Source organism: Ruminococcus sp. 1001713B170207_170306_F1, from assembly GCF_015668065.1.
GTDB classification, from domain to species: domain Bacteria; phylum Bacillota; class Clostridia; order Lachnospirales; family Lachnospiraceae; genus Blautia_A; species Blautia_A faecis.
On record NZ_JADPEX010000035.1, the window covers coordinates 1 to 43,633 of the forward strand.

Genomic DNA, 43,633 nt, shown 5'->3' on the forward strand with positions numbered 1-43,633 from the left:
CTCAAGATGAGATGTCCCATTCGAAAGAAGTAAACCCCCTTGAAGACGACGAGGTAGATAGGGCAGGGGTGGAAGTGCAGTAATGCACGGAGCTGACTGTTACTAATAGGGTGAGGGCTTGACCAACAATCGCAAGGTTAAAAAGTGATTCCATTAGGATGTAACATGTATGTAGTTTTGAAGGTACAGAACGGAAACGGTAGCCGGTTGGTTATCGTTTTTTTTGTTGCCTTTTCTTTACTTTTACCCTATTTTTTTTCTTTATATTCTGCTAAAATATTTTTTAAATCAATTCATAAAATGATATGAGTGTCAAAAGTTCTTTTGCCACTCATTTGATACCCCGGATTGCGACCCAGCTCCGCTGCTCCCGCAATCCTCCAAATATTCGAAATCCGCTGATTTACTGCGTAAATCGCTACTTTCTCATATTTGGCATGTCCCAAGTTCAAACGCCTTATCGTGCAAGCACGAACGGCTTTTTGACCTTTTGACACTGGTATCACAAAATAACAGGTAACAGAACAGGAAGAAATAAGATGAAATCAACTAGAAACAGATCCAGACTGGCAGATCAGGGAACAAAAGAAATGCTGCCAGTTATTTTTTCTCTTGCGTGGCCAACTATGCTGGAACAGCTGATGCAGACTGCAGTACAATATATGGACACTGGTATGGTAGGCGTCCTGGGAACAAGTGCAACAGCCGCTGTTGGAGCTACCAGTACAGTAAACTGGCTGATTGGAAGTACGGTTTCTGCGATCAGCATAGGATTTCTGGCATACATATCCCAGTCAATCGGAGCAGGAAAAAAAGAACAGGCAAAAAAAGCTTCAGGACAGGCTGTGCTGACAGTTGTGATCGTAGGAATATTTTTTACAATTCTGACAATGGGACTGAGCCGTAAAGTCCCTGTTTGGATGCAGGTAGATTCTTCTATTCAGAAACTGGCATCCAGCTATTTCCTGATCCTCTATGCACCGATGCTTTTTCGAACTGCGAACATTATTTTTGGAACTGTCCTGAGGGCAGTGGGCGATACCAAAACCCCTATGCAGGTAGGAGTTGCCTTTAATGTTATTAACATTGTACTGAACTTTTTTCTTATATATTCCACCAGAACAGTGCTGATTGGTGGAAAAGAACTGGTGATCCCAGGCGCTGGATGGGGCGTTCAAGGTGCAGCAGCTGCGAGTGCTATAGCTTATACCATTGGAGGTATTGCAATTACGGTTAAATTATGGAAGCATACTGATATATCTCCAAAGGGTCAGAGCTTCCTGCCGGATTCTGCAGTTCTGCGCCCTTGTCTGAAGGTGGCTGTTCCAAATATGTTTCAGCGATTTGCCACGTCCCTTGGATATGTGGCATTTGCATCCATGATCAATTCTTTGGGCGAGACTGCAACGGCAGCCCATACTATTGCCAATACAGTAGAATCTGCTTTTTATATTCCAGGATATGGAATGCAGACAGCAGCGGCTACTCTTGCAGGAAATGCTCTTGGGGCCAATGACAATAAAAAACTCAACAGCCTTGCCAAGGCAATTGTGCCGTTGGAAGTGGGACTGATGGTTATTTCCGGAAGTCTGCTGTTTATTTTTGCGCCGATATTGATTAGGCTGTTTTCATCAGATGCGCAGGTTATCCGTCTGGGAAGTACGGTACTTCGTATGGTTGCTGTTTCCGAACCGTTTTATGGTGTACCTATTGTGATCGAGGGCATGATGCAAGGTGTGGGGAAAACAGTAACTCCCTTTATTTTCAATGTAGCGGGAATGTGGGGTGTAAGAATTCTGGGGACTTTTATCTGCATCCATCTTCTTGGACTGGGACTTGTGTCTGCCTGGGGATGCATGATAGGTCACAATATGCTTCTTTTTGTTTTATTCACTTTACATTATTTCAGCGGCAGATGGAACCCTATGAATAAAACAAAAGTATCCTTCCAATACAAGACTTGTAAAAAGTGACCAAAAATCACAAGCTTGACAGCAGAATATATAGGATTTATACTGAAAAATAACGAATAAAAGCCGTCACGGCTTGGAATGGATGACGTTAATATGGAAAAAAGCGTGAAAGACAATCCTGAATACAAAATGAAACGGCAGGGAATGATCATCGGACTGGTCTGTCTTGCTGTGATGGTGTTTCTGACGATTTTTCTTATGAGCAGATATCGTCAAAGAACAGAGAAGATTTTTACAGAGCTTATGGAGGAATCACTTTTATCCACCCATTCGGAAGCACTGACAGAAATGGAGAATTTCCTGGCTGGTTCAACTGGAGCAGATAAGGTGGAGGAAGCCTGGGAGGCTCTGAACGAGGACGAGGGGAATGTGCTTCACTATGTGTGCAATTCAGATGGGAAAATCCTGGCAGGAGATATGCGGATTTTTGACATTGAATATACGGTGGCGACAGTGCTTCATTCGCAGCATGTGAAGGATAAGAGCATTTCCCAGGTGGAAAAGTCCCTTAAAAAGCTGACCTATGGAGCACCCCATATTTTCACGGAGCTTGAGAAAACGGATATCTATCTGGTGGCATCCAAGTTGGAAGGCAGAGACTGTATTCTGTTTTCAGAATATCGTTCCGCCAAAATGAAGAATTATAAAGCAATACTCATCAATGGAAACCGCATGATTATTTTTACGCTTCTTGGATGCGCGTTGATCATGCTGCTTTTTACAGTACGATTCTATATGAAACAGCAGAAGAAAGTGATGAAAGGTCAGGCAAGGTACGACATTTTGTCGGAGTTTTCGGACACGGTTCTTTTTGAATATGACTGCCTGGAAAAAACATTGGTATTTACGCCAAATATAACGACTTTATTTGGACTGAAGGAAATCGGTCCGATCAGGCCTTTTGACAGTGACACAGATTTCACAATGGTTCATCCAGATGATGTGGCGAAGGTAAAGGCACTTCTTTCCACAATTGGTGATAATTCTGATGAGATTGATGATTTTGTAATTCGTTTTAAGGATAAGAACGATAATTATCGTTGGGTGCGATGGATGGGCCGTCTGATACGAGGCCGTCTTGGTACACCACAGGCATTTCTGGGCAAGATTTCTGACGTTCAGAATGAGATGACCAGAGAACAGGATCTTCGTGAAAAAGCCTCTGTTGATGGTCTTACAGGCGCTCTGAACCGCAAGGCTGCAGAGCAGAAAATCAATACGCTTATGCAGGATAAAGAGTGTAAAGGTTACCTGCTTATGCTCGATATTGATGATTTTAAAACGGTAAATGATACAATGGGGCATGCAATAGGTGACCTTGCATTGATTACTTTGGTAAAACTTTTGAAGGAACATTTCCGTAGGGAGGATATTATCGGTCGTCTTGGCGGTGATGAATTTATTGTGTTTATGACAAATACAGAGCTTGCTTCGGCTGTTGAAGCAAAAGGTGCGGAAATTCTTGATATTCTGGCAAAGTCAGAGACTACACCACATTTTACCGTGAGTATAGGAGCGGCGGCTTATCCTGCAGCTGGAAACGACTATGAAAGCCTGTATCTGGCGGCGGATAACGCAATGTATGCTTCAAAGAAATCCGGTAAGAACAGAATTTATGTAGATAATGGTCAGCAGAAAAAAGAATGATCATAAAAGTATCGCTTTGAGACTAAAGGAAGGTGACAAAAATGCGGTTACAGATTGTACAGGATGCATTAAAAAAGAAGAATATCAAATACGAATATACAGAGATTGATGGCTGCGGAAGTCTTGATTTTCTGTTTCGAGGATTGAAATTCCATGTGTGGGAGTATGAGGACCGTGTCTGGGGGGCAGAGACAAATATTTATGAAGCAGGACGCAGTCAGGATATTGAGGGCAACTATGAAGAGGTCATTGCCAGAGAGATTTTATCATGGCCCGATATGATGCCAGGAAGTTGAGGAATGGAATGAAATACGAGATCAGCAATGAATTTCTTAAAGTGAAGGCCGACACAGAAGGTGCTATTTTGTGGTCCGTGACAGATAAGGACGGATTTGAGTATATCTGGCAGGGAGATGACAGATACTGGAATGAGCATGGTGCCAATCTTTTTCCCTATATTGCCAGATTATGGGAGAAATCCTACATATTTCAGGGGAAGACTTATCATATGGACATTCACGGTTTTGCCAAGGATTCTGTTTTCTCCTGTGAGAAAGCAGGGGAGAATGAACTGGTGTTTGCAATGGAAGATACCAGGGAAACTTTGGAACAGTATCCATTTCATTTTCGTTTTGAGATCCGATATCTGCTTGAGAAAAATACTTTAAAAGTTTTCTATTCGGTAAAAAATAAGGATGAGAAAACGATGTATTTTGGAATCGGCGGTCACCCGGGATTTAATATTCCGATGGAAGAGGGACTTTCCTTTGAGGATTATGAATTGGAATTTTCCAGGGCATGTGAGCCGCAGCGCATTCTTTTTTCACAGGAGTGTTTTGTGGAGGGGAAGGAGTCCTATGAACTTTTGGAGGGCAGACGGATTCCTCTTCGTCATAATCTTTTTGATGAAGATGCTATTGTGCTGGAGAAAACCTCTGGAGAGGTTCTGCTTCACAGTACGAAGGGCAAAAAGGCAGTGAAGGTATCTTATGTGGATATGCCTTATGTCGGTTTCTGGCATATGCCCTGCATGGATGCTCCTTATGTTTGCATTGAGCCGTGGTGTTCCCTTCCATCCAGACAGGGAATTACAGAAAATCTGGAGGAACAGAAGAATCTTATTTCACTGGAAGCTGGCAGGGAGTGCCAGATTTCCTGGACCATGGAAATTCTCTAGAGCGTGTCTGAAAAAGGCTTTCTGCAAGATGTGCGTCACAATTTGTGGGAGATTTTGACTGGATGAGGGCGCCGTAGCGGGCTACGGTAACCGAATTCAGGCAAAATCTCCCGCAAAGTGGGGCGTGCAGATTGTGGGAATGATTTTTCAAACACGTTCTAAAACGTGCAGATTGTGGGAATGTTTTTAAATACTCGCAAGGAAGGCAGGGTATGTAATATGAAAAAGAAGCAGGGGGCGAACTGCGAATATTGTGTAAACTATTCTTACGACGATGATTACGAGTGCTATACTTGTGATATGAACCTTGACGAAGATGAGATGTATCGTTTTATTACAGGAACCTATCACGATTGCCCTTATTTCCGCATGGGGGACGAGTACAGAGTAGTAAGAAAACAGATGTAAAAAAATTAAAATTACTATTGACAAATAAAATCGAACGTGGTATTTTATTACGGAACGCTGCCGAAGACAGTAGGTGCCGTAAGGCATAAGGATTAAAACGCCTACCGAGGACTAAGTATTCTTTCGTAAGAATTACGTTAAGCCTTGCTGTCTTACAGTAAGGCTTTTTTTGGCGGTATATCAAATTCTATAAGGAGGTGTACCATTTCATGGCAAAAGTAGAACTGAAACAACCAATCGTAGAAGAAATCGCTAACAATATTAAAGACGCACAGGCTGTTGTTCTTGTTGACTACAGTGGTCTTACAGTTGAGCAGGATACTATTTTACGTAAAGAGTTAAGAGAGTCCGGCGTACAGTACAAGGTTTACAAAAACACTTTAATGCGTCGTGCATTTGAAGGTACTCCATGTGCAGATCTTGACAAGCACTTACATGGAACAAACGCTATTGCAATTTCTGCAACAGACGCTACTGCTCCTGCAAGAATCCTTGCTAAATTTGCAAAACAGTATCCGGCACTTGAGTTAGTAGCTGGTATTGTTGAGGGTAACTACAACGATCAGGCAGGAATCCAGGCACTGTCCCAGATCCCGTCCAGAGAAGAACTTCTTGGCAAACTGCTTGGAAGTATCCAGTCTCCTATTACCAACTTTGCTCGTGTGCTTAATCAGATCGCAGAGCAGAAGGGTGGAGAGGCTGAGGCACCAGCAGCAGAATAATTTAAGTTTCTGTCGCTGAATCGAATCATTGATTCCACAAAAAATTTAAAAATGGAGGAAAATTATAATGGCAAAGTTAACAACAGCTGAGTTTATCGAAGCAATCAAAGAGTTATCTGTATTAGAGTTAAATGATTTAGTAAAAGCTTGCGAGGAAGAGTTCGGTGTATCCGCAGCAGCAGGCGTTGTTGTAGCAGCAGCAGGTGCTGGTGAAGCAGCTGAGGAGAAAGATGAGTTTGACGTAGAGCTTACAGAAGTAGGTCCTAACAAAGTTAAAGTTATCAAAGTTGTTCGTGAGATCACAGGCTTAGGTCTTAAAGAAGCTAAAGAAGTTGTTGATGGTGCTCCGAAAATGGTTAAAGAGGGCGCTTCCAAAGCAGAGGCTGAGGATATCAAAACTAAACTTGAGGCTGAAGGCGCTAAAGTTACTCTTAAATAATTTAGGTGTATTTAAGCGAACCATGCTCCCCGCAGAAGTCTGTCGTGCAGGCCACTGCGGGGATTTTTTTGTGTAACAGGAAATTCTGTTGGAGTTTCCTGCAATCAGGATTCTTTTTGTGCAAGGAGATTCTGAATGAATATAAAAATGTTTTTGACTGTAACATTACTGGGAGTATCTTTATATCTGGGAGGCAGTTCTGTTATATATGCTGAATCAGCAGAAAATGTGACGGAGAATTTTGAAGACAGCTTTTCAGATTGCGATATTGAGCCGGAAATGGAAGAGGATGAGACTGGCTTCTATGGCGGAACAGCTGAGGTGGGATTTTTTTCAGCAGATGAGTCTGATAATGATTTTGAAGAGGAGCCAGAAGAAGCTCTGCTTACACCTGTACCTTCTGATAATGAACAGCAGATTCTGGCGACTATTCCAGAAGGCGCTGCAGTGGTGACTTTAGATGTGGCTGATGGAAGTGATATTACCGAAACTTTGAATACAGTGCTTCACTTTATGGGGCAGAGAGCTACAGATGAAACTCCTTGTACGGTAATCATTCCTCAGGGAAGCTATCTGATTTCCGGAACTATCCATATGTACAGCAATCTTACTCTTTATGCAGAAGGGGCTGTGCTGACGAAAACTTGTACAGATAAGCATGTGGTCCTCAGACTGGGAGATGACATACTTTCTGCCGGAGGTTATGATGGATATCACAATATCACCATTGAAGGCGGAACCTGGGATCTGAATTACCCGGTTGTCGAAGATAAGGAAGGCACAGGCGGTTTTGTAGGCTTCAGGATTGGACATGCCAGACACGTAACTGTGAAGAACGTAACATTTCTAAACAATTTGAAATCTCATTTTCTTGAGCTGGCAGGTACGGAAGATGTAACTGTGACTGGCTGTACATTCCGGGGATATTGGCAGGAATATGAAGGCGGCGGACAGGAATGCATTCAGCTGGATGCATGTTTGGATTATATTTTTCCAGGATATCAGCCCTTTGACGGAGCTGTCTGTGAGAATATCAGGATTACGGATAACGTTTTTGAGGATGTGTTTGCAGGAGTGGGCAGTCACAGCATGATCTACGACAGACCATACCGGAACATCGTGATTCAGGGGAATACCTTTCGAAATGTGAAAAAGAGAGCTGTCTGGTGCCTGAATTACGTGGATTCTGCTGTGGAGGACAATATAATAGAGAATGCAGGCGGCGGAGTGCTTGTGAGCTGCATGTATTTCCCGAATACCCATCTTATACCGGGAACTGTTGCAGGAATGGAAGGAAACCACCAGAATGCGGGTATTTCCGTGAAAAACAATCAGATTTCTATTTCTTCAGTGAGTCAGATCAATGGAAACACATGGAGAGGATATGGAATTGAAGTCCAGGGAGCCTGGGTAAGTGACAGCTCAAAGGCACAGGCTAAGGGAATTCCGACAGGTATTTATAAGGAAACCGGTGTTACGGTAAAGGAAAATATGATCACAGGGACTGGAAATGGAATTCGCCTTTATCTTGCTGATGGCTGTACAGTGGAAGATAATCAGTTGAAGCTGCAAAAAACTGCATCCTTTTCCAATATGGGAATTTATCTGTCTGCTTCTTCTAAAAATGTGATAAAAGATAATCAGGTATCAGGTTGTAAAAATGTAGGAATCTACGCTTATGACGGAGGAAAGCTGGGGACTCCATCCACAGAGAATCAAGTCCTGGATAATGTGATTTCAGGTATCGGCGGCGATGGAATTCTTATGGAAAATGGCTCTGACGGGTGTGAAGTAAGCCGGAACCGTATATCCTCCGGAAAAAAGAACGGAATTGTTCTCTGGGGCAGCGAGGGCTGTCAGATCACAGCAAATCAGGTGAAAGGCTGTATGCTGGACGGAATATATGTGGAAAATATTGGAAATGCTGTTATAAAATCTAACAGGATTACAAATGTGAACGGCAGAGGAATCCAAGTGATCGCAAGTCAGACCGGAAAACTTTATGGAAATGCGGTTACTGGCAGCAGAAAATGCGGTTTATATGTAAGCAGGTCAAAGATTTCCGGAAACAAAAAGAACCGTCTGGAGAATAATGGCAGTACTTATGCAATTTATGCGGAAAACAGCACTGGAATCATTTCCGTGAAAATGCCCACTGCGTCTAAGATCACCAGAAAGTCAGTGAAGATCACAGGCAAAGCGGCGGGTGGAAAGAAACTTACAATTTATGCAGTGAGCAGAAACAAGAATAAAAAAATCGGCAGAGGAAGCATCAATTCCCGAAAGAAATATAATATTTCTATCAAAAAACAGAAAAAAGGAACGAAGCTTCTCTTTGTATTATCGGATAAATATGGAAACCTTTCTTATAGTAAGAGAAAAGTAAAATAAATTATAACTATTCAGCAATTACAAATAAAAAAACAAATGAAAAAACAACAGAAAAGTGCTTGACAGGCTTTTTTTGTTGTGCTATAGTGAAGAATGCTATATTATGGCAAGATATGCCTACTATGCTTATGCAGCAGAGCGGGCTGATGTTGTAATAAATAAAATAAAACAGGGGTGAAACGTCAATGGAAAAAAACAGAATTCGTTCTGTAAAAACTGGAAAAAGCATGCGAATGAGCTACCAGAGACAAAAAGAAGTCCTGGAAATGCCGAACTTGATCGAGGTCCAGAAGGATTCTTACCAGTGGTTTCTCGACGAAGGATTGAATGAAGTATTCGACGATATTTCTCCAATCGCAGACTACGGCGGAAAGCTCAGTCTTGAATTCATCGGCTTCACATTTGATGAAAAAGAGGCTAAATACACCATCGAGCAGTGTAAAGAACGTGACGTAACTTATGCCGCACCTTTGAAGGTTCGAGTGAGACTGATTAACAAGGAAACAGATGAGATCAACGAACACGAGATTTTCATGGGAGACCTGCCGATTATGACCGCGACAGGAACTTTCGTCATTAACGGTGCTGAGCGTGTTATTGTCAGCCAGTTAGTACGTTCCCCTGGAATCTATTATGCCATTGCACACGATAAAATCGGTAAGAGACTGTTTTCCTGTACAGTAATTCCTAACAGAGGAGCATGGCTGGAATATGAGACTGACTCCAACGATGTATTCTATGTGCGTGTGGACAGAACCCGTAAGGTTCCGATCACTGTACTGATCCGTGCACTTGGTGTTGGTTCCAATGCAGAGATCATTGATCTGTTTGGCGAAGAGCCGAAGATCCTTGCAAGTTTCACAAAGGATACTTCTACGAATTATGAAGAAGGTCTTCTTGAACTGTATAAGAAAATCCGTCCAGGCGAGCCGCTTGCAGTTGAGAGCGCAGAGAGCCTGATCAATGCGATGTTCTTTGATCCGAGAAGATATGATCTTGCCAAGGTCGGACGTTATAAATTTAATAAGAAACTTCATTTCAATAAACGAATTGTTGGTCATAAGCTGGCTGACGATGTGGTTGAGGGCTCTACAGGAGAAATTCTTGCAGAGGCTGGTACTATCGTAACCAGAGAACTGGCTGATGCCATTCAGAACGCTGCAGTTCCATTTGTATGGATCCAGGGTGAAGAAGACCGCAGAATTAAAGTTCTTTCTAACTTAATGGTAGACATGCATCACTATCTGCCAGAAATTGAGAACCTGGAAGAGCTTGGGGTTACAGAGTTAGTATATTACCCTGTACTCGAAAAAATTCTGGAAGAAAATGACACACTTGAGGACAGAATTGCCGCTATCCGCAGAGATATCCATGACCTGATCCCGAAGCATATTACAAGAGAAGATATTTTTGCTTCTATTAATTACAATATGCATCTGGAATATGGCATTGGAAATGACGACGACATCGACCACTTAGGAAACCGTCGTATCCGTGCGGTTGGTGAACTGCTTCAGAATCAGTACCGTATCGGTCTTTCCAGACTTGAGCGTGTGGTTCGTGAGAGAATGACAACACAGGATGTGGAGAGCATTTCCCCGCAGTCCCTGATCAATATCAAACCTGTAACAGCTGCTGTAAAAGAGTTCTTTGGATCTTCCCAGCTGTCACAGTTCATGGATCAGAACAACCCTCTTGGTGAGCTGACCCATAAGAGACGTCTTTCCGCACTTGGACCTGGCGGTTTGTCACGAGACAGAGCCGGATTCGAGGTTCGAGACGTTCACTATTCCCATTACGGAAGAATGTGCCCGATCGAGACTCCTGAGGGTCCAAACATCGGTCTGATCAACTCCCTTGCATCTTATGCAAAGCTGAATCAGTACGGATTTGTTGAGGCACCTTACCGTAAGATTGATAAAACTGATCCTATGAATCCGCGTGTAACTGACGAAGTTGTTTACATGACCGCAGATGAAGAGGATAACTACCATGTAGCACAGGCGAATGAGGCACTTGACGCAGAAGGACATTTCGTTCGTAAGAACGTTTCCGGTCGTTATCGTGAAGAGACTCAGGAGTATGAGCGTCAGATGTTTGATTACATGGACGTATCTCCTAAGATGGTATTCTCTGTAGCTACAGCCCTGATTCCATTCCTTCAGAACGACGATGCGAACCGTGCGCTGATGGGATCAAACATGCAGCGTCAGGCTGTTCCGCTTCTTACCACAGAAGCACCAGTTGTTGGTACAGGAATGGAAGCAAAGACAGCTGTTGACTCCGGTGTTTGTGTGGTTGCAAGAAAGTCTGGTACTGTACTTCGCTCCACATCTACCGATATCAGCATCAAGAATGATGATGGAACAAAAGATGATTATCATCTTACCAAATTCATGCGCAGTAACCAGAGCAACTGCTACAACCAGCGTCCGATCGTTAATCAGGGCGAGCACGTTGAAGCAGGTGATGTTATTGCCGATGGTCCGTCTACTTCTCAGGGAGAGCTTGCTCTTGGCAAGAACCCTCTGATCGGATTTATGACCTGGGAAGGTTATAACTACGAGGATGCCGTACTGTTAAGTGAGAAACTTGTACAGAACGATGTTTATACATCTGTTCACATTGAAGAATATGAAGCAGAATCCCGTGATACAAAGCTTGGACCGGAAGAGATCACCCGTGATGTTCCAGGCGTAGGTGATGATGCACTCAAGGATCTTGATGAGCGCGGAATCATTCGTATCGGTGCAGAGGTTCGTGCTGGTGATATCCTTGTTGGTAAGGTTACTCCTAAGGGAGAGACTGAGCTTACAGCAGAGGAGAGACTTCTTCGTGCAATCTTTGGTGAGAAAGCACGCGAGGTTCGTGATACTTCCCTTAAGGTACCACACGGTGAGTATGGTATCGTTGTAGACGCCAAGGTATTCACAAGAGAAAATGGTGATGAGCTGTCTCCAGGAGTTAATCAGTCTGTACGTATCTATATCGCACAGAAGAGAAAAATCTCCGTTGGTGATAAGATGGCTGGTCGTCATGGTAACAAGGGTGTCGTTTCCCGTGTACTTCCGGTTGAGGATATGCCATTCCTTCCGAACGGACGTCCACTGGATATCGTGCTGAACCCGCTGGGTGTACCTTCCCGTATGAACATTGGACAGGTCCTGGAAATTCATTTAAGTCTTGCTGCCAAAGCACTTGGCTTTAATATTTCCACACCGGTATTCGATGGTGCAAACGAGAATGATATCCAGGATACACTGGAACTTGCAAATGACTATGTAAATACAGAAGATTTTGAAGAGTTCCGTGAGAAATACAAAGACATTCTGGCACCTGATGTAATGCAGTATCTGGATGAGAACAAAGCCCACAGAGCATTGTGGAAAGGTGTTCCGATTTCCAGAGATGGTAAAGTACAGCTTCGTGACGGACGTACCGGAGAGTTCTTCGACGGTCCGACCACAATCGGACACATGCATTACCTGAAACTGCATCATCTGGTTGATGATAAGATCCATGCCCGTTCCACAGGTCCTTACTCTCTGGTTACACAGCAGCCACTGGGTGGTAAAGCTCAGTTCGGTGGACAGCGTTTCGGAGAGATGGAGGTTTGGGCTCTGGAGGCATACGGTGCATCTTATACACTCCAGGAAATCCTGACAGTTAAATCCGATGATGTAGTCGGTCGTGTGAAGACTTATGAAGCAATCATCAAGGGTGATAACATCCCTGAGCCTGGTATTCCGGAATCCTTTAAGGTTCTTCTTAAAGAGCTCCAGTCCCTGGCATTGGATGTACGTGTGCTCAAAGATGATCAGACAGAAGTTCAGATCATGGAGAATGTAGATTACGGCGAAACCGATCTTCGTGCAGTTATCGAGGGAGATTCCCGCGGCCACAGAGGAGAGGAATCCTTCAGCAAACATGGCTATACCAAGCAGGAGTTTGACGGAGAGGAACTTGTTGATGTGGACGAGGACGAAGAAGAGGATTATGAATCCGAAATCGACGATTCCTACGATGATATCGAAGAGTAGAAAGGGGAAAAGAATACATGGCAGAATCAACCAATACCAATGAAACATATCAGCCAATGACTTTTGATGCCATTAAAATTGGACTGGCGTCCCCGGAAAAGATCAGAGAGTGGTCAAGAGGTGAGGTTACAAAACCGGAAACCATCAACTACCGTACCTTGAAACCGGAGAAAGACGGACTTTTCTGTGAAAGAATTTTCGGACCAAGCAAGGACTGGGAGTGCCACTGCGGTAAATATAAGAAAATCCGTTATAAAGGTGTTGTCTGCGACCGATGCGGCGTTGAGGTTACCAAGGCTTCCGTCCGTAGAGAGCGTATGGGTCACATTGAGCTTGCTGCTCCTGTTTCCCATATCTGGTATTTCAAGGGTATTCCGTCCCGTATGGGACTTATCCTGGATCTGACTCCAAGAACACTGGAGAAAGTTCTTTACTTTGCAAATTATATTGTACTGGATCCGGCAGATTCCGGACTCCAGTACAAGCAGATCCTTACTGAGAGAGAATATCAGGATGCCCGTGAGTCTTACGGAAATAACTTCCGCGTAGGCATGGGTGCTGAGGCTATCAAAGAGCTCCTTATGGCTATCGACCTTGAGAAGGATTCCGCTGAATTAAAGGCAGAGCTGGTTAAGGCAACAGGCCAGAAGCGTGCAAGGATCATCAAACGTCTTGAGGTTGTTGAATCTTTCCGTGAGTCAGGAAACCGTCCTGAGTGGATGATTCTTGATGTTGTTCCTGTAATCCCGCCAGATCTTCGTCCTATGGTACAGCTGGATGGTGGACGTTTTGCGACATCTGACCTGAATGATCTGTACAGAAGAATCATTAATCGTAATAATCGTCTGAAAAGACTGCTGGAGCTTGGTGCTCCGGATATCATTGTCCGCAATGAGAAACGTATGCTTCAGGAAGCTGTTGATGCTTTGATCGACAATGGTCGTCGTGGCCGTCCGGTTACAGGTCCTGGAAACAGAGCCCTGAAATCCCTTTCTGACATGCTGAAAGGTAAATCCGGACGTTTCCGTCAGAACCTTCTTGGTAAGCGTGTTGACTACTCCGGACGTTCCGTTATCGTTGTTGGACCAGAGCTGAAGATTTATCAGTGCGGTCTGCCAAAAGAGATGGCAATCGAGCTGTTTAAGCCTTTCGTTATGAAAGAACTGGTAGCAAACGGTACCTCTCACAATATTAAGAATGCCAAGAAGATGGTAGAGAAGCTTGAGCCAGCTGTATGGGATGTTCTGGAAGATGTTATCAAAGAACATCCGGTTATGCTGAACCGTGCACCTACACTGCATCGTCTGGGTATCCAGGCGTTTGAGCCGATCCTTGTAGAAGGTAAGGCTATTAAGCTTCATCCGCTTGTTTGTACCGCTTTCAACGCTGACTTCGATGGTGACCAGATGGCTGTCCATCTTCCACTGTCCCAGGAAGCACAGGCAGAGTGCCGTTTCCTGCTTCTGTCTCCGAACAACCTTCTGAAACCTTCTGATGGTGGACCGGTAGCCGTTCCTTCACAGGATATGGTCCTTGGTATTTACTATCTGACACAGGAAAGACCTGGAAACAAGGGAGAAGGAAAGTTCTTTAAGAGCGTAAATGAGGCAATTCTGGCATATGAGAACCAGGTAATTACTCTGCAGTCCAAGATTCTTGTCCGCTGTAGCAAAGTAATGCCGGATGGAAGCACTTTCACAGGCAACGTGCAGTCTACACTGGGACGTTTCCTGTTCAATGAGATCCTGCCACAGGATCTTGGATTTGTTGACAGAAGCATTCCGGGAAATGAGCTTCTTCTTGAGGTTGACTTCCTGGTTGGTAAGAAACAGCTGAAACAGATCCTTGAAAAAGTTATTAATACTCACGGAGCAACCAAGACTGCTGAGGTTCTGGACTCTATCAAAGCTATGGGTTACAAGTATTCTACAAGAGCTGCCATGACTGTATCTATTTCTGATATGACCGTGCCGCCGCAGAAGCCTGAGATGATCAAGGCTGCACAGGATACTGTAGATAAGATCACAAAGAACTATAAACGAGGTCTTATTACTGAGGAAGAGCGTTATAAAGAGGTTGTTGATACCTGGAAGAAGACTGACGATGAGCTTACTCATGCACTTCTTTCCGGACTTGATAAGTACAACAACATCTTCATGATGGCTGACTCTGGTGCTCGTGGATCTGATAAACAGATCAAACAGCTTGCAGGTATGCGTGGATTGATGGCCGATACAACCGGACATACAATCGAGCTTCCTATCAAGTCAAACTTCCGTGAAGGTCTGGACGTACTGGAATACTTCATGTCCGCTCACGGAGCGCGTAAAGGACTTTCCGATACCGCTCTTCGTACAGCCGATTCCGGTTACCTGACAAGACGTCTTGTTGACGTATCTCAGGATCTGATCGTACGTGAGATGGACTGCTGTGAGAACAGAGCAGAGATTTCCGGTATGTATGTAAAAGGTTTCATGGATGGTAAGGAGGAGATCGAGAGCCTTCAAGATCGTATTACAGGTCGTTTCTCCTGCGAGACCATTAAGAATAAAGAGGGCGAAGTCCTTGTAAAAGCAAACCACATGATCACTCCGAAGCGTGCTGCACGTATCATGAAAGAGGGTGTAGATAACATTACCGGAGGTGCTGTTGAGCAGGTTAAGATCCGTACCATCCTGAGCTGTAAGTGTAAGGTTGGTGTGTGTGCGAAGTGCTATGGCGCAAACATGGCTACCGGTGAGCCGGTACAGGTTGGTGAGTCCATCGGTATCATCGCTGCACAGTCTATCGGTGAGCCAGGTACACAGCTGACTATGCGTACTTTCCATACAGGTGGTGTTGCCGGTGGAGATATCACACAGGGTCTTCCTCGTGTCGAGGAGCTTTTTGAGGCAAGAAAGCCGAAAGGACTTGCTGTCATCACTGAAATCAAGGGTGTTGCTACAATCAATGACACCAAGAAGAAGAGAGAGATCATCGTAACAGATCCGGAGACTGGTGATTCCAAGACTTACCTGATCCCATACGGTTCCCGTATCAAGGTCATGGACGGACAGGTTATGGAGGCTGGTGATGAGCTTACAGAAGGTAGTGTAAACCCGCATGATATTCTTCGAATCAAGGGTGTTCGTGCAGTTCAGGATTACATGATCCGTGAGGTTCAGCGTGTATACCGTCTTCAGGGTGTTGAGATTAACGATAAACATATCGAGGTTATCGTTCATCAGATGCTGAAGAAAATCCGTATCGAGGATAACGGAGATTCTGAGTTCCTGCCAGGTACACTTGTTGACTTCCTTGAGTATGAGGAAGTAAATGAGAAACTGGAAGCTGAGGGATTACGTCCTGCAATTGGAAAACAGGGAATGCTTGGTATTACCAAGGCATCTCTGGCAACTGATTCCTTCTTGTCAGCTGCTTCTTTCCAGGAGACTACCAAGGTTCTGACCGAAGCTGCTATCAAGGGTAAGGTTGACCATCTGATCGGTCTGAAAGAGAATGTAATCATCGGTAAACTGATTCCAGCTGGTACAGGTATGAAGTGCTACAGCGATGTAGAGCTTGATACAGGAATGCCGGAAGAGCCAGAAGAAATCGAATTCGATGAAATGGACGACGAGGATCAGGATGTGCTGGATGTAGCGGAAGACTCAGAAGAGCTGGAGACTGCTGATGAGGCAGATCTTGCAGTGGATGAGGATACATTTGAGGATGAGGATTCTTCTGAAGACAGTGAAGAATAAACGATAAAATATGAAATCCCCCAGGGTGACAGAAATGTTGCTTTGGGGGATTTTTGTGTAACAGAGAATTCTATGGAACTTACTGTTACACAAAAAAGTGCAGCCCGGCAGGAACACACTGCAGCAGCAAGGGAAATGCTGCTCGAGACAATCCGCCGTAGGCGAGGGTAAGGAAAAATATGGATAGAGGAAAATACAACCTGGTCTATCATTTGTGGTAAGATTCCTGTATAATGTTTTATGTAACTATTCAGAAGGCAGTATTCCGCGAGGTGTTCTGGGGGAAAAGTAGTTCACAGAAAACCCGAGAATAGCGGTGCGAAATCACGTAAACCATGATTTCTGTGCATCGTTACGGGGAAGACTTGCCAGTCCATTTAAAAAGTCATTACCCGTTCGAGGAGGGAGAACATACATGGATAAAGATGTTCCGGTTTCCGTCTGGCCAGAATGGGAACTTATAGAGAAAATAGGCGAAGGATCCTTTGGGAAAGTGTATAAAGCGAAGCGGACAGAACGAGGCCGTTCTTTTTACTCCGCAATCAAGATCATATCCATACCGGCAAGTAAGGGAGAACTTGACAGCGTACGCTCAGAGATGAATAATGAGCAGTCTACCAGGGAATATTTTCGAAATCTGGTAGAAGACTGCATTCAGGAAATATATACTATGGAGCATTTTTGCGGAAATTCCCATGTGGTTTCATTTGAAGATTTCAAAGTGGTGGAATATTTGGATGAGATCGGCTGGGACATTTCCATAAGAATGGAATATCTTACCAGTTTTATGGATTACTGCACAGGCAAGGAGCTTACTGAGAAGGAAGTGATCAAGCTTGGCTGTGACCTGGCTATGGCATTGATTTATTGCAGAAAATTGAATATTATTCACCGTGATGTGAAACCGGAGAATATTTTTGTGTCCAGATTCGGTGATTTTAAGCTGGGTGACTTTGGAATTGCCAGGGAACAGGCACATACTATGAGCAATATGTCCAAGAAAGGTACCTATTCCTACATGGCACCGGAGATTTACAAGGGTGAGAAGTACGACAGCAGTATTGATATCTATTCCCTTGGAATTGTATTATATAAATTGATGAATCAGAACAGGCTGCCTTTTCTTTCACTGGATAAGCAGTTGATTACATACAGAGATAAAGAGACTGCCCTTGCACGGAGAATGGCAGGGGAGAAAATGCCGGTACCAGTTAATGCCAGTGCTGCTTTTTCCCACATTATACTAAAAGCATGTGCATATGAGCCGGGGAAACGTTACAGGAAACCAGAAGATATGCTGCGGGATTTGGAGAAGCTTCGTCTGGCACCGGTGAATGCAGAGAAAGAGTGGGAGAAGTCCCAGTGGGAGCTGACAAATTCAGTAGAACTTGAGCGGGACCAGAGAAGATATGCCCCTCAGGAGCCGGAAGACCGTATGGAGCGGACCCATGTGGCAGAAGACCCTCAGATTGAGAAAGCTGTCCGGGAAGAAGAGGCACAGCTCAGAAAGCCTGCGAAAAATGCAGTGAAAAATTATGAGAAACAGTCAGTAAATGCCTCTTCCACTAAGCGAAAGAAGCAGCAGAGAAGCGGGTGGGACCAGGAAAGACAGATTTCACCATGGACAGTTTCCCTTATTGTAGTGGCGCTTGCGGCATGCATTATTATTGGTGTTTATATGAAATTAATCCATGATGAGAATCGCAAGGCTCAAAATACGGAGAACGTTATGGAAGTTCTGGAAGCTAATGATAACAGTACTGCTCAAATTGATGAATTTTCTACTTCGATTCAGACAATTAAGGAGCAGGCGGATACAATTGTAAGCGAACTTCCGGACTGCGAGGAAGTTGGCAAGGAAGGCGATCGGCTTCGCTACTATGACAGCAATGGGAAACTGGTAAAAGCGCTGATTTATCCGGAGACATCCGAAGATGGAGTTTATGAGGAGTATTATTACTGGGATGAACGTCTGTTTTTTGCATATGTATGGACTGGTAATAAGAAGGAATTATATTATTATGACAAGCGTGGCAAACTGATCCGCTGGATCGATACAGACGGAACTGTCCACGATAAGGAGAATGACAGTACTGAGTACACCAAGCGTGGCGAGAAATACTGGAAAAATGCGCTGGAGCAGTTAGATGAATGATGATACCGGTCATATAAGAAGTGGCTGTGATTCTTTGGAATATCGACAGACAGACGAAGAGGAATAGAATGACATATCATATTGATTATGCATATACCTGCCATGCAGGGAAAGTGCGACCAAATAACGAGGACAATTTCTGGTGCTGCGGAGAGCACCTTCCAGTGAGTAATCATGGAACAGAAGAAATCCGTACAGGTATCAGGCTTCGGGAGAGCCTTCCGGTAATGGCTGTTTTTGACGGCATGGGAGGGGAGAGCCAGGGGGAAATGGCTGCCTGGCTTGCTTCTGACAGCCTGGAACATTTTTATAGGGAAAATAAGGGGATGCTTCGTAAAGCACCAGAACTTTTTCTTACGGAAGCCTGTAAGAATATGAATCAGGCTGTATGTGATTATGGTCGGGAACAACGGATCAGTGCCATGGGAACTACTATGGCGATGATTGCTTTTGGAAAAAAAGAAGCGTATATCTGTAATCTGGGAGACAGCAGGATTTATCGGTTTTCCAAGGGGAATTTTTCACAGATTTCCAGAGATCATGTGTTGAAAAGCTGCAGATTTGGGAAAGCACCACTGACTCAGTTTCTGGGAGTGGAGGAGACCGAGATGAAGCTGGAACCTGCCATTGCGGCAGTTCCTTATCAGGATAGGGACCGTTATCTGCTTTGCTCAGACGGGGTAACAGATATGTTATCTGATCGCGAGATTGAAGAAATTATGAAGCTGGAGGACTCAATTCGTGATATTGCCCATGCTCTTTTAACAAGGGTACTGGATAAAGGGGCCAGAGATAATACTACGATCATTCTCTGCGAGGTAAGAGCAGATAATCGGCCGTTCAAAACCTGGCTTTTGCAGAAGAAGGGATAAATCAGAGGGCAAAATTTTTCACAATTTAAGTAGTTGATTATAGGAAAATGAAGGTGATTTATGATGAAAAATCGTATGCAGGATCTTGATTTTGAACAGACAGTGGCATTTGATTCCGTAAAGGATTTTGAATTTACCAGAAGGGCCGCCCAGAGATTTCGGCAGGTAGTCAGTCTGGATGGATTTGAGGATGAAGATGCGGACGTTATTTTTCATTATTTATATAAAGAGTTGGAGTTGGTTTCGTTCGGAGATCATTTGAAGAGATATATCTATGAAAGAGCTGGGATTGAGGAACCGTTTGGGGAAGTGCCCCAGGAGATATACCGAGATATTGCAGTTGATTCTTTCCGGGAAACCTATACACCCAAGTCTATGAATCCTACTTCAACTAAGCTTCCTGCGTTGGTGAACAACTGGCTTACACAGGCCTCAGTAAAGCGCGAGACTATATTTCTGCTGGGCTTCGGGCTTCGCATGAGCGCGGAGGATGTTTCAGACTTTCTGACAAGGGTGCTGAAGGAGCAGGATTTTGATTTCCATAATCCAGAGGAAGTGATCTACTGGTATTGTTATAGTAAGCAGCTTCCTTACAGCAAGGCAGAGGAATATAAAGAGAATTACAAATCCATGGAACTTGCAGCAGATAAGGGAAAAGTGGCGGAAGTAATCAGCGGCGATTTTACTATAGATACAGAGGAAAAATTGCTGAAATATCTGGCATGCCTGAAAGCTGGCTGGGATGATCCAATGAATGAGAAGAGTCAGGCATTTCAGGAGTTCCTGCGCCTTCTGGAACATGCGAAGCAGATCATTGCGGCCATGTATCAGAAGGATGAGGAGGAGAAAGGCCGGGCTAAGGTCTGGAAACCGGAGAATATTACTCCGTCTGATCTGGAGAAGGTAATCTGCAATGGTATTCCTATCAATAAAATGGGAAATCTGAAAAAAATGTCAGCCTCTATCCTGGCGAAACATTTCAGCCAGAAGAGGTTCAGCAGACAGAGAATTACCAATATTCTGAATCACAAGTTTCCGGTAGAGCGGTTTGATCTTCTTACGCTGGAGTTCTTTATTGTGTCTCAGGAGATGGAGGATGATGATCCCTATGACAGATACCATCATTTCATAGAGGAAGCGCAGAGAATTCTGAAGAAGTGTGGAATGAGCGAGATTTATATTGTGAACCCATACGAATGTTTCCTGCTGATGTGTCTTTTGACGGATTGTCCGCTGGCTGTTTTTTCGGAGATATGGGAAATGTCATATGAAGAGAATGGGGACGAGGAGTAGGTAATTTCTTAATATAGAAATGCGCAGTGTTGTTTGGAGGCACTGCGCATTTTTAATAGCAATTAAGGTTAATCATTATAGTAGAGATAAATACTGCGGCTAAGCTGTGCAATTGTATTCTGGGCTTCTCCCGGGCTGGAGAGGTTCTGGGAAAGGCAGACGATGACCAGATCGTTTCCACCCTGTGCGTTGTACAGAATTCCGGCATCATTTTCTACATCGGAAAGCTCACCGGTTTTGTTGGCAACGCTGACGCCCTCTGGCAGGGCTGCTGGAATCTTGTTGGTACGTTGCTGTTGTTTCAGAAGGGAATACATTTCTTCTGCATGTAAAAGGCTTGGCGTCTGAGTAGTACCAGAGCAGATCTGGTATATTTCTTTCAGAAATTTTCCACAGTCATAGGCAGAAGTGTAATTATCTCCGAATTCGTTGCTGGCAAGAAGCAGTCGTCCCATGGAAGTATTTGTGTAGCCGTGAGACTGACAGAAACTGTTTACTTTCTGCATACCTGCAGTGCTGTCGCCACTTCCCAGGCAGGAAACCAGACTGTTTGCCGCGTCATTATCACTGACGGTGATCATTGGTGTCAGATAGGAATCCAGGGTGGCAGAACCATACTGCTGGGACAAAGAATCATAATTCTCATATACTGCACCCATAATGAAAAGCTTGATCAGGCTGGCTGCCTGCATTGTGGAATCATTGATCGTAGCCTCTGAGCCGCCTGAAAGGTCACAGATATAAACGCTCCAGGAACCGTTTGAACCAGGAAGCTGGGATTGGACCTGAGTGACCAGAGCATCCATCTTTTCATCGGATTTGTTGTCAAAAGCAGAACTTCCGTGGGAGGGAGAGATGGTGCCATCATCATCAGAAAGTTCGGGGGTAATAGCAGCCATGGTAGAATCTTTTTTTCCCTGGGAAGTGCCATCTGTTGTCTGAGCGGAGTCGGAACCGGATGACTGGGAAGAACCTATTGGTTCTGCATTGGCAGCAGGAGTCTGATAAGGAACCGTTACTTCCTCCGGAGTTGGAGAAGACTGTACAGGACCTGCACTTTCTCTCTGGGAAGGTCCCTGGACAGAAGAATCATCTGTAGAAGATTCGCTGTCGGAACTTCCATCATCAGAAACAAAGCCGCTCTGGTCGGCGTTATCAGAAGTCTCGTCACCAGAGGTAAATCCGAAAGTTTCACCGTCAGTGAGATTTTCAGTCTGGTCTGTTGCTGAATCATTTTTTGCCAGATTAATACTGCTCTGGCTGTCCTTTCTGAAGAAAGTAAGGTAAAGAATGATAAGAATCAGTAAAGCAGCGACAATGCCAAGAAAAATCAGCAGATAAGAAGAGGTTTGTTTCTTTCTATTATTTTTCATAAGTTCTCCTTTCGAATCGATGAAATATCTGGAAGAGACATTATTTTATGGCAGTAAATCCAGATTTATTTTTCCTCAAAATATGCATCAATCCCATCAGCGATTCCGGATGCCATTGTGTCCTGAAAATCCGGATCGCTCATTTTCAGATCGTCAGATTCATTGGTCATAAATCCCATTTCCACAATAGTTACTGGAATGGTGCTCCAGTTGATTCCAGTCATATTGTCGGCATATGTTACGCCGCGGTTTTCAAATCCGGTTGCGTCACAATAGGCATCCAGAATGCACTGGGAAAGGCTGCTGGAATCATCATAGAGCTGGGATACATAAGGATTGGAAGAGGAGGGGGAAATGGTAAGTGCACCGGCAGCAGAGGAAGACTCAGCACCATTGGCATGGATACGCACGTAAATCTCTGCCCCCTGTCCGGCTACATATTCAGCTCGCTCTTTATTACTGATGGCAGTATCATTATCCGTTCTGGTAAGAACAGTCTGATAGCCACGGTCTTCCAGAATCTGCTGCAGCTTCAAAGAAACATCCAGATTCAGCTGATATTCAGGCAGACCTGAAAAAGTTCCATGGGTTCCTGTTGAGGCTTTGGCTTTCATTTCTGTGGAACCTGGACCGAGAGGTTCAAGGTCACTCATATCCACATTTGGACCCTGATGACCGGGATCGATACCGATTATATGTGACTGGGCTACAGGCGGTCCCTGAAGCTCGTCAGTGGTCTCTGCACAGACAGTGCACAGATTTATAAGCCCTGCTCCGGAAAAAATCATGAGGCCAAATGCAAAAATCCGGGAGAATCCACTGGGTTTAGCCACTGCTTTTTTGAAACACATATGTATACTCCTGTTCATGTTAATTCTTTTTTCGACTATTCAGCAGATTGTATTTTGAAAAGCAGGTACTGTAGAGGTGCTGAAAAGTTCTTGTTTCTTATTATAATAATGTGAAGCTGTGAATGCAATGTAAAGTTAAGTTTTCCTAGAGCGTGTTTGAAAAAGGCTTTCTGCAAGATGTGCGTCACAATTTGCGGTATATTTCACCCGAATTCGGTTACCGTAGCCCGCTAAGGCGCCCTCATCCGAGCGAAATCTCCCACAAATTGTGATGCAGATCACGAGAATGATTTTTTTTAACGCTCCAGAACAGCAGTAAAAAATACATTATAATAAGAAGAAACCTATTTATAATTCACAGTGATAAATTGTAAAAACCTTGAAAAAATAAGGAAAAATTGATGAAAAACACCTTGACAGAGATATGCAGACAGGATATAATCAAAAAGCGTGCGAAATAAGGCATTTTTTTCCGCGCTTACTAAGATAATAGCAACCGCAAGGAAACCCCATAGAACAATCTATGGAGAAATAAATCGGGAGGTGAAATGGAATGCCAACATTCAACCAGTTAGTAAGAAAAGGACGCCAGACAGCTGTTAAGAAATCTACAGCTCCGGCTCTGCAGAGAACTTATAACTCTTTAAGAAAGAAAGCAGTTGAGCAGTCTGCACCACAGAAACGTGGCGTTTGCACAGCTGTTAAAACAGCTACTCCTAAGAAGCCTAACTCAGCTCTTAGAAAAATCGCCAGAGTTCGTCTTTCCAACGGAATCGAAGTAACAAGCTACATCCCAGGAGAAGGTCACAACCTTCAGGAGCATAGCGTTGTTCTGATCCGTGGAGGAAGGGTTAAGGACTTACCTGGTACAAGATACCACATCATCAGAGGTACTCTTGATACCGCAGGTGTTGCTAACAGAAAACAGGCCCGTTCCAAATACGGCGCTAAGAGACCGAAAGTTAAAAAATAATCCATCCGTATTGCTGCGGAGACTATAGAGATTTGTACGGTATTCCATATACCCTGTCGGTTGCGGGTTAAATATAGGACCATTACCAGTGCGAACATGCAATAGTTTACTGCGTGAGTACCGATGAGATAATCAGGATGATTAAGGAGGGAAGTAACGTGCCACGTAAAGGACATACTCAGAAAAGAGACGTTCTGGCAGACCCGATGTACAACAATAAAGTTGTTACAAAGCTTATCAATAACATTATGTTAGATGGTAAGAAAGGTGTTGCACAGAAAATTGTTTACGGAGCATTCGCCAGAATGGAAGAAAAATCTGGCAAGCCAGCAATTGAAGTATTTGAAGAGGCAATGAACAACGTAATGCCTCAGCTTGAAGTTAAAGCAAGACGTATCGGTGGAGCTACTTATCAGGTTCCGATCGAGGTAAGAGCTGACAGACGTCAGGCTCTGGCTCTTCGCTGGATCACCATGTTCTCCCGCAAGAGAGGCGAGAAGACCATGGAAGAGAAACTGGCTAACGAGCTTATGGATGCAGCCAATAACACCGGAGCATCTGTAAAGAGGAAAGAAGACATGCATAAGATGGCTGAAGCAAATAAAGCATTTGCTCACTATCGCTTCTAATCAAGGAGGAAAATCCATTGGCTGGAAAAGAAGGTAGAGAATACCCGCTCGAGAGAACCAGAAACATTGGTATTATGGCTCATATCGATGCAGGTAAGACAACTCTTACAGAACGAATTCTGTACTATACAGGTGTCAACTACAAGATTGGTGATACACATGAAGGTACTGCTACCATGGACTGGATGGAGCAGGAGCAGGAGCGTGGTATCACAATCACATCCGCTGCAACAACATGTCACTGGACACTGGAAGAGAACTGCAAACCGAAGCCAGGCGCTTTGGAGCATCGTATCAACATCATTGATACCCCAGGCCACGTAGACTTTACTGTTGAGGTTGAGCGTTCCCTTCGTGTACTGGATGGCGCTGTCGGCGTATTCTGTGCAAAGGGTGGTGTTGAGCCACAGTCTGAGAACGTTTGGCGTCAGGCTGATACCTACAATGTACCACGTATGGCATTCATCAATAAGATGGACATCCTTGGTGCAAACTTCTACGGCGCAGTAGAGCAGATCAAGACTCGTCTTGGTAAAAATGCAATCTGCCTGCAGCTGCCAATCGGAAAAGAAGATGACTTCAAGGGAATCATTGACTTATTCGAAATGAAAGCTTACATCTACAATGACGAGAAGGGCGATGATATTACTATCACCGATATCCCGGAAGACATGAAAGAGGATGCTGAGCTTTATCATACAGAACTGATCGAGAAGATCTGTGAGCTGGATGACGATCTCATGATGGAATATCTTGAGGGCGAAGAGCCAAGCACAGACAGACTGAAAGCAGCTCTGAGAAAAGGTACATGCGAGTGTACAGCTGTTCCGGTATGCTGCGGTTCTGCATATAGAAACAAAGGTGTTCAGAAACTTCTGGACGCTATCCTGGAGTACATGCCTGCTCCAACAGATATTCCACCAATTGATGGTGTTGACATGGATGGAAACCCGACCGTGAGACATTCTTCTGATGAAGAGCCGTTCTCCGCTCTGGCATTCAAGATCATGACAGACCCATTCGTTGGAAAACTTGCATATTTCCGTGTATATTCAGGAACAATGAATTCCGGATCCTATGTATATAACTCTACAAAGGGCAAAAAAGAGCGTGTTGGCCGTATCCTTCAGATGCATGCTAACAAGCGTATGGAGCTTGATAAGGTTTACTCCGGTGATATTGCTGCAGCTATCGGATTCAAATTCACCACAACTGGTGATACAATCTGTGATGAGCAGCATCCAGTAATCCTCGAGTCCATGGAGTTCCCGGAACCAGTTATCGAGCTGGCTATCGAGCCTAAGACAAAAGCAGGACAGGGCAAACTTGGTGAGGCTCTTGCAAAACTTGCAGAAGAGGATCCGACCTTCCGTGCACATACAGATCAGGAAACAGGACAGACCATTATCGCTGGTATGGGTGAGCTTCACCTTGAGATCATCGTTGACCGTCTTCTTCGTGAGTTCCACGTAGAGGCTAACGTAGGTGCTCCTCAGGTTGCTTACAAAGAGACAATCACCAAGGCTGTTGATGTAGACAGCAAGTATGCTAAACAGTCCGGTGGTCGTGGACAGTATGGTCACTGTAAAGTTAAATTCGAGCCTATGGATGCCAACGGCGAAGAACTGTACAAGTTCGAGTCTACTGTTGTCGGCGGTGCTATTCCGAAGGAATATATCCCGGCTGTAGGAGAAGGTATCGAAGAGGCTATGAAGGCTGGTATCCTTGGTGGATATCCGGTTGTTGGTGTACATGCAAATGTATACGATGGATCTTATCATGAAGTCGATTCTTCTGAGATGGCATTCCACATTGCAGGTTCCCTTGCATTCAAGGATGCTATGCAGAAGGCTTCCCCAATTCTTCTTGAGCCTATCATGAAGGTTGAGGTAACCACACCAGAGGATTACATGGGTGATGTTATCGGTGATATCAACTCCCGTCGTGGTCGTATCGAAGGTATGGATGATATCGGCGGCGGTAAGATGATCCGTGGATTTGTTCCGCTTTCCGAAATGTTCGGATATGCAACAGATCTTCGTTCCAGAACTCAGGGACGTGGTAACTACTCCATGTTCTTTGAGAAATATGAGCCAGTTCCAAAGAGTGTTCAGGAGAAAGTTCTGGCAAAGAAAGACTGATTTAACTACAGGCTGAATCAGGATTTCATATAAAACAATAAAAAGCTTGCAAATATCCTTGGTTTGCAATATAATCAAGGATAGCAAGTTTAAAACCGATATGGCGCTCTATTTTAATAGAGAATGAGCCAACTAATCAAGGAGGACATTTTAAAATGGCAAAGGCTAAGTTTGAGAGAACAAAACCGCATTGTAACATTGGTACCATCGGACACGTTGACCATGGTAAAACAACTTTAACTGCAGCTATCACAAAAGTACTTTCTGAGAGAGTTGCTGGTAACGTAGCTACAGATTTCGCTAACATTGATAAAGCTCCAGAGGAAAGAGAGCGTGGTATCACAATCTCTACAGCACACGTTGAGTATGAGACAGAGCATAGACACTATGCACACGTTGACTGCCCAGGCCATGCTGACTACGTTAAGAACATGATCACTGGTGCAGCTCAGATGGATGGTGCTATCCTTGTTGTTGCTGCTACAGATGGTGTTATGGCTCAGACAAAAGAGCATATCCTTCTTTCCCGTCAGGTAGGTGTTCCTTACATCGTTGTATTCATGAACAAATGTGATATGGTTGACGATGACGAGCTTCTTGAGCTGGTTGAGATGGAGATCCGTGAGCTTCTTTCCGAGTATGACTTCCCAGGAGATGATATCCCGGTAATCAGAGGATCTGCTCTTAAAGCTCTTGAGGATCCGAGCAGCGAGTGGGGCGATAAGATCATGGAGCTTATGGATGCAGTAGATAGCTACATTCCAGACCCACAGCGTGACACAGATAAACCATTCGTTATGCCTGTAGAGGACGTATTCTCCATCACAGGACGTGGAACAGTTGCTACTGGTAGAGTAGAGGCTGGTGTTCTTCACGTATCTGATGAGGTTGAGATCGTTGGTATCAAAGAAGAGACTCGTAAAGTTGTTGTAACTGGTATCGAGATGTTCCGTAAACTTCTTGATGAGGCTCAGGCTGGTGATAACATCGGTGCACTTCTTCGTGGTGTTCAGAGAAACGAGATCGAGCGTGGACAGGTTCTTGCTAAACCAGGAACAATCACATGCCATACAAAATTCACAGCTCAGGTTTACGTTCTGACTAAAGACGAGGGTGGCCGTCATACACCATTCTTCAACAACTATCGTCCACAGTTCTACTTCAGAACAACAGACGTTACAGGTGTTATCAACCTTCCAGAAGGAACAGAGATGTGCATGCCTGGAGATAACATCGAGATGACAATCGAACTGATCCACCCAATCGCTATGAGCCAGGGTCTTACTTTTGCTATCCGTGAAGGTGGACGTACTGTAGGATCAGGACGTGTTGCTACAATCATCGAGTAATACAATCTGAATATAGATTTGTTATCGTAAGATAACATTGTGTCCAAACGTAAGATACCCCGGAACCGCAAGGTTTCCGGGGTTTTTCTGTACTCTAAGAAAAGAATTATTCGTAAATTTATCAGGTTAGTAATAGTGAAACATTTATCAGCAAGATGAAATACAGATAAATTTATAATTGAAAAATAAGACCAGCGGTGCCAAAACGGTGCCAAAAAGAAACTCCTGCGAATGTTTGCTATTCACAGGAGTATTTTTTTACCAGCCTTTGATCTGTTTGATTTGTTCAGCACGTTCTGGATCACGATGATATTGTAATTTCAGACGGATAGTTTCCACAACTTCCTGTCTGGATTCATCATCAAGCTGATAGAACGATGTAAGCAGATTATCTACATCAGGCATACTGTTCTTACCGAAAAGGTACATCAGCGGATACATAGAATTTTTTAAGTAAGTCTTTACACGACTTGCGTCTAATGCTCCGTTCAAACCGTCTGGAAGTGTAGGATAAATCTCTTCTTCCTTAATTGTGCCAGAAAATGGACTGGCAGAACATATCTCATTCACATCAATTTGCAATTCATTCGCAAGTCTTAATGCAAAATCAAATCGAATATTGGAATCTTTTTGAATAATTGAATATAAGGTTGTAGCACTGATTCCGGTTGCCTTTGCAATTTTGCGGACATTTGTGCCTTTTTCATCAAGATATTTCTTTAAATTTTTACCGTCACCCATAGAATCCTCCTTTTTCATATATTAGAAAATTACGAAAAACATAAATCTATAAAATATCATAACACAGACGTGGAATAAAATAAAGAAAAAATAGTGTACGAAGTTCGTAAAAATGTGTTTACGAAATATTGACAACGATAGAAATACATGATATTATCAATTTACGAAAATCGTACAGATATAGAAATACAGTAAACGTATTCTATATCTGGAGAGGAAAGGAGGAGGCAATATGGCAAGTTACAATTATATGATGAGTGCTGATGAAGTGGCACAGGAATTAAACTGCTCAAAATCTCATGCCTATAAACTGGTGAAAGCTATGAATAAAGAATTATCTGCACAGGGATATATTACGATGGCTGGCAGAATACCAAAGGCGTTTTGGGCAAAAAAGATGTATGGCTATGAAATAGCAGGAAATTAGGGAGGATCAATATGGCTTACAGAGAAAAAGACACAAAAAAATGGACAGCCCAGTGGTTTGAGACAAATGTCATGGGTGAGAAGAAAAAACGCAGAAAGCGTGGATTTGAAACAAAGCGAGAAGCATTGGAGTTTGAACGAAGCAAAAAGTTGAGCAATGAGCGAAGTATGGATATGAAGCTGAGCGATTTTATTGAGATTTATTTTTCAGACAAACAAAATGATCTGAAAGATCGAACAATCAAAAATAAAAGATATATGATGCAACAGCATATCGTTCCATACTTCGGAAATCAGATGATGAGTGAAATCAAGGCTTCACAGATTATTCAGTGGCAGAATGAAATTCAGAAAAAAGGCTATTCAGATTCTTATCTGAGAATGATTCAGAATCAGTTGACCAGTCTGTTTACACATGCAGCTAAAATCTATGACTTGCCGGTTAATCCATGCAAGAAAGTGAAACGAATGGGAAATTCAGATTCAAGAAGTTTGAACTTCTGGACACTGGACGAGTACAAACAGTTTATACAGACAATGGAGCCGGGAACAAGATATTATCTTATGTTTGAGATGCTGTTCTGGACTGGATGCAGGATCGGGGAGCTGCTTGCGATTACAAAAGCTGATATCAATTTTGAAAAGAATCAGCTTAGTATCAATAAGACTTATTACCGGACAGGAATGCAGGATATTATCACAGAACCGAAAACAAAACAGTCCTTTCGGACAATCGAAATTCCGGAATTTCTGAAAGAGGAAATTAAGGAATTTGTAGATGGTCATTACGGAATGCCGGATACAGAAAGATTATTTCCGGTTGTTCAGGAAGCGGTACAGCATAAGATGAAACGGCAGATTGAGCTGGCAGGAGTGAAGAAAATTCGAGTGCATGATATCAGGCACAGCCATGTGGCTTATCTTATTGAGAAAGGTGTGGAACCGTTATTGATTCGGGACAGATTAGGTCATAAAGATATTCGTATCACATTGAACACTTATGGACATCTTTATCCAAATCAGCAGAGAAAGATTGCAAATCTTCTGGATAATGAAAATGGAAATGCTGTTACCGGATTGGGAGAAGAAAGAGATGAATGTTGAAAAGGCAAAAGAAAAAGCCTAGATAAATAATCTGAGCAAGTTCTCTGATAATCAGATTCACTGATATACCATCTTGGCAGATTCAGTATATCACGAATCGGGAAATACGACAATTCCCGAATATCTGTTCATCAGAGACTTGCCCGGAAGGGCAGGAGGAGATGATGGAATGAATATGAATGAAAAAAATAAAATTGAGAATTGTAGAATAGAACCAAAACTGAAACTGATCAATATGGATTCAGTAGAGGTGGAACAGGTAGAATGGCTGCTTTATCCGTTTATTCCTTATGGAAAAGTGACCATTATACAGGGAGATCCAGGAGAAGGCAAGACAACGATGGTACTTCAGATTATTGCAAAACTGACCAGAGGAGAGCCGATTCTTCCTGTTACTGATACAACGAAAACAAAAGAAAAACGAAGTGATGAAGTCGATAGTGAGAATGAAGATTTAGATGCTGAAGATAATATGCAGGAACAGTCTTCTGTGTCACCTGTAAATGTAATCTATCAGACAGCAGAAGATGGACTTGGAGATACTATCAAACCCAGATTACTTGCTGCAGGTGCAGATTGTTCAAAGGTGCTGGTGATTGATGACAGTGACCAGCCACTGACAATGGCAGATGTCAGATTGGAAGAAGCAATCGTGCAGACAAAAGCAAAAATGGTTGTTCTTGATCCGATACAGGGCTTTCTGGGAGCGGACGTAGATATGCACAGGGCAAATGAGATCAGACCACTGATGAAGCGTATCGCAGTGCTGTCAGAAAAATATCACTGTGCAGTCATTTTAATCGGTCATATGAACAAAAACAGCAACGGCAAATCTTCTTATCGAGGACTTGGCTCCATTGATTTTCAGGCTGCTGCAAGAAGTGTTTTGATTGTCGGGCGAGTGAAAGATGAACCGGAAGTAAGAGTGGTATGTCATACGAAGAGTTCTCTTGCACCGGAAGGAACGTCCATTGCATTCAGACTGGATAAGAATAATGGGTTTGAATGGATTGGAGAATATGATATCAGTGCCGATGAACTTCTTAATGGAGACGGAAGAGGACAGAAAAGTCGGAAAGCAAAAGAATTTCTCCTTGAGATACTGGCAAATGGAGGAATGACTCAGAAGAAAATTGCAGAAGAAGCAGAAGCCAGAGGAATCAAAAGTAAAACGCTATGGAACGCCAAACGGGAACTTGAAATTGATTCCGTAAAACGTGGAAAGCAATGGTATTGGATGTTGCCAGAATAAAAATGGAAGATGGCAAGATTACCATTTCTTAAGAAGAGGGAATCTTGCTACCTTGAAAGGAGAACAGATGCAAAATAAAAGTGTACAGATTCCATACGAGTTATTCTTTCAGCTCTTGCAATATTTTTTGATGGATAACTACGATGGTGAAGAAATAATCCGGTTGGGATTGGAGAAAAAACTGGATGCAATGGTGAATCGTGAAGTATACAGCAAATCCAAAACAGCACCAACGGAAGAAGAAAGAGAAAAGTTCCGGCAGGAATATCTGGACAGACGGGGAATACCGGAGAACTTTCGATGGTAAAGGTTCTTTCTGAACACTTTATTACAGGAGCGTGTCACGCACCTGTAGATAGCAGATAAGGAGAATGTTGGTAAGGTGTAGTCGGGAGTTGACTGGCGTAGAAGAGAATTTTCAAAAGGGAGCCCTGATTCAGGGCGCCCCTGCGGAAACGGTAGATGAAAGGAGATTGGCACAATGAGAGAAGGAAGATTAGGATATAACAGTTATAACAAAAGATATGGATTATTATCATCAGATCTATGGATTGATACAGGATTTCACTGTGGAGAATACCTGGAAGTGTTGCTTGATGATGAATGGGTTCAGACCAGAATGGAAATGAATCCTGCAAGAGAATGGTATCTTGTAGGGACACCGTATTGTGGTGATTTGGAATATATTCGGGCAAGGATACCGGAGTAAAGGTCTCTGTACCCCCGGAGGGCGCAAGGGTACTTTTGATGGACGGTACGGCTGTCGAAAGTGCTTTTGCGTTACTTTTGACAAAAGTAACAAAACCGCCGTATCCGGCGAATATTTCTTTTTATACTATAGCTGGCAAAGATACAAATTTATGTGCCATGTCTGGCACTGGTTTTAGAAAGCGGGGTGAGGAATATGACGATGAAACGAACAATCAGTGGTATGATCGGGACAGGGTCTCTGGCTCATAACAGACGAGATTTTATAGCAGAAAATGTTGATCCAGACAGAGTGCAATTAAATATTTGTTACCGGAATGAGAATCTGAAAGAAGTCTATAAAGAGCTGTTTGATGAAGCTGTAGAACGGTATAATGTCGGGAAAAGAAAAGATCGGCAGATTACAAATTATTATGAAAAGATTCGCCAAGGAAAACAGGAAAAGTTGTTCCATGAAGTGATTTTCCAGATTGGAAACCGAGAAGATATGGCTGTTGGAACAGAAGCAGGAGATCTGGCTGTAAACGTACTGGATGAGTATGTAAAAGATTTCCAGAAACGGAATCCGACACTTCGGGTATTTAGTTGCTATCTGCATCAGGATGAGGCTACTCCACATCTCCATATTGACTTTATTCCTTATGTGACGGACTGGAAAGGAAAAGGAATGGATACCAGAGTTTCACTGAAACAGGCATTAAAAAGTCTTGGATTTCAAGGTGGAAATAAGCATGATACGGAACTGAATCAGTGGATAAATCATGAAAAAGAAGTTCTGGCAGAGACTGCAAAGCAGTATGGAATTGAATGGGAACAGAAAGGTACTCATGAGGAACATCTGGATGTCTATAACTTCAAGAAAAAAGAACGGAAAAAGGAAGTACAGGAATTGGAGCAGGAGAAAGAGCATCTAACTGCTGAAAAAGAAGAATTAACAGCACAAATTGCAGAATCCAGAGCAGATATCCAGAATTTAAAAGACGATAAGGAACAGGCAATCAAGGCGAAGCAAGAAGCAGAACAAAAGGCAGGGAGCGCAGAAAAAGAACTAAAAAGCCTGGAAGATCGCAGAGAACAGCTACAACCGATTATGGATAGTGTGAGCAAAGAAATCAAAGAATATGGAACGGTTAAAATGTTACTGCCGGAGGCGGGCACGCTAGAACGGGCAGTAACCTATCGAGATAAAAAAATTAAACCACTGTTTCTTCAAATAAAGAATAAGGTTGCTGTAATGGCGGCTCAGGTTAAAGAACTCACGAAAGAGGTGGAAGGTTGGAAGAGAAAATATCAAAAGGTGAAACAAAAATATAATGCTATTCAGAGAGAACTGGATGATATACGTAAAGATAATCAGAAATTGTCAGAAGAAAAAGATATATTACAAGGTGTTTCTGATAGGTATGATCGTGTTGTGCGTGTTCTTGGAATAGAAACTGTAGATACAGCAGTACAGCAGGATATTCAAAACGAGAAAGTCCTGGAAGAAAAGCGACGGATGGAACAAATGCCGAAGGGAAATATTCATGAAAGATTGGCATGGGGAATGAAAAAAAGCGAGATGGAGAATCAGCAGCGTAAGAAAACTAAATCAAAAAACAGAGAAATGGAGAGATAAGATTATGGAAACACACATTTATGATGAAAAGAACGGATTAAGCTATACTTTGCATGGAGATTATTATTTGCCGGATTTGGTATTGAATGAAGAAGAACCGATATATGGGAAATATGGAATGCTGAGGAAACAGTTTCTGAAGGAACACAGATTAGCAAAATATCAATATTTGTTGTTGACTGGAAAGCTGACGGAACACCTGAATCAAATTGATCAGGAGAGCAGAGAGCAGGTGGAAATGCTTATGGAACAGATGGCAGAAAAACAGGGCGTAACTGAAGAATTAAAGGTACAGAATCGGACGAAGTGGGTTAGACTGATGAATAATATAAAAGCTAGTGCAGAAGAAATGGTGTTGAGAGAAATACTTTATATATAAGTATTGTTTGTAAAGGACTGAACAGGAAAAGCATAATACTATCCGGCTTATTAAGATTTATTTCACATCTCTTGATTTTTATTACGGTTACTGATATAGTTATTACAGTAACCGTAATAAGGAGGGAATGCCATGAGGGATAATGTGAAAAGTGGTGCACTCACAGAAGTGACATTCTATATTTTGCTTTCACTCTATTCACCTAAACACGGATATGCTGTCATGCAGTTCATTGAAGAAAAAACAGGTGGGCGGCTTTCATTGGGAGCAGGCACTTTATATGGTGCATTAAATTCAATGCTGGAAAAGGGATGGATTGAGCTTTTCGGAGATAGTGAAGGTAGAAAAAAAGAGTATCTTATCACTGTAAAAGGAAAGGAGATAGCTGAAAAAGAACTTATCAGACTTCGTGAACTTGTAGGTATTGCAAGCGGAATTGTAGGAGGTACACTATGAGCAAAAAGTGTTATCGTTTTTTTGGTGGGCTATTAACGGTACAGAAAAACTGGCTGAATAAGATGGCTGAAAAAGGTTATCGCCTTATTCGAACGGGAAAATTACTCTATGAATTTGAAAAATGTAAGCCAGGTCAAGTTCAATATTGCGTGGAGTTTATAGGACAAAAATCAAAAGCTAATGCTGAAGATTACCATGATTTCTTGGAAGAAATGGGATATTCCGTATTCTATAAAAATATCAATCTTAATTATTCTGTTGGTAAAGTTCGCTGGCGTCCGTGGGCTGAAATTGGCGGTCGTGTTGCAACAAACACTACAACATTTAACAGGGAATTGCTGATTGTAGAAAAAGAAAATGATGGAAAACCTTTTGACCTTCATACGTCCTATGAAGATAGGGCAAATTATTACAGTAATTTGCGAAATCCCTGGCTTTTATTAATGCTTATGTTCGCGGTATTTGCTACTGTAAATCGGTCTGTTATTTTAGGCATAGTTGCTGTGATTTTTCTAATCCCTGTCATTATATACCAGTTGCAAATTATGAAAAATAGGCATGAAGCGAAGATGAAGGAGTGGTGATTCAGGATAACAAGGTTGGTTTAGTTGATGCAATGTAATACACTGTCGTTTGAGGGTTAGTAGCCCGTTCTTAAACTTGTGGGCAGTTTGTTGCTGATGATATAAATATTAGAGAAAATTAATTGAAAGTTAAAAAAAGAAAGTAATAAGTAAACAAAGGCTCAATTGTAAACATGTATTGGGAACGCTATAATGGAAATAAGGACAGGAGGTGTGAACAATGCGTATTGGTGAGCAGATAAAAAACTATCGAAAAACTGCGGGATTAACACAAGAACAGGTGGCAAATTATCTGGGTGTTTCTACTCCAGCGGTAAATAAATGGGAAAAGGGAAATACATATCCCGATATCTCATTACTTCCAGCTTTGGCACGACTATTGAAAATTGATATGAATGAATTGTTTTCGTTTCATGAAGAATTGACAGAAAAAGAGATTGGACAATTTGTGAATGAACTTTCGGAAGTTTCATTGGACAGCTTTACAGAGGCTTTCGAGATGGCATCTCGTAAAATACAGGAGTATCCTCATTGCGACTTATTAATATATACGATCGCAACCGTTCTGAACGGATCTTTGACTTTGTCAGATCTTAATGACGAAGAACGAATGGAATATAATACAGCTATTATTGAGTGGCTGGAACGAACAGCAGATAGTCAGGATGAAAGAGTGAGAAATTCAAGCGTTTTTATACTTGCAACAAAATATGTCCAAATGGAGAAATATGAAGAAGCAAATGCCCTTTTGAAAAAAATTCCTGATACTGTAATTGATGCAACGATTATGAAAACAAGTGTATTAGCACATCAGGAAGGAACAGATACTGCTGCATTATTCTTAGAAGGGAAATTGCTACAGGCAGTTATCAATATCCAAAGCTACTTGTATAAGTTAATAGAAATGGAAGAAGAGACAGGAAATCATGATAAAGCAGAGAAAATTGCTGAGATTACAGATCACATGATATCATTGTTTGGACTATGGAATTATGGCAACACAGTTCCATATCTGCTGATTGCTGGATATCGAAAAGATGTAGAAAAATGTATCCAGTTAATTAAGCGATTATTAAGTGAATCACAGAAGCCTTGGAATATGACACAATCCCCTTTGTATTACAGGTATGAAGATACTGCACAGGGAAAAGCTTTTTCGGGACTTGGAAAAAATTTTGTTCGTGAATTGTATTCGGAAATTGAAAATAAGAAAGAGTATGAATTCTTGAGGGGGAATAAGAAACTCGAATCAATTTTTGAGGAACACTTGAAATAGGTTGTAAAAATGTATGGAAATAGATGTAGTTGAGAAAGAAGAAAATTTTTGACATTTCCACAGATGCGTGCTAATATGATTATAGAAAAAGAGTGCTACCGATAGACGGTTAGTCCACATACTTATTGATTACAAAAATAACCGTTCAGTTTGCAGGCTGGGGCGGTTATTTTTGTGGTTTATGATTATCTTTGCCTAATGTATATCCGATACTAAAGCAGGTTAAGCCGAAGCTCACTACTGCTATGAAGTCCACAATACTCATTGGCTTAGCCCTCCTTTCCACTGGATTCCTTTACAGGTTTCTATGTAATCAGAGGGTCACAGTCCCTCTGGAGAAGGACTAACCGCCTACCGTTATGGTAGCACCCATGTTCTGATTATAACAGTCTGAAACTGTCGGTGCAATATAAAATTGGCAGAGCAGAATCCAGCAACTGTAGAAGAAAATTTTTTGAGTATTTTCCGGTGCCAAAACGGTGCCAAGAAATCAGGCGAATAAAAATACATGGTGTAAATCAGCCGTTTTTCACTATATTTTGGAGAGAAAACCATAAAAAATATGAAATAAAACGGGATTAAAGTATCGTGAAGGTGGACGTACTGTAGGATCAGGACGTGTTGCTACAATCATCGAGTAATCACTGACTAATATATATTGAGTACCGCAAGGTACATGTGTCCAAACGTAAGATACCCCGGAACCGTAAGGTTTCCGGGGTTTTTCTGTTGAGTAAAAAGTTTAAAATAAGGCTGTAAAGAATAGCGAATAAATTAAAAACAGGCAGGTATGGGAAGAAAATGAAAATCTTCGCATATCTGCCTGTGATACTGTTATGATACTATTTCTGTTCGTTATTGGAAAATTTCTGTGTTAAAAGTTCATCTCGTTTACGGATTCGTGTCTCAAAATCCAGTTCTTCAATTTCTTTATGGGTGACAGGTTTGGAAGTGTAGTATTCCAACGTCTGCTTTTTCCACATATCAAACATATCTTTGCCTGTGAAATAAGATTCCAGGCTTTCTCTGTTCTCCTGCAGATCAGCAAGAAAATTACACATATCTGCGTTTAAAGAATGTTCAGGATCATTTCCATAAAAGCGAAGTCCGGCATACCATTGCTGTGTTTCTGTTTCTATATCACCGGGAAGTTTATTATTTATATCCAGTTCATACCGGAGTTCATTGGATTCATTCATCTGCAGTAAAACCCAAAGAATATCGCTGAGAGTAGAAATCTGTACTTTATTTTCAGATAATCCAAATAACCAGTCCAGTGAGACATGAAATTTCTGAGCAATAGTCAATAACACATCATTGGAGGGAGTAACCACACCATTTTCATAACTGGATAAAGTTGACTGACGTATACCAATAGCTGCGGAAAAGTTTTTTTGATTCATCTTCAGATCAGTTCGCAGCTCTTTTATTTTTTCTGAAATAGATGATTCCTGCATATTATCCACCTCCTTAAAAGCTATGATTAGTATATCACAAATGATAAAAATCAACAATATAGAAAAATATCATTCATGATGATAAAAATTATTGACAATGATTATTTAAAATGATATAGTATCAGTGAAAATGATAATTATAGACAAGGAGGAAATGATATGCAGAGACAGAACTATATGATTACAGCGGAAGAAGTTGCAGAGAGCATGGGGATTTCACTTGGATATGCTTACAAGCTGCTTCGCAAACTGAACAAAGAGCTTGCAGATCAGGGATATGTAACCGTTGCGGGCAAGATACCGAGGGCATTCTGGGAAAAGAAATTTTATGGATATTCCCAGATTGCAATGTAAGGGGGTGAGAAAGTATGGCAGCATACAAAGATGAAGAAAGAGGAACCTGGTATGTTTCATTTTATTATGAGGACTGGACAGGAGCCAAAAAGCGAAAAGTAAAAAGAGGATTCCGCACTAAGAAAGAAGCATTAAATTTTGAAGCGGAGTATAAAAGAACAGCGAAAGCAGACATGGATATGACAATGGGAGAGTTTGTAGAAGTCTACTTCCGAGACAAGTCTCAGTCATTGAAGGACAGGAGTATCAAGAACAAAAGAGATACGATGAATGCTCAACTGTTACCGTATTTTAAGGACAGACCGATGAACAGTATCACACCAGCAGAGATTATCCAGTGGCAGAATACGATTATTGAAAAAGGATATTCAGATGATTATCTGAAAACAATACAGAATCAGATGACGGCATTGTTTAATCATGCGAAGAATATCTACAATCTGGCAGATAATCCTTGTGACAAAGTAAAACGTATGGGAAAGACTTCAAAAAAGAAAATGAAGTTTTGGACAATTGAAGAATATCGGCAGTTTATGACCGGAATAGAACCGGGAAGCAAATATTATGTGCTGTTTGAATTATTATTCTGGACAGGAGCGAGAGAAGGCGAAGCACTCAGCATTACACCTGCTGACATTGATTTTGAAAAGAATCTACTTCATATCAATAAAACTTACTACCGTATGCATGGAGAGGACGTGATTACATCTCCCAAAACAGAAGAATCGAACCGTACGATTTCCATACCGGAATTTCTGAAAAAAGAGATTCAGGACTATATTAGCAGACTGTATGAGTTGCCCGAAGATGAACGGATTTTTCCAATGGTTCATGAAGCGGTACAGCATAAGTTAAAACAGGTGGTTCAAAAGACCGGAGTAAAAAAGATAAGAGTACACGACATTCGTCACAGTCATGCGGCATTTCTGATCAATAAGGGAGTGCAACCATTGATGATTAAAGAAAGGTTTGGACATACGGACATTCGCATTACATTGAATACTTATGGGCACTTATATCCAGATCAGCAGAAAGTGGTGGCAGATATGCTGGATGATGAAAATATAAAAAGCTCCGGAAGTACGAACAACCGGAGCAATGTGACAAATGGGGACGAATCCACAAATGTCAACCCTAGACAAGTTGATTATATCAGGGATTCTTCCAGAGAACAACAGATAATTGGCGAGAATAGTTTGAAAAATGGAGGAATTTATGGAACAGAGAAATGAGAATAAAACAGAATTGAAAATGATAAAGATGTCAGATGTCCAGTCCCAGACAGTGGACTGGCTCTGGTATCCATTTATCCCTTATGGGAAATTAACGATCATTCAGGGTGATCCGGGCGATGGAAAAACTACGCTGATATTAAATATTGCAGCGAGATTGTCTAAAGGAGAAGGTCTGGATAACGATATGAAAGTAACAGAACCAGTAAAGATTATTTATCAGACAGCGGAAGATGGGCTGGCAGATACGGTAAAACCCAGACTGGAGCTGGCAGAAGCGGTCTGTGAAAGAATCATGGTTATAGATGAAACAGAAAAATCACTTTCCATGATAGATGAGAGACTGGAAACTGCTATCAAACGGACTGGTGCGAGAGTGCTTATTTTAGATCCGATTCAGGCATACCTTGGAGGAACAATGGATATGAACCGGGCAAATGAAGCAAGGGATATGACAAAAAGATTGAGCTTGCTGGCAGAAAAGTATAAATGTGCAATTTTATTAATCGGACATATGAATAAAGCTGGTGGAAATAAAGCTGCATATAGAGGAATGGGTTCGATTGACTTTTTTGCAGTAGCCAGAAGCGTATTACTGGTAGGAAGAATAGAGGGAGAACCGGACTTAAGAGCAGTGGTTCAGATTAAAAATAATCTGGCTGCATTTGGACATTCCAAAGCATTTCGCCTGACAGAAACCGGATTTGAGTGGATAGGTGACTATGAAATCACAGCAGATGAGGTGCTTGGTGGAATTGCTCCAAAGGTAAATAAACTGGAACAGGCAAAAAAGATGCTGAGGGAACTGGCAGAAACATCAACTTCTGTGCAAAGCAGTGAAATCTTTGATATGGCAGAAGATTTGAATATTTCTAAAAGAACACTGGAAAATGCAAAAAAGGAACTTGGAATTAAGGCAAGACGAATCGGTAATTCCTGGTATTGGGATTTAAATAAAGTTAAGCCGGAATAAATTAAGGGTGCAACATTGCAGAGTATATAGAAAATGCGGAATTAAAATGCAAGGTTGCAATCTGTAAAGACATTGCAGTGTTGCGTCCTTACATAAATTGTAAGAAGGTGAGAACTTGAAAAACGTTATGATTCCAGAGGAGTTATTTGGAAAGATTATAAAATATCATTTACTGGATCAGGAACAGGAAGCAGATGATATAAGAAAAGGTCTGGAAAAAAAGCTGGATGCAATGGTAAATCGTGAGGCATACAGTAAATTCAAAACTGCGCCAACAGAAGAGGAACGGGAAAAGTTCCGGCAGGAGTATCTGGACAGAAAAGGAATGCAAGAGAGCTTTCGATGGTAACAGTTCGTGTTGATTACCTTTTTACAGGAGCGTGTCACGCCCCTGTGAGAAGTAAACAAGAAGAAAGTTGGTAAGGCGCATACGGAAAGCTGAGGCTGGACGGTGAGGTTGCTGTAAATTTGATAGTTGTGAAGAAGGGAGAACGATTCGATGAAGCAGGGAAGATTAGGATATAACAGTAGCAATGACAGATATGGGTTATTAGCCTCGGACTTATGGATTGATACGGGATTTCACTGTGGAGAAGGTCTTGAGGTGCTGGTCGATGATAAGTGGGTAAGGACAAGAATGGAGATGAATCCAGCAAGAGAATGGTATCTGGTTGGAACGCCATACTGTGGAGATCTGGAATATGTGCAGGCAAGAATACCGGAATAATTTAGTCGAGAGAGTAACGAAAGAGATAAAATAGCCCCCGGCAGGGCGCAAGGGTACTTTTGATGGACGGAACGGCTGTCGAAAGTGCTTTTGCGTTACTTTTGACAAAAGTAACAAAACCGCCGTATCCGGCGAAGATTTCTTTTTATACTATAGGCTGGTAAAGATACAAATTTATGTGCCATGTCTGGCACTGGTTTTAGAAAGTGGGGTGACGAACATGACGCTGAAACGAACAATTAGTGGTATGATCGGGACAGGTTCTCTGGCTCATAACAGAAGGGAATTTATAGCAGAAAATGTTGATTCAGACAGAGTGCAACTAAATATTTGCTATCAGAATGAGAATTTAAAAGAAGTTTATAAAGAACTGTTTGATGAAGCTGTAGAACGATATAATATCGGGAAAAGAAAAGATAGACAGATTACAAATTACTATGAAAAAATCCGGCAGGGAAAACAAGAGAAGTTGTTCCACGAAGTAATTTTTCAAATTGGAAATCGAGAAGATATGGCTGTCGGAACAGCAGAAGGAGATCTGGCTGTAAAAATACTGGATGAATATGTAAAGGACTTCCAGAAGCGGAATGCAACGTTACGGGTATTTGGGTGTTATCTACATCAGGATGAGTCTACTCCACATTTACATATTGATTTTATTCCTTATGTGACTGATTGGAAAGGAAAAGGAATGGACACCAGAGTTTCGTTGAAACAGGCATTAAAAAGTCTTGGATTTCAAGGTGGAAATAAGCATGATACAGAGTTGAACCAGTGGATGAACCATGAAAAAAAGGTCCTGGCAGAGATTGCAAAACAGCATGGCATTGAATGGGAACAGAAAGGTACTCATGAGGAACATTTGGATGTTTATAACTTCAAGAAGAAAGAGCGAAAAAAGGAAGTACAGGAGCTGGAGCAGGAGAAAGAGTATCTAACTGCAGAAAACGAAGAACTGACAGCACAAATTGCGGAATTCAGAGCAGATATCCAGATTTTAAAAGACGATAAGGAACAGGCAAACAGGGAGAAACAAGAAGCAGAACAAAGGGCAGAGGACGCAGAAAAAGAAGTAAAAAGTCTGGAAGAGCGTCGAGATGTGCTGCAGCCGATTATGGATAATGCCAGTAAAGAAATAAAAGAATATGGAATGATTAAGACGTTTTTACCGGAGGCAGGAACATTTGAACGTGCAGTACCTTACAGAGAAAATAAAATCAAGCCATTGTTTATCAAGATGAAGAATCAGATTGCTGCATTAGCTGGAAAGGTTGTAGAACTTAACAAAACGATAGAAAGCTGGAAAAACAAATATCAAAAATCTACGGAGAAATGTGATGATATCCAAACGCAGTTAGATGATGTGCGTAAAGAAAATGGAAAATTATCAAATGATAATCAACGTTTACAAGAGATTTCGGACAGATATGACAGAGTGGTGCGTATTCTGGGAATGGAAACTGTAGAGGATGTGGTGCAGCAGGACATTAAAGAACAAAGGGCACTGGAAGAAAAACGGCGAATGGAGCAAATGCCAAAGGGAAGCGTTCTGAAACAGTTGGAATGGGCAACTCAAAAGAGCCAGATTGAAAACCAACAACGTAAGAAAAATAAAACAAAATACAAAGGATTGGAGATTTAGACTATGAAAAAACAGATTTATGATGAGAAAAATGGAATGAGCTATACGTTGCATGGAGATTACTATTTGCCGGATCTGGTTTTAAGAGAAGAAGAACCGACATATGGAAAATATGGAATGTTACGAAAACAGTTCTTAAAAGAACACAGATCAGCAAGATATCAATACATGTTATTGACCGGAAAATTGAATGAACATCTGAATCAGATCGATCAGGAAGTCAGAGAACAGGTGGAAACGCTTATGGAACAGATGATAGAAAAACAGGGTGTAACTGAAGAATTAAAGGCACAGGATCAGATGAAGTGGGTTAGGTTAATGAATAATATAAAAGCCAGTGCAGAAGAGATTATATTGAAAAACATGGTATATGTGTGAGATCGTTCTTTTACACTTTTGTATATATTAGAATAGCACTTTAGAAAGCACTATGGTAAAATAAAGTGAAGGTAAATCGTTAAGGAAAGAATCGAAGGTGGTGCAAACGAAAAAGCAGTATTGAGACTTTTCATTAACTGCCCTTTCGTT

General features: G+C 42.1%; 41 protein-coding genes, 1 rRNA gene and 1 other annotated feature. Of the genes, 36 read left to right on the plus strand and 6 right to left on the minus strand.

The window, feature by feature from the left end; genetic code table 11:
* From I4V84_RS17370 to I4V84_RS17390, 5 genes are all read left to right on the plus strand, one after another.
* A 23S ribosomal RNA gene (locus I4V84_RS17370) occupies nucleotides 1-126 on the plus strand; the annotation flags it as partial.
* Nucleotides 127-539: 413 nt separating this feature from the next.
* Nucleotides 540-1,973, plus strand: a complete 1,434-nt coding sequence (locus I4V84_RS17375) for an MATE family efflux transporter (RefSeq protein WP_243284141.1) — start codon at nucleotides 540-542, stop codon at nucleotides 1,971-1,973.
* Between the two features lie 78 nt (nucleotides 1,974-2,051).
* Nucleotides 2,052-3,620 carry a sensor domain-containing diguanylate cyclase gene (locus I4V84_RS17380; protein WP_207748692.1) on the plus strand — a complete coding sequence of 523 codons (1,569 nt, stop codon included), beginning with the start codon at nucleotides 2,052-2,054 and terminating at the stop codon, nucleotides 3,618-3,620.
* A 41-nt stretch (nucleotides 3,621-3,661) separates the two neighbouring features.
* A complete protein-coding gene (locus I4V84_RS17385) occupies nucleotides 3,662-3,916 on the plus strand; it encodes a kinase (protein WP_118583324.1) in 255 nt (84 codons plus the stop codon).
* An 8-nt stretch (nucleotides 3,917-3,924) separates the two neighbouring features.
* The gene (locus tag I4V84_RS17390) at nucleotides 3,925-4,797 is read left to right on the plus strand and encodes an aldose 1-epimerase family protein (protein WP_195700225.1); all 873 of its coding nucleotides are present in this window, start codon (nucleotides 3,925-3,927) and stop codon (nucleotides 4,795-4,797) included.
* On the opposite strand, the gene I4V84_RS20885 is transcribed toward I4V84_RS17390, so the two are convergent.
* Entirely contained in the window at nucleotides 4,739-4,927 is a 189-nt protein-coding gene (locus I4V84_RS20885) for a DUF6783 domain-containing protein (RefSeq protein WP_308768485.1), read from the minus strand. The two genes, I4V84_RS17390 and I4V84_RS20885, sit on opposite strands and share 59 nt — an antisense overlap.
* Between I4V84_RS20885 and I4V84_RS20890 the strand changes: the two genes are divergently transcribed.
* The 10 genes from I4V84_RS20890 to I4V84_RS17435 all read left to right on the plus strand — a co-directional run bounded on the left by I4V84_RS20890 (nucleotide 4,892) and on the right by I4V84_RS17435 (nucleotide 20,860).
* Nucleotides 4,892-4,987 (plus strand): DUF6783 domain-containing protein, encoded by a 96-nt coding sequence (locus I4V84_RS20890; RefSeq protein ID WP_308768486.1) that lies wholly within the window; start codon nucleotides 4,892-4,894, stop codon nucleotides 4,985-4,987. The two genes, I4V84_RS20885 and I4V84_RS20890, sit on opposite strands and share 36 nt — an antisense overlap.
* A gap of 29 nt (nucleotides 4,988-5,016) precedes the next feature.
* The gene (locus tag I4V84_RS17395) at nucleotides 5,017-5,205 is read left to right on the plus strand and encodes a DUF6472 family protein (RefSeq protein ID WP_118583318.1); all 189 of its coding nucleotides are present in this window, start codon (nucleotides 5,017-5,019) and stop codon (nucleotides 5,203-5,205) included.
* Nucleotides 5,206-5,247: 42 nt separating this feature from the next.
* Nucleotides 5,248-5,384, plus strand: a sequence feature (ribosomal protein L10 leader region).
* Between the two features lie 30 nt (nucleotides 5,385-5,414).
* Entirely contained in the window at nucleotides 5,415-5,927 is a 513-nt protein-coding gene (gene rplJ / locus I4V84_RS17400) for a 50S ribosomal protein L10 (protein ID WP_118583316.1), read from the plus strand.
* A 67-nt stretch (nucleotides 5,928-5,994) separates the two neighbouring features.
* Nucleotides 5,995-6,366 carry a 50S ribosomal protein L7/L12 gene (gene rplL, locus I4V84_RS17405; protein ID WP_118583314.1) on the plus strand — a complete coding sequence of 124 codons (372 nt, stop codon included), beginning with the start codon at nucleotides 5,995-5,997 and terminating at the stop codon, nucleotides 6,364-6,366.
* Nucleotides 6,367-6,501: 135 nt separating this feature from the next.
* Nucleotides 6,502-8,757, plus strand: coding sequence for a right-handed parallel beta-helix repeat-containing protein (locus I4V84_RS17410; RefSeq protein WP_195993051.1), 2,256 nt, complete (start codon nucleotides 6,502-6,504; stop codon nucleotides 8,755-8,757).
* 185 nt (nucleotides 8,758-8,942) lie between these two features.
* Nucleotides 8,943-12,797 carry a DNA-directed RNA polymerase subunit beta gene (locus I4V84_RS17415; RefSeq protein ID WP_118583310.1) on the plus strand — a complete coding sequence of 1,285 codons (3,855 nt, stop codon included), beginning with the start codon at nucleotides 8,943-8,945 and terminating at the stop codon, nucleotides 12,795-12,797.
* A gap of 17 nt (nucleotides 12,798-12,814) precedes the next feature.
* Nucleotides 12,815-16,540: a DNA-directed RNA polymerase subunit beta' gene (gene rpoC, locus I4V84_RS17420; protein ID WP_195993052.1), complete on the plus strand. Its 3,726-nt coding sequence runs from the start codon at nucleotides 12,815-12,817 to the stop codon at nucleotides 16,538-16,540.
* A gap of 415 nt (nucleotides 16,541-16,955) precedes the next feature.
* Nucleotides 16,956-18,695 (plus strand): serine/threonine-protein kinase, encoded by a 1,740-nt coding sequence (locus I4V84_RS17425; RefSeq protein WP_195993053.1) that lies wholly within the window; start codon nucleotides 16,956-16,958, stop codon nucleotides 18,693-18,695.
* A gap of 68 nt (nucleotides 18,696-18,763) precedes the next feature.
* Nucleotides 18,764-19,567 (plus strand): protein phosphatase 2C domain-containing protein, encoded by an 804-nt coding sequence (locus I4V84_RS17430; protein WP_118583306.1) that lies wholly within the window; start codon nucleotides 18,764-18,766, stop codon nucleotides 19,565-19,567.
* A gap of 60 nt (nucleotides 19,568-19,627) precedes the next feature.
* Complete coding sequence (locus tag I4V84_RS17435; RefSeq protein WP_334286153.1) at nucleotides 19,628-20,860, plus strand: hypothetical protein; 1,233 nt, start codon at nucleotides 19,628-19,630, stop codon at nucleotides 20,858-20,860.
* Between the two features lie 68 nt (nucleotides 20,861-20,928).
* On the opposite strand, the gene I4V84_RS20895 is transcribed toward I4V84_RS17435, so the two are convergent.
* From I4V84_RS20895 to I4V84_RS20900, 3 genes are all read right to left on the minus strand, one after another.
* Nucleotides 20,929-22,233 (minus strand): serine hydrolase, encoded by a 1,305-nt coding sequence (locus I4V84_RS20895; protein ID WP_334286154.1) that lies wholly within the window; start codon nucleotides 22,231-22,233, stop codon nucleotides 20,929-20,931.
* Nucleotides 22,234-22,298: 65 nt separating this feature from the next.
* A complete protein-coding gene (locus I4V84_RS17445) occupies nucleotides 22,299-23,084 on the minus strand; it encodes an N-acetylmuramoyl-L-alanine amidase (RefSeq protein WP_243284142.1) in 786 nt (261 codons plus the stop codon).
* Nucleotides 23,085-23,219: 135 nt separating this feature from the next.
* Nucleotides 23,220-23,366 (minus strand): DUF6783 domain-containing protein, encoded by a 147-nt coding sequence (locus tag I4V84_RS20900; protein WP_308768448.1) that lies wholly within the window; start codon nucleotides 23,364-23,366, stop codon nucleotides 23,220-23,222.
* A gap of 271 nt (nucleotides 23,367-23,637) precedes the next feature.
* On the opposite strand from I4V84_RS20900, the gene rpsL reads away from it, so the two are divergent.
* The 4 genes from rpsL to tuf all read left to right on the plus strand — a co-directional run bounded on the left by rpsL (nucleotide 23,638) and on the right by tuf (nucleotide 28,176).
* Complete coding sequence (gene rpsL, locus I4V84_RS17450; protein WP_117854826.1) at nucleotides 23,638-24,057, plus strand: 30S ribosomal protein S12; 420 nt, start codon at nucleotides 23,638-23,640, stop codon at nucleotides 24,055-24,057.
* 158 nt (nucleotides 24,058-24,215) lie between these two features.
* A complete protein-coding gene (rpsG, locus tag I4V84_RS17455) occupies nucleotides 24,216-24,686 on the plus strand; it encodes a 30S ribosomal protein S7 (protein WP_207664929.1) in 471 nt (156 codons plus the stop codon).
* A gap of 17 nt (nucleotides 24,687-24,703) precedes the next feature.
* A complete protein-coding gene (gene fusA, locus I4V84_RS17460; RefSeq protein WP_226837870.1) occupies nucleotides 24,704-26,827 on the plus strand; it encodes an elongation factor G in 2,124 nt (707 codons plus the stop codon).
* 155 nt (nucleotides 26,828-26,982) lie between these two features.
* Nucleotides 26,983-28,176, plus strand: coding sequence for an elongation factor Tu (gene tuf / locus I4V84_RS17465; RefSeq protein ID WP_117854831.1), 1,194 nt, complete (start codon nucleotides 26,983-26,985; stop codon nucleotides 28,174-28,176).
* 258 nt (nucleotides 28,177-28,434) lie between these two features.
* Here tuf and I4V84_RS17470 read toward each other — a convergent pair whose 3' ends face one another.
* Nucleotides 28,435-28,917: a helix-turn-helix transcriptional regulator gene (locus I4V84_RS17470; RefSeq protein WP_008790928.1), complete on the minus strand. Its 483-nt coding sequence runs from the start codon at nucleotides 28,915-28,917 to the stop codon at nucleotides 28,435-28,437.
* A gap of 232 nt (nucleotides 28,918-29,149) precedes the next feature.
* Between I4V84_RS17470 and I4V84_RS17475 the strand changes: the two genes are divergently transcribed.
* The 10 genes from I4V84_RS17475 (at nucleotide 29,150) to I4V84_RS17520 (ending at nucleotide 36,720) form a co-directional block, all read left to right on the plus strand.
* Nucleotides 29,150-29,344: a hypothetical protein gene (locus I4V84_RS17475; protein WP_004850599.1), complete on the plus strand. Its 195-nt coding sequence runs from the start codon at nucleotides 29,150-29,152 to the stop codon at nucleotides 29,342-29,344.
* 11 nt (nucleotides 29,345-29,355) lie between these two features.
* On the plus strand, nucleotides 29,356-30,447 hold the full coding sequence (locus I4V84_RS17480) for a site-specific integrase (RefSeq protein ID WP_004850597.1): 1,092 nt from the start codon (nucleotides 29,356-29,358) through the stop codon (nucleotides 30,445-30,447).
* A gap of 175 nt (nucleotides 30,448-30,622) precedes the next feature.
* Nucleotides 30,623-31,699 (plus strand): AAA family ATPase, encoded by a 1,077-nt coding sequence (locus I4V84_RS17485; protein WP_082428273.1) that lies wholly within the window; start codon nucleotides 30,623-30,625, stop codon nucleotides 31,697-31,699.
* Nucleotides 31,700-31,766: 67 nt separating this feature from the next.
* Entirely contained in the window at nucleotides 31,767-32,006 is a 240-nt protein-coding gene (locus I4V84_RS17490) for a hypothetical protein (RefSeq protein ID WP_004850590.1), read from the plus strand.
* Nucleotides 32,007-32,180: 174 nt separating this feature from the next.
* A complete protein-coding gene (locus I4V84_RS17495) occupies nucleotides 32,181-32,408 on the plus strand; it encodes a DUF5348 domain-containing protein (protein ID WP_004850585.1) in 228 nt (75 codons plus the stop codon).
* 201 nt (nucleotides 32,409-32,609) lie between these two features.
* Nucleotides 32,610-34,025 (plus strand): plasmid recombination protein, encoded by a 1,416-nt coding sequence (locus tag I4V84_RS17500; RefSeq protein WP_015541741.1) that lies wholly within the window; start codon nucleotides 32,610-32,612, stop codon nucleotides 34,023-34,025.
* 4 nt (nucleotides 34,026-34,029) lie between these two features.
* A complete protein-coding gene (locus I4V84_RS17505) occupies nucleotides 34,030-34,404 on the plus strand; it encodes a TnpV protein (RefSeq protein ID WP_004850581.1) in 375 nt (124 codons plus the stop codon).
* Nucleotides 34,405-34,536: 132 nt separating this feature from the next.
* Nucleotides 34,537-34,860, plus strand: a complete 324-nt coding sequence (locus I4V84_RS17510) for a PadR family transcriptional regulator (protein WP_004850579.1) — start codon at nucleotides 34,537-34,539, stop codon at nucleotides 34,858-34,860.
* Nucleotides 34,857-35,444 (plus strand): DUF2812 domain-containing protein, encoded by a 588-nt coding sequence (locus tag I4V84_RS17515; RefSeq protein ID WP_195993055.1) that lies wholly within the window; start codon nucleotides 34,857-34,859, stop codon nucleotides 35,442-35,444. The genes I4V84_RS17510 and I4V84_RS17515 overlap by 4 nt, the downstream gene beginning before the upstream one ends.
* 220 nt (nucleotides 35,445-35,664) lie before the next feature.
* A complete protein-coding gene (locus I4V84_RS17520; protein WP_004850576.1) occupies nucleotides 35,665-36,720 on the plus strand; it encodes a helix-turn-helix transcriptional regulator in 1,056 nt (351 codons plus the stop codon).
* Nucleotides 36,721-37,562: 842 nt separating this feature from the next.
* Here I4V84_RS17520 and I4V84_RS17525 read toward each other — a convergent pair.
* Nucleotides 37,563-38,177, minus strand: a complete 615-nt coding sequence (locus I4V84_RS17525) for a helix-turn-helix transcriptional regulator (protein ID WP_243284143.1) — start codon at nucleotides 38,175-38,177, stop codon at nucleotides 37,563-37,565.
* 159 nt (nucleotides 38,178-38,336) lie between these two features.
* Here I4V84_RS17525 and I4V84_RS17530 point away from each other — a divergent pair, with 159 nt between their 5' ends.
* From I4V84_RS17530 to I4V84_RS17560, 7 genes are all read left to right on the plus strand, one after another.
* On the plus strand, nucleotides 38,337-38,531 hold the full coding sequence (locus I4V84_RS17530) for a hypothetical protein (RefSeq protein ID WP_055053915.1): 195 nt from the start codon (nucleotides 38,337-38,339) through the stop codon (nucleotides 38,529-38,531).
* A 14-nt stretch (nucleotides 38,532-38,545) separates the two neighbouring features.
* Nucleotides 38,546-39,763 (plus strand): site-specific integrase, encoded by a 1,218-nt coding sequence (locus I4V84_RS17535; protein WP_117468400.1) that lies wholly within the window; start codon nucleotides 38,546-38,548, stop codon nucleotides 39,761-39,763.
* A complete protein-coding gene (locus I4V84_RS17540) occupies nucleotides 39,747-40,736 on the plus strand; it encodes an AAA family ATPase (protein ID WP_117468399.1) in 990 nt (329 codons plus the stop codon). The genes I4V84_RS17535 and I4V84_RS17540 overlap by 17 nt, the downstream gene beginning before the upstream one ends.
* 115 nt (nucleotides 40,737-40,851) lie before the next feature.
* Complete coding sequence (locus I4V84_RS17545; protein ID WP_330384890.1) at nucleotides 40,852-41,085, plus strand: complexin-2; 234 nt, start codon at nucleotides 40,852-40,854, stop codon at nucleotides 41,083-41,085.
* A gap of 150 nt (nucleotides 41,086-41,235) precedes the next feature.
* Complete coding sequence (locus I4V84_RS17550; RefSeq protein ID WP_055053912.1) at nucleotides 41,236-41,463, plus strand: DUF5348 domain-containing protein; 228 nt, start codon at nucleotides 41,236-41,238, stop codon at nucleotides 41,461-41,463.
* A 220-nt stretch (nucleotides 41,464-41,683) separates the two neighbouring features.
* The gene (locus tag I4V84_RS17555) at nucleotides 41,684-43,105 is read left to right on the plus strand and encodes a plasmid recombination protein (protein ID WP_117468398.1); all 1,422 of its coding nucleotides are present in this window, start codon (nucleotides 41,684-41,686) and stop codon (nucleotides 43,103-43,105) included.
* A 3-nt stretch (nucleotides 43,106-43,108) separates the two neighbouring features.
* Nucleotides 43,109-43,483: a TnpV protein gene (locus I4V84_RS17560; RefSeq protein ID WP_117468397.1), complete on the plus strand. Its 375-nt coding sequence runs from the start codon at nucleotides 43,109-43,111 to the stop codon at nucleotides 43,481-43,483.
* The last annotated feature ends 150 nt before the right edge of the window (nucleotides 43,484-43,633 follow it).

Excerpts from the sequence above, each read along its gene's own strand:
- I4V84_RS17490 (WP_004850590.1), top strand. The coding sequence starts at position 31,767 with ATGCAAAATAAAAGTGTACAGATTCCATACGAGTTATTCTTTCAGCTC.
- I4V84_RS17540 (WP_117468399.1), top strand. The coding sequence starts at position 39,747 with ATGGAACAGAGAAATGAGAATAAAACAGAATTGAAAATGATAAAGATG.
- I4V84_RS17435 (WP_334286153.1), top strand. The coding sequence starts at position 19,628 with ATGATGAAAAATCGTATGCAGGATCTTGATTTTGAACAGACAGTGGCA.
- I4V84_RS17410 (WP_195993051.1), top strand. The coding sequence starts at position 6,502 with ATGAATATAAAAATGTTTTTGACTGTAACATTACTGGGAGTATCTTTA.
- I4V84_RS17475 (WP_004850599.1), top strand. The coding sequence starts at position 29,150 with ATGGCAAGTTACAATTATATGATGAGTGCTGATGAAGTGGCACAGGAA.
- I4V84_RS17495 (WP_004850585.1), top strand. The coding sequence starts at position 32,181 with ATGAGAGAAGGAAGATTAGGATATAACAGTTATAACAAAAGATATGGA.
- I4V84_RS17385 (WP_118583324.1), top strand. The coding sequence starts at position 3,662 with ATGCGGTTACAGATTGTACAGGATGCATTAAAAAAGAAGAATATCAAA.
- I4V84_RS17555 (WP_117468398.1), top strand. The coding sequence starts at position 41,684 with ATGACGCTGAAACGAACAATTAGTGGTATGATCGGGACAGGTTCTCTG.
- I4V84_RS17390 (WP_195700225.1), top strand. The coding sequence starts at position 3,925 with ATGAAATACGAGATCAGCAATGAATTTCTTAAAGTGAAGGCCGACACA.
- I4V84_RS17550 (WP_055053912.1), top strand. The coding sequence starts at position 41,236 with ATGAAGCAGGGAAGATTAGGATATAACAGTAGCAATGACAGATATGGG.
- I4V84_RS17445 (WP_243284142.1), bottom strand. The coding sequence starts at position 23,084 with ATGTGTTTCAAAAAAGCAGTGGCTAAACCCAGTGGATTCTCCCGGATT.
- I4V84_RS17510 (WP_004850579.1), top strand. The coding sequence starts at position 34,537 with ATGAGGGATAATGTGAAAAGTGGTGCACTCACAGAAGTGACATTCTAT.
- I4V84_RS17500 (WP_015541741.1), top strand. The coding sequence starts at position 32,610 with ATGAAACGAACAATCAGTGGTATGATCGGGACAGGGTCTCTGGCTCAT.
- I4V84_RS17525 (WP_243284143.1), bottom strand. The coding sequence starts at position 38,177 with ATGCAGGAATCATCTATTTCAGAAAAAATAAAAGAGCTGCGAACTGAT.
- I4V84_RS17395 (WP_118583318.1), top strand. The coding sequence starts at position 5,017 with ATGAAAAAGAAGCAGGGGGCGAACTGCGAATATTGTGTAAACTATTCT.
- I4V84_RS17425 (WP_195993053.1), top strand. The coding sequence starts at position 16,956 with ATGGATAAAGATGTTCCGGTTTCCGTCTGGCCAGAATGGGAACTTATA.
- rplL (WP_118583314.1), top strand. The coding sequence starts at position 5,995 with ATGGCAAAGTTAACAACAGCTGAGTTTATCGAAGCAATCAAAGAGTTA.
- I4V84_RS17515 (WP_195993055.1), top strand. The coding sequence starts at position 34,857 with ATGAGCAAAAAGTGTTATCGTTTTTTTGGTGGGCTATTAACGGTACAG.
- I4V84_RS20895 (WP_334286154.1), bottom strand. The coding sequence starts at position 22,233 with ATGAAAAATAATAGAAAGAAACAAACCTCTTCTTATCTGCTGATTTTT.
- I4V84_RS17480 (WP_004850597.1), top strand. The coding sequence starts at position 29,356 with ATGGCTTACAGAGAAAAAGACACAAAAAAATGGACAGCCCAGTGGTTT.
- I4V84_RS17415 (WP_118583310.1), top strand. The coding sequence starts at position 8,943 with ATGGAAAAAAACAGAATTCGTTCTGTAAAAACTGGAAAAAGCATGCGA.
- I4V84_RS17375 (WP_243284141.1), top strand. The coding sequence starts at position 540 with ATGAAATCAACTAGAAACAGATCCAGACTGGCAGATCAGGGAACAAAA.
- I4V84_RS17505 (WP_004850581.1), top strand. The coding sequence starts at position 34,030 with ATGGAAACACACATTTATGATGAAAAGAACGGATTAAGCTATACTTTG.
- I4V84_RS17530 (WP_055053915.1), top strand. The coding sequence starts at position 38,337 with ATGCAGAGACAGAACTATATGATTACAGCGGAAGAAGTTGCAGAGAGC.
- rplJ (WP_118583316.1), top strand. The coding sequence starts at position 5,415 with ATGGCAAAAGTAGAACTGAAACAACCAATCGTAGAAGAAATCGCTAAC.
- tuf (WP_117854831.1), top strand. The coding sequence starts at position 26,983 with ATGGCAAAGGCTAAGTTTGAGAGAACAAAACCGCATTGTAACATTGGT.
- I4V84_RS17470 (WP_008790928.1), bottom strand. The coding sequence starts at position 28,917 with ATGGGTGACGGTAAAAATTTAAAGAAATATCTTGATGAAAAAGGCACA.
- I4V84_RS17380 (WP_207748692.1), top strand. The coding sequence starts at position 2,052 with ATGGATGACGTTAATATGGAAAAAAGCGTGAAAGACAATCCTGAATAC.
- rpoC (WP_195993052.1), top strand. The coding sequence starts at position 12,815 with ATGGCAGAATCAACCAATACCAATGAAACATATCAGCCAATGACTTTT.
- I4V84_RS17485 (WP_082428273.1), top strand. The coding sequence starts at position 30,623 with ATGAATGAAAAAAATAAAATTGAGAATTGTAGAATAGAACCAAAACTG.
- rpsL (WP_117854826.1), top strand. The coding sequence starts at position 23,638 with ATGCCAACATTCAACCAGTTAGTAAGAAAAGGACGCCAGACAGCTGTT.
- I4V84_RS17430 (WP_118583306.1), top strand. The coding sequence starts at position 18,764 with ATGACATATCATATTGATTATGCATATACCTGCCATGCAGGGAAAGTG.
- I4V84_RS17535 (WP_117468400.1), top strand. The coding sequence starts at position 38,546 with ATGGCAGCATACAAAGATGAAGAAAGAGGAACCTGGTATGTTTCATTT.
- I4V84_RS17520 (WP_004850576.1), top strand. The coding sequence starts at position 35,665 with ATGCGTATTGGTGAGCAGATAAAAAACTATCGAAAAACTGCGGGATTA.
- I4V84_RS17560 (WP_117468397.1), top strand. The coding sequence starts at position 43,109 with ATGAAAAAACAGATTTATGATGAGAAAAATGGAATGAGCTATACGTTG.